We start from the raw sequence: 47,985 nt of genomic DNA, 5'->3' as shown, positions 1-47,985 counted from the left end.
TCGGGAGGTGTGCAAGAGAAACAGCTAGTTGTCGACGCTCTAAAGGAGCAGATTCCCATTGTGGAATTATGCCGTTTTCTTGGCATTTCTCGAAGCGGATACTATCAATATGTAAGACGACAAAAGGCGATTCGTGATCAAGAGCTTTCCGCTCGTATCCAAGCCATTTATCTGAAGAGACACAAGCAATATGAATATCGACGGATTCAGGCTGAACTCCAGCGCGAAGGTTGGGTTGTGAATCATAAGAAAGTGCTACGTTTGATGCAAGAGATGGGGATTCGATCCATTATTCGTGTGAAACGTAAGTCAAATCCACAAGGAGATGGCTCTGTACCAAGAGTGGCGGAGAATCTATTACAACGTAATTTTACAGCCAAAGCACCTACTGAAAAATGGGTAACCGATATTACACAATACGCAGTTGCCGATACGTGGCTGTACCTTTCAGCAATTAAAGATTTGTGTACCAAAGAGATCGTAGCATACCAGGTGGCCTTGCGTAACGATACAACACTTGTTTTAAATACCTTTAAGAAAGCTTTTGAAAATCAAAAAGACGTGACTGGCTTGATCGTTCACAGCGATCAGGGATGCCAATACACGTCTTATGCGTACCAAGACATGCTGGCGAAGGTTGGCGCCCAAATCAGCATGTCTCGCCGCGGCAATTGTCATGACAATGCCGCTATAGAGAGTTTCTTCTCACATTTAAAAGCAGAAGCACTCTATCCTTATCATATATCAACAGTTGATGAGCTACAAAGGAGAATTGAGGAATATATCCGTTTTTACAATGAAGAGCGTCTGCAAATCAAATTAAACAAGCTGACCCCTATAGAATACAGGCGTCAGCTTGCGGCCTAACGGCCGGGGTTTTTCTTACTGTCTACAAAATGGGGTCTTGACCAGGTTAGGAAGCAGGGGTTTTTGTGTTCCAGTGAATCAGCAGGCCTGCATGGGTCAGACCGCCGCCAAAGCCGTATAAAAGCATCGTGTCGCCGTTTTTCACCGAGCCGTTGCGGATGCCCTTGTCAATCGAGAGCGGGATGGAGGCCGCACTGGTATTGCCGTATTCGACCAGGCTGACGAGCATGCGCTCCACCGGGAAGCCAGCCTTATCGCAGATAGATTCGAGCATACGCATGTTGGAGCTGTGAGGGACGAACCAGCTGACTTGATCCATGCTCATCTCGGCGGTTTTCATCAGCTCTCGCATGCCGGCAGGTACGGTGTTGACGGCCCATCGGTAGACTTCCCGGCCGTTTTGGACGAGACAGCCGTTGGCGATGAGGTCCCGCCCGCCCATTTTGGTGGAGAGACCGCTGCGGTACAGATGGATTCCGCCGTCGCCTTTTGCCCCGACATGGGATGCGATGAAGCTCGGTTGCTCTTCGTCATATTCGACCAGCACCGCTCCGGCTCCGTCACCGAACAGGATACAGGTCGTGCGGTCGGTGTAATCCATCACCTTGGACATGGTCTCGGCACCGACCACCAGCACTTTGCGGTTGAGTCCGGAGGTGACCAGACCGTTCGCCATATACAGACCATAGGCAAATCCGGCACAGACTGCATTGGCATCGACAGCACCTGTCTGCTCAATCTGAAAATGCGCCTGAATCTGACTGGCGACGCTTGGGAACGAGTAGTCGGGTGTGGAGGTGCAGACAAGAATGAAGTCCACATCGCTTACGCTGACCTGGTAGCGGTCGATCATGTTCTGCACGGCGTTGATCGCGAGGTTGGTGGTAAATTCATCTTCGGCGGAGACCCGGCGTTCCTTGATCCCAGTGCGCTGGGTGATCCATTCGTCATTGGTCTCGACCAGCTTGGACAGGTCATCATTGGACAGGATTTTTTCTGGGACATAAGAGCCGATTGCTGTAATTCGTGCTTTGGATAAGATCATTCGTCTCCCACCTTCATTGTATGTTAGTTGTGATGAAAATTTTTGATTAGATTCATTGAAAAATTTCGTTTGACGAATATCTGTTTCCCTCCTAAAATGATGAAAAATTAACTGCATCTGTTTTGCCGGTTACGCCTGGCAGAACAGTGGGGGGAAAACATGAACAGGTTACGTACATATTTTCAAGAATTTCATCCCATCGTCTATTCACTGATCGTGGGAACGGTGTTTGTGCGGGCAGCACAGTCGATGAGCATGCCGTTTCTGGCGCTCTATCTGGCGAAGAGCACAGATATGAGCCCCTTGATGATCGGGCTTACGATTGGCGCAGGTCCGCTGGCTGGGACGGTCGGTGGATTTATCGGCGGGGCGATTTCCGACCGGATTGGGCGCAGGCGGGTCATGATGACCGCGCTGTATACATGGGTCTTTGTTTTTATCGGTTTTGCCTTCGGGAAAGGGATGCTGTTCTTCATGCTGCTAAACGCCTTATCCGGTCTGTGTCGGGCCGTATTCGAGCCGGTATCACAGGCATTGATGGCAGATCTGACCGACAAGGAAAAGCGGTTCCGCGTCTTCTCTATGCGCTATCTGGCGATCAACATCGGGGTGGCGGTCGGCCCACTGCTCGGTGCTTATCTGGGGCAGCTTGACTCGACGATTCCTTTTATCGTCACAGGTGTGGTCTACCTGATCTACGCGCTTGTCCTGCAGGCTCTGATGAAGTACTTCGGTATTCAACAGATCGAAGGAGAAGGGCAGAAAAAAGAGCGGGTTACCTTCCGTGGCGCATGGAATGTCATCACCCATGACGTGGCCCTTCGTTACTTTATCGTCGGCGGGATGATCGTGTCGCTTGGCTACTCACAGATGACCGTAACCTTGTCTCAATATGTAGGAAAAAGCTTCACAGATGGGATCGAGCTCTTCTCTTACCTGATGAGTCTCAACGCCATCGTCGTGGTGACCTGCCAGATGTGGCTGTCCAAGTGGGCGGAAAAAAGAACACCACTCACAAGCATCGTCATCGGGGTCATCTTGTATACCGTCGGGCTGTTGGGCTTTGGCCTGTCAGGAACCTGGCTGACCTTCATGGTATCTATGTTCGTCTTCACTCTGGGTGAAATCCTAACCTTCCCAGCGTCCAGCGTGTTTATTGATAATCTGGCACGTGACGGGATGCGTGGGACTTATTTTGGGGCACAAAGCTTTACCAGTCTGGGGCATGCTCTGGGACCGTCCTTTGGCGGCTGGCTGCTCTCGATGTACGGTGGCAGCACGATGATGATCACCATCGCTGTCATCACGCTGTTCAGCATCGCTTTCTACTATCAGGGTCAGCGCATCTTCACGGCGCGGACGGGGAAAGTGATGGAAATGGCGAAGACGCACTAGAGCGGGGTTTTAATCGCCGTGAGACTTGAAAGCTGTGGCTTATTACATCGGCTGTCTTACACGGTGAGCTTGCCAGCCTCTACTCAACCGCCTGCATCACCCGCATGGCCATCCGCTCGTAGCCGTCGCTGTTGGGATGGAAATGGTCATTGTAGAGATACATTTTTTCCTTTTGATAGAACAAATCATAGGTAGGCACCACTACGACATTGGGAAAGCGCGCAGCGATATCAGCGGCGGTACTGTTCCAGGCAAGTGTCGGCGGAGTGGTGTCTGCTTTTGCTTCTGTATCCCCAAACGGATTGTACAGGGAGACGTGGACGATCTTCGCTTCGGGATTGATGGTGCGAAGCGTGGTCAGGATCTGGGTAAAATTGTGCGCGAGCGATACCGCAGCGCGGTCGAGCATCTCTTTGTCCAGGTCGGCGATGCCACCGCTCTGCTGGAACAGGTCGTTGCCCCCGATGGTGAAGAGGATCAGGTCGGCCTGTTGCACGAGTTTTTGCACCGTGGTCTCCTGCAGCTGCTCCTTTAGCCGCCCTGACTGGATTCCGCTGATTGCCAGATTGGTGAGTGTGATCGGCTGTCCGCTTGCTTTTTCATAGGCGGCGCGGAACTTGCCGACATAGCCTTCGCCGTCAGCATCACCTACACCGCGTGTGAGCGAGTCGCCGAGTGCTACGACGTTGAGCTGGCCGGTTTTGGGTAGGGGAGCCTGCTCGGCTGGTGCTGTCTGATCAGGGACACCAGGGCGGTCAGGAGCCAGCGCCTGCGGCTGTAAGGACAGGGAGAAGCCTGTCAGGAACAAAAGCAGCGAAAGGAATGCCACCGTGCCTGTAACGCGCCAGAGAAGTTTGCCGGAACGCATGGATCTTATGCCTCCTCACATCTTGGTATGGTTATCTGCCATTATAGAATAGAAATTGAGTCAATTACCAGTAATGAGTGTAGGAGAGTGCTGTTGTGTGGTATACTGTAGGGAGAAAAACAAGTACTTGGCAGAAAAAAAGAAGCCGTGGATGTTGGCGCATCCACGGGGCCTTCAATAGAGAGCACCCATTAGAATAAGGGTTGGACTCTCACCCGCCAGTATCTAGAAGTCAGACCTCCACAGGGCTTTGCGGGCGCAAGGGAGGTCTACTTCTTTCTCTGTTGAGACAGCAGGGTAGCGATAACGAGAATGATGGTTGCGACAAGCATGCCGAAACCGATCATCAGGTTAAGTGCCTCGTATACTGTCATCTAAACTCACCCCCTCGGTGTGAGACGTGCTTGTGACGCTTTCGGGGTGTGAGCCGACCGCCCTTGATAGGAGTCTTTTCTATTGTCTGCCAAGTATTACGATAGCAAAAGACAGAGGTGAGTGCATGGAAATTTTTCCTGCACTCTTTTTGTTATCCGGTGAATAAGAGGGCAACGGCACAGGTCGCATGTATGGTCGGGGACTGTCCCGCCGGCGATGTTGTGTGCTCCGTGATGTAAGAAATTGGCGCCAAACATGATATACTGATGGAAGTACCCTATTTTGGCAGGGCAAGAGGTGGTTATATGGCGGATGTAGTTCTTTCTGTTGCAGGGCTTGTCAAAGCAATCGGCGGAAAACGAATCATACATGATATTACATTTGAAGTACGGGCCGGGGAAGTATTCGGATTCCTTGGGCCGAATGGTGCGGGGAAAACCACAACGATTCGGATGCTGGTCGGATTGGCTGCACCTGATGGCGGTGACATCCTGATCGGCGGGGAGTCGCTGCGCAATCAATTTTCACGGGCGATCAGTCAAGTCGGCTGTATCGTGGAAAATCCGGAGCTGTATAAATTCATGACGGGGCGGGAGAATCTGGAGCTGTTCGCCCGGATGAGCGGCAATATCACAACGGAGCGGATCGATGAGGTGGTGGAGTTCGTCGACCTGACCGAAGCGATCGATGAAAAGGTGAAGACCTACTCGCTTGGGATGCGCCAACGTCTGGGGATTGCCCAAGCCCTTTTACATAAGCCAAAATTATTAATTCTGGATGAACCGACCAATGGGCTTGATCCGGCGGGGATCCGGGAGCTTCGGCAGTTTATCCGCAAGCTGGCAGAGGAAGAGGGGCTGGCCGTATTCATCTCCAGCCATCTCTTGAGCGAGATCGAGATGATGTGCGACCGCGTGGCGATCATCTCCAAAGGCCGGGTGATCTCTGTCGGCTCGGTCAAAAGCCTGATGGAGCAATTCGCCGATCAGGTGGATTTTCAATTCACGGAGAGGTCTGTGGATCAGGGTGTACAGGTACTCAGACAGATCCCTTATGTCACGGAGGTCTGGACGCTTACCGAGGGACATGTTAAATGCAAAATGGACGTGGAGCGGATCGGAGAGCTGAACCAATCACTGGTCGCGGCCGGTGCGGAAGTGATCGGCATCGCCTCCAAGACGGTGACGCTTGAGGACCTGTTCCTCACACTGACAGGAGGAGGTGACGCACATGGGAGCGAGCATGCTGGGACTCATTCAAAATGAGACATTGAAGCTGATGCGGCGCCGTCGTTTTCTCGTGGTCATCCTGATTCTGGCGGTGTTGATCCCGATTTTTACCTATGCGCAGTTTAAGACGGTGCAGACAGCTCAGGAGCGGCTTGGGACGAGTGACTGGCGCTCCCTGCTACAGCAGCGGATCGTCGACAACCAGAACCGTCTGGCCTCCAGCCGTATGCCGGAAGAGTGGCGACAATGGCTGAAGATCCAGATCGCCCAGCAGCAGTATTATCTCGATCACAACATCGATCCGTCTGCGCCAAGCGGTGTCACCTTTTCCCGAGGGTTCATGGATCAGGCGGTCGGGCTGTTTTTGCCGATGATCATCGTGGTGCTGGCGGTTGATCTGGTATCGTCGGAGTACAGCGAAGGGACGATCAAGCTGCTCCTGACACGTCCTGTACGAAGGTGGAAGGTGCTGGCGAGCAAATACCTCACCCTGATCCTTTTCGTCTCGCTGACGGTGCTGTCGGCCTTGATCATGTCGTATGTGATCTCTGGTGTGGTGTTTGGCTATGTCGGCTGGGATATGCCTGTCCTGACCGGATTTCAGGTGGTGGGCGGTGAACTGGACACCTCGACTGTCTTCATGCTGCCCCAGTGGCAATATATTTTGCTCCAATATGGTCTCTCTTGGTTCGTCTGTCTCGTCGTCGGAACGATTACCCTGATGGTCTCCGTCTTGGTACGCACGACGGCGGCGGGGATGGGGATCATGATGGCGGCGCTGATCAGCGGGACGATCCTCACGCAGATGGCGCAGTCGTGGGAGCAGGCCAAGTACCTGTTCAATGTCAATCTGCAAATCACAGATTACCTCGCTGGTTCACTTCCGCCGATTCAGGGAATGAGCCTGCCGTTTTCACTCACAGTGCTGTCGGTCTGGGGGATTGTGTCGTTGATCGTGGCCTTCATGGTGTTTACCAGACGGGATGTCACTTCCTAACTGAGAATGTCTGTAACCTGATCCTTTCCTTCTTTTCTTGTGTGGAAAAGGGAAAGGATCTTTTTCAGAAAAGACAGAGGATAAAAGGAGGAGAGAGGGATGCGATTCGCTTCCAAAAAAGATGGATGGACAGGTGCGGTGATCTGGCTTGTGATTGCCTTAGTCACCTTTAACGCATACCAGGAGATTAGACAACCAAGCGATGAATTCGTAGAGGCTGTAACGGTAGCAGTGATCGTCGATGTGCTATGCCTGTGGCTTTGGTTTGGCACCTATTACGTGATTACGGATCAGGAGCTGATTGTCCGCGCAGGTCCTCTGCATCGTCGGGTTCCGCTATGTACGATCCAAATGGTCCGGCATACCCGTATACCGATCTCGGCACCAGCCTTGTCATTGGATCGTCTGGAGGTCAGGTATCAGGGGGGAGTAGTGGGATGCGTGGTCGTCTCACCGGATGATCAGCAGGCCTTCATTCAAGCATTACGCCAGCATAATCCTTCGATTCATTATGCATAACCAGATTCCACATACACACCAGACGATAGACACAAGCAAAAAAGGCAACCCACACACGATGGCGGGTTGCCTTTTTCTCATGGGCGGATTGGCCTGCTTGGCTGTTCCGCTGTTTATTTCGTGACCCATTGGATCTGCTTGGACGCTTCCATCAGCTGCGTTAGGGTGACACCCTTGGCACGCACGATGACGTAGAGGGAATGTCCGTCTTTGCTTGTGATGAAGTGTACAGCATGATCCGCAGAGACCTGTTCGTCCTGTTGATTAAACGTAACGCCGATCGCTTGCGCACCGTCCACAGTGAAGATCTGGCGGTCGGTAAACGTACCTGGGATCGAGATCTTCTCTTTGGTCGTCTCGGTTACATCCAGTGTCATCCACGTATCACCCTGACGGTAGATGGAGGAGATGGCTGTCGCTTTTTTGCTGGTCTCCGATTCATAATGGATGGCCAGGGAATCGAGGGCAAAGCCTTCCGGTGAACCGCTCAGTTCAGGGACAGGAAGATTGGATGCCTGTGCCGCTTCTTTGCTTGTGGCAAAGGTCGAGATGGTCTTCTCACCCGTCGGCAGGGCAGGCCCACCTGAGTTTCTCAGTGCATCATCGGTTGACTCAGCGTCTGGCGCGGTTGGCGATGCTTCCGGCAGGCTGAGGGACAACGCTCTTGATTCCGGGGTGGATTGACCTGACATGGGGACGACCTTTTCACCGGATGTGCCGGATTCTTCATGACCTGCTGGCATCTTGCGGGCTTGCATGCCGTCTTGACCTGCTGGCGCCGCTGTCGGGTCTTGCGGTACCAAGGCAGCTTCCTGCTGGGCCGAGCGGGATGCCATCGGCGCATTGCCAGTTGCGCCCATCGCTGCAGGTTGTGTCATCTGTCCCTGATTAGAAGCACCCTCTGGCGTCTGATCCGGTGCTTGGGCGGTCTCTCCCTGAGCGGGTTGTGCCAGATCCATCGTGCCCGGCTGTGCTGTGGATGGGAGAGCAGATGGAGGGGTATCGTTTGCTTGTTCAGCGAGAGAGGCGGCAGCATTTTTTTGGTTGACTTTATTGATGAGGGAGGTTGGGTCATCTCCGTTCATCGCCTGCAGACTTAAGATCCCGACCACGAGAAAAATACTGGCGGCTCCAAGCCACTGGTAGGAGAAGAGCGGGAGCTTCCGCTTTTTCAACGGCGTCGTTTTTGAATCCGCAGCTGAAACTGTCTCCGTAGCGGCCAGCGGGGGAGTGGAGACAAGGCCTGATGCAGGCATGGGTGTGATGTTGGCAGATGTATAGATAGACTGCATAATTTTGTCTTCTAAGTCGGGCGAGGGGACGGGGTAGTGTTTCATGAATACTCCCTCCTCATCGTTTGCGAAGCTGGTATCGATCCAGTGCAGACACTCATCGCAGGTTTCGATGTGGGAAAGAGCAAGCTCGTCTACAGTTTCCGGCCATTTGGCTCTAAACTCTTGGCAGTTCATGTACGAGTCCTCCTTCCATACGGCTTAATATTTTTGCAAATTCTTGCCGGGCCCGCAGATATCGGACGCGCGCTGTTGATTCCGCGACACCGAGCAGCGAGGCGATTTTTTCAAATGGGTATTCGTGTGTACAACGCAGGACGATCACTTCCCGGTACGACTCAGACAGCTGTTCGAATGCCTGGGCAATTTCCTGGCGGCGCTCCTTGCCCAAGAGCGACTCCTGTGGCGATTCCTCACGCACCTGTGACGGTACGTATGCCAGCTGTTCGTCTGTCTCGTGGAATTTGCGTCTGCGGATAAAATCAATCGTGCGGTTTCTCGCGAGCGTGTGCAGCCACGTCGAGAATTGGCTGTCTCCCCGGTAGGAGGAAAGCTTTTCATAGGCTTTGACGAATACCTCTTGCGTCAAATCCTCAGCATCCGCTTGATTGTTCACCATTTTATAGATGAAAACATAGATCATGTGCTGATACCGCTGGATTAACTCCCGGTATCCTTCGACATCACCTTGTAAAATCTGCTGGATGATATCATGATCGGTTTGCATGGATCAGGTGGCCTCCCCTCTCTGTCTATGTGACGATAGGATGTATAGGAATGTTTCATGTTTCTTCGATTTCGTATCTATATCCTTGTTCTACCAGAAAAAGCTGTCGCTTACTAGCATATTCTTGTTCCTGCGTATCCCGCGTCACCAAGGTGTAAAAATGTGCGGTGTTGTCCCGTGCCTTGGGGCGCAGAATTCGACCCAGCCGCTGTGCCTCTTCCTGCCTGGAGCCGAATGTCCCGGAGATCTGGATGGCGACATTGGCATCAGGCAGATCGATGGCGAAGTTGGCAACCTTGGAGACGATCAATTGCTTGAGCTCGCCTGATTTGAACTGCTGGTAGAGACGGGCACGGTCTTTTTCATGCACCCTGCCTGTGATCAGCGGGATGCCGAGCGCGTCGGATAATGACTCCAGCTGGTCAACATACTGACCGATGATGAGAATCTGGTCGTCTGCATGGCGCTGGATCAACCTCGTGATCACCTCATGCTTACGCGGATTCTCGGCGGCAATCCGGTATTTCTGCCGAGGACTTGCCATGGCGTAGGATTCGCGCAGGTGCGGATCGATCGGCAGGCGGATTTCTTTGCAGGTGGCTTGGGCGATGTAGCCCTGCTGCTCCAGCTGCTTCCATGGCATATCGTATTTTTTTGGACCGACCAGGGAAAAGACGTCTTCCTCCAGACCATCCTCGCGCACCAGTGTGGCGGTGAGACCGAGGCGGCGCTTAGCTTGGATGTTGGCAGTCATCTTAAACACCGGGGCGGGCAGCATATGTACCTCATCATAGATGATGAAGCCCCAGTTACGCTCGTCAAACAGCTTCATATGTGGAAATTCACCATCTGCCTGACGGCGGTGTGTGAGGATCTGGTAAGTCGCGACCGTGATCGGGCGTACTTCTTTGGCTTCACCTGTGTATTCTCCAATCATATCAGGTGTGACACTGGTCTTGTCCAGTACTTCATTTATCCATTGGTGGACAGACGTCGTGTTGGTGGTGAGGATCAGTGTAGCGCTCTTGATCTTCGCCATGGCTCCGATGCCAATCACGGTTTTGCCTGCTCCACAGGGGAGGCACAGCACACCGCTGCCACCGTGGACAGAACCGTTGGCATAGAAGGTCTCGACGGCTTCCTGCTGATAGTCCCGCAGGCCAAAATCGCGTCCGCTGACCGTTGTATCGCTCAGACCGATATCGCAAGGCTCCCCATCGGTATAGCCGGCGATGTCCTTCACCGGATAGCCCAGCTTGATCAGCTCCTGCTTGATCAGCCCGCGGGAGTAGGGCTTGAGCTTATAATGGGTCGCGGTCAGCTGGATGTCGATATAGCTGTTGATACTCTTAAAGCTCATCAGTTGGGTCAACAGGAACGGATCATCACAGACGAGTGTCAGGTGATCATCGAGCTTCTCCAGACGGACAAGGCCATAGCGGGAGAATGAGTTCTGTATTTCTTTGGCCAGAGACGGTGGCACGCCGAATTTGCTGAAGTCAGCCAATGCCGAAAGCACCTCGTCACAGGACATACCGCTTGCCGCTGCATTCCACAAAGACAGCGGTGTGATTCGGTACGTATGGATGTACTCTGGGGATTTGACCAGCTCCGTGAATCCGACGATAGCCTGGCGGGCCTGCTCAAATAACGGATTCTGCACTTCTACTAATATGCTTCGGTCGCTTTGCACGATCATCGGCAGATGCGGTTGGTACGACACGGATTGTTTTCACCTCATAAGTAGATAAACATGTGATACCTCCATCCTACCATACACGAATGGGAAAGAAAAAACAGCCATATTTTACGGCGCAGGGGGACACACTAGCGTAAAGAAACCAATGGGACAGGAGGCAGGCTTTGGTGGCGATTTTTGATGTGGGTCTGAGCGCAACGTTGTTAAACCTCGTCCTCGTCTTTTTTCTTGTATTCCTGAATGGCTTTTTTGTGGCAACCGAATTCGCAGTGGTCAAAGTAAGGGAATCACGGATTACCCAACTGGTGGCAGAAGGCAATCCGCGTGCCCGCCATGTCGATAGATTGATTCATAATCTGGACGCATATCTCTCCGCGTGTCAATTGGGCATCACCTTGGCCTCACTCGGACTCGGGTGGGTGGGGGAGCCTGCTGTGGCGCATCTGCTTCATCCGGTATTCATCTATTTTGGGGTGATGGAGCCGTGGACGGGAACGATTTCATTTATCATTGCGTTTTCGTTGATCACCTTTTTACATATTGTATTGGGAGAATTGGCCCCTAAATCGTTGGCGATCCAACGCTCCGAGTGGGTGGCGCTGACGGTGGCGCAGCCGATCCAGTGGTTTTATAAGCTCGCCTATCCCGCGATTACTTTTCTCAACTGGGCGGCGGCGGCGTTCCTCAAGATGTTTGGGGTAGAGCCGATATCAGAGCATGAGGCGGCCCACACCGAGGAAGAAATCCGCATCCTGGTCAATGAAAGTCACAAAAGCGGGCTGATCGATCAGACCGAGCTGATGCTGGTGGACAATATCTTTGATTTTTCCGAGACGATGGCCCGTGAGATCATGGTACCGCGCACAGATATGGTGGTGCTCAATATCCGCGAACCGATGGAAGAAAATATCAAGCTGGCAAGCACAGGACGGTTCACCCGCTATCCGGTCATCGACGGGGACAAGGATCATGTGGTCGGCATCCTGCATATCAAAGACCTCTTGACCTATGCCTTGCGCACAGATGACGTGGAGCACGACCTGCAAAAACTGATGCGCCCTATCCTTACGATCCCAGAGACGATGTCGATCAGCAGACTGCTTCAGATGCTGCAAAAACAGCGGTCACAGATGGCCATCCTCATAGATGAATACGGCGGGACAGCCGGACTGGTTACGATCGAAGATATTATGGAAGAGATCGTCGGTGACATCCAGGACGAATTCGATGACGAGCGTCCCGAGATTGAGCGCAAGGAAGACGATATCCTCTCCTTCGACGGTCGTGTCCTGCTGGAAGAAGTCAACGATTATCTCGATACTGAGCTGGATCACAGTGAAGTGGATACACTGGCCGGCTGGATTTACATGCAGATCGACCACCCGCCTGTCGTCGGCAATAAGGTTCAGGCGGACAACCATGAGTTCATCGTGGCTGAAGTAGATCACCTGCGCATCACCCGTGTCATCGTCAAAAAGCTGGCATCTGAACCAGAACAAGAACCTGTCGAAGTCTAATAACCCTTCCCCATGCTCCCCGCATAAGATGCAGTACAAACAAAAATTGGGGTCATGTGGAGGGGCTTTTGTGTATAAAATTATCACCTTTGCCAAACCTAAAGGCTTTTATCGCTGTCTCGAATGGCTGATGAGGGATGACGCGCTGCTGTCCAAGACCAAACAGTATTCACAGGTAGGATCGTTGCTCATCCCAGAAGAGGACTTAGAAACCCTGTATGCCAAGCTGAGCAAAAAAGAAAAGAAGCGGCTCGACGTCTCTGACGAGGTAACCGTCCGCGTGCATGACACGGTGCTGACCCAAGAGGCCGAGGTGGTTGTCAGCGCGGATCAGGTCCCGTGGGGCGTGCGGCGTATCGGTGCTCCCGACTACTGGGACCGTACCAAAGGCAATGGCATCCGTGTCGCCGTGATCGACACCGGGATTTCCCGTCTTCACCCAGATCTCAAAGGTCAGGTGAAAGGGCGCATCACCGTCACAAATAATGGAAAAGGCTACGAAACCATCGACGGTCACGGAACCCATGTGGCCGGGACGATTGCGGCTCTTGCCAACAAGCGTGGGGTGGTTGGGGTAGCCCCTCAGGTGGAGTTGTATGATGTGCGCGCATTTGGCCCGGATGGTACCGCCAACATGAGCGATATTATCGAGGGAATCAACTGGGCGATCGAGAAGCGGGTGCATGTGATCAACATGAGCTTTGGCACGCCACAGCCGCACAGTGGATTGGAAAATGCGATCCGTCGGGCATATCGGGCGGGGATAGTGCTGGTGGCCTCGGCGGGCAATAACGGCGGGACGCTGGAGTATCCGGCAGCCTATAACGGCGTGATTGCCGTCGGTGCGATTGACAGCAGCGGGCGCGTGGCGGATTTCAGTGCACGCGGGGCAGATACGCTGGCACCGGGGGTGTCGATTAAGTCGACATGGTTGAAGAAGAGCTATCGGACGCTGGATGGGACGTCGATGGCGGCGGCGCATGTGTCAGGGTTGTATGCGTTGCGGATTGGGGCGAGACGGCGGTAGGGTGGTTGATCAGTTTGTAGGGAAGGAAAAAACACGGAAAGCCTTATGGGAATAGTGAGGCTTTTCGTGTTTTTTATTGATAGAGATGGCTGCAAAGACAAAACTCTTCTTTTGAGAAAAAGGGGGATAATGAGAATAGTTCATTGTTCTTCATTTTAGATACTTATGCAATTTTTTAAGTAGACAACCATGATATTACCCCTCAATAATGATCGAAGAGGAGGTAGCTATGATTTAATGGATGCTGGTTCCAGCGATAATAGCCGCATTCTTGAATTCGTGGCTTCCGGGACCGCTAAAGAAGGCTGATTATTGGGTTGACCGTTTTGGGTGGAGCGTACTTATTTTTCAAATACGGATTATTAAGATAAGTTCAGGTAAAGGAGAAAATCTAATGAGTAAATATGACCCTATGCAAAGATATCTTAATAGCGAAGTGAAGATAACTTTAACCTATTCCGAAATAGAAAACATTTTAGGCTTTAAACTTCCTGAATCTGCCTATAAGCATCGAGAGTGGTGGGCAAATGGTTCACATAGCCATAGTAACATGTGGATTGGTGCTGGGTGGAAGGTAGATTCGGTTGAGTTGGGAGAACACATAATTTTTAAAAGACTTGCTTTATCCTGAAAACCAATTTAGGTACTTTTATAGCTTATTTGCATGCTTCACACTCCATGTACCCAAATGTTTTCAATTCCCACCCCCACTCTGCTACAATGAAATGACCAACCAAAAAGGGGGACATCACTCCATGCAACGTATCCTTGTCACCAACGACGACGGCATCCACGCACTCGGCATCCGCAAACTCGTGGAAGCCTTGCTCACCATACCTGACCTCGAAATCTATGTAGTCGCGCCAGACGAAGAGAGAAGTGGAGTGGGCCACGGCGTCACCATGCGCTCTGGACTCTCACCGGAAAAGCAAGACTTCTACGGTCTGCCTGTACAAGCCTGGGCGGTCAACGGCAACCCAGCAGACTGCGTCAAGGCCGCCTACCATCTCTTATTCACAGAAGACCATATCCGCCCGACCATCGTCTTCTCCGGCATCAATGTCGGCAACAACCTCGGCAAAGACGTCTACTACTCCGGCACCTGCAGCGCAGCCCGCGAAGCGGTCATCCTCGGCATCCCGGCAGTTGCTCTCTCCTATGACAATTACTTCGACCAACAGAACTACGGCGAAGTAGAAGAGATCATCAAGCCATTGCTTCTGCAATTCACCCAACAAGCCAAAAACAACGAGATGCCGCACGAGGTTTTCTGGAACATCAACATCCCGCATCTCCCGGCCAAAGAACTGAAAGGCTATAAGCCCGCTGTCCTCTCGCTCTACCACTACCACGATATCTACAATGAAAAAGAAAACGGCGGCTACTGGCTGGAACGTACATACCGCGAAGCGGAAGAGCATCATGAAGATGAAGATTACCGTGTCCTTCGAGACGGCTATGTTGCTGTCACGCCGATCCATATTGACTCTACCGACCGTAGCCTGCTGCAAGCCGTCTCCAACTGGCCTGTCGTCCAAAACGGAAAGCAAGGGGAGTAAATCATGACCGCTCAGCTGTACCCAACCCTGACACCAGACCCCACCCGTCATTCTCCCACTGCTGAGACGATGGGGGAGCTGCTTGACCGTGCCGCATTTTTGGATCTGTATGAGACGGCGATTGTCGAGGGGATCCCGTATTTTGCCCGGATCAATGGGACGGGAGATGTGGAATTATATCTGGTGTTTGAGAGCGTCGATGCCTTCAGTGAAGCGACGGATGAATCGGTATCTGTCGAGTTCAAGACTTACCAGAACAAGCTATTGGCAGTGATCTGGACGCTGTCTGATCCGGAGAATCCGCTGGGTTTTCCACTGACATTTGATGTCCATAATGAGAGGGAGAGGTACATGGCGTATCGTCTGGTTGAGCAGGCAGAGACGGCCATTTACTACCTTGCACCCGAGCAGGAGCGGTTGCTGCACATCTTTTCGGAAACCGTTACGTTTAGCGGGAATGAACGGGAACAAGTACGGGGCATGATTGGCTTTCTATTCAACAGAAGTGCCGGTCAGACCGAGTCAGCACATGAATCCGCTGAGACAGACCAAGCGGCTGGCAATTCAATAAACCACTCAGCATCCACACCGGTAACTGATCCTAAAGCCATCCATCCTGCATCCAACCAGGCAGATTATGATGCCGATGCCGTACAGTCTGAGATCAAGGAAGAGCCCATCGTCTCTGTCGATGCTATGACACTCTCCGACACGATTTTGCAAGATTCGGGAGTCGCCTACCAATTCGCCTACGACCGTCTCATAGCCGAACACGGTGAAGAAGGGGCACAGCATCTCTTGATGAGCACCGTCCACCAAGCCCTGCTCGTCATGCGCCGCCACAACCGCAGTGAGGTGCGGGAGACAGCATGTACCGTCTGGGTGGGGGAGCGTGAGCAGATTCTCTCGATTTATATCACGCCGGGCTTGTTCGATCTGTTCGAAGTCGTACATACTTCCGAGGATGAGGCGAATCCGTTTTCCCGCTTTTTGCTGGCGATCCCGGAGTTTATCCAGACACAAGAGGGGGCACCGCTTGCAGAGGGAGCCTACCCGATCTTCCGCTTTGACCAAGGAAGACTGTCCCATCTGGAACTCGATGAAGCATTCCAGGCACGTCTGGCCGAGCGTTTTGCCAAGGACTATCCGTCCATGTCGAATCCTTACGCCTTATGAAAAAACGAGGCGAAAACATGACAAAATTCAACAAAGGATACGACAAGCCCGATTGCGAATAGGAAAGAACAGGAAAAAGACGAGGTGAAGCGAATGGAAACGCAAGCAAATGTGTTAGCACTGGTCCAGAAATCGTCCCACAAGCTCCAAACAGAAGTAGAGAGACTGACTGAACGCCTTTCTCTTCGGTTAGATGGTGAACTCCCGGTGTTACAGCTGAGAGGCCCGTCCGATGAATATGCACAGGCAGTCTATACCCTGTGGGATGCAGACGGCGTAATTACCTTGCGCGCCAAATGGCAGTTGGAGACCGGTGAGCCGATCAAACCAACTGCGATTCCAGCCGTTTTGCGTTTTTCCCTTTCCTTCGATGCAAATGACGATGTGGAGCATATCCAGCGTCGGATACAGGAGTATTTTGGCCGCGAAGCAGAGCTGCATTGGAATATTTCGCAGAGCGGTGATGTGGGGCATTTAGAGTTGTCCCTTCATTTTATTTATCATACGGATCAAGATATGCTATTTGCGTATATCCGCTATGTATTGGGCATTATAACAGGGCGGGTAATGGCAGCCTGACAGCCAAAAAGATCATGGAACGTTCACTCTCCGCATGGGGAGTATTTTTTTTATAGGAGGAATTCGTATGCGCTTGTTTGTGGCCTTGGATATTCCGCCGCAAGCGGTGGATTACCTGGAAGCGGTGCAAAAACGGGTCAAGCAGGAACTCCAGGCAGACCGCTGGCAGCCTCTTCATAACCTCCATCTGACCCTGCATTTTCTGGGTGAAGTGGATGAGCAGCTGATTCCCCTGCTCAAAGAAGACATGGATCTCGTCGCGTCGATTATCGAGCCGTTTACTCTGGTGGTCGGTAAATTCGGTGCGTTCCCAAAGCTAGAGCGTCCGCGTGTCATGTGGCTTGGCATCGAGGGGCTGGTGCGCTCGCTGCAACAGCTGCATCTGCTGTTAGCGAAGCGTTTTGACCTGCACCCAGGGCTTACCTATGACCGCAAAGAATACAGACCGCACATCACGATGGCACGTGGCCCGCACAGTGACGGCAAGAATGTCGCACTGCCTGTAGCCGACTGGAACGAGAGGCTGCTCGACCCCAATCCGCCGCATTGGAAGGTAGAGGGCTTCCATCTGTATCAGTCCGAACTCTTGAAGAGTGGGGCACGTCATACGATCATCCACACCAGCACGCTTGGGAAAGAGGCCCATCTGGAAAAAATTCCTCAAACAATCGGGAAAGAATAATCACCTACCTGAATAGACTTATAACGAAAAAACGCCATACGCGTTTCATGCCCGGATGGCACGGGTAAAGTCCAGGTATTTGATGTCAGTGTGCAGAAAGCGGTGGAACATTCGATGAGTGAATTTACAACCGGGGTGTTGTATCCGCGAAAGTATGAGACGAAGGCGCTCCCATATTTGCAAGAGGCTAGAAAACCTTACTTTCACAAAAACCTGAACGAAGAATGGAACGTCTTCTTTCTTCAGGATGAGTGGATCGAGACGGCTGAGACCCTGCAGTTTTTGCTGGAGCTCTCAAGCAAGTACGTTCCCCTGATGTGGTTTCACGACGCGGAGGACAGCGGCTGGGGCTTCCGTCTGTTTGATGGCGGGGCTGAGGTGACATCGGCGACGATCAGCTATTCGCTTGATATCGAGATGGCCGAAGCCGAGATGCTGCGCCGTTACCCGGACATGGACCTGTCTGAGGAGATTCTGCACAATGACGAAGTCCGTGTCGAGTACGAAGATGTGCTTGATCAGGTGGTTCATTCTGAGAGGTTCCGCCAAGAGGTGCTCAAAGGGATTTCGCGCTTTCGTCCGCAGGCATTTTCGCGGATCATCGGGCAGAAGCAGATCCAACAGCTCCGCTCCCTGTTCGATGTGAATTTGCTGGCCGACTTCGATGAAGATACCGGCAGCTCACTCCTCTATGACTCCGTCGATCTATTCAAAGAAATTCTCGGCATCGAAGAGATGATCTGGGTCAATTATACGTACTTAGCCAGCGGTGGCAGAGAAAGTGGTATGGCGTAATCATGCGCTGTACCACTTTTGTCATTACTGCCTGCCGGCTTTTCTTGGTATAATACGATGGTAGGAGACGTATCAGAAGGAGACAGTTCAGATGAAAAAAATCATTGCCGTCCTGCTCGGTGTCCTTATCGTAGGAATCATCGGCCTCAACATCTACCATGTCATCAAAAATAACCTGGGCGATCAAAAAGTAACTTACAATGAGAACTATGACGACCAGTACAATCCGGAGAACTTCTTCAAGGTCTTAGAAGACGAAGACTCCAAGGGGATCAAAACCTTCCTGCAGGCAGGCATGAATCCCAATATCATCGGCCCACAAGGCGAGACCCCGCTCACCCTGCTTACGAAAAAGCACAACCTCAAGCTCGTCCAAGACCTGCTCGAAGCCCATGCCGATCCGAACGGAAAAAATCAGGCAGGCGAGACTCCGCTGTCCATCGCCCGTAAAGAACAAAGCACCCTGCTCGTCGGCGTCCTGATGCAGAACGGCGCGACCGAGTAGCAAAAAAGACCCTGTTATCTGAACGACGATCATCAGATAAACAGGGTCTTTCTGTAGTCAGGCTTGGTTTATTTCTTTTGCCATTCTGCAAAAATCTCATCCAGATCCAAGAGCATCACGAGACGCTCACCGAGGTGGGCGATTCCTCTGAGATACTTGCCTTCCACGCCGGCAACGATCGGTGGCGCAGGCTCGATCATTTTTTGGGAGATACGCTCTACCTCAGAGACCGCATCCACCACGATCCCAAGCTTCAGGGCGCCTAGGTTCAGATCGATAAAACGGCTGTCCTCGGTGATCTCCAACGGCTCTAAGCCAAACTTATTGCGCAGATTGACGATCGGCAGGATTTGCCCGCGCAGGTTGATCACGCCCTCCACATATTCCGGAGACTTCGGAAAGCGGGTGACCGGGAGTGGTTTGATGATTTCTTTTACCGCATCGATTGGCAATCCATAGAATTCATTGCCCATTTTGAACAAGATCGCTTGCAGGGTTTCTGCTTCATCTTGCCAGTTGGTTGCCTTGTGTTGCGCGTCCATAAGCAGGTGCCTCCTTCACGGCAGTTCCTTTACCTTTTGATTACCCCCATTATACCATGACCAAACACCTATCGTTGAGTGTTTTTCCCTAGTGAGGAAAAGGCAGGATGCCCACATAGACCAGCACGACCAGCAAAAGACTGATCCCGAAGCTCGCGAAGACGTTCTTGGTCAGGATCATCAGACCCATACAGATCACGCTCGCCACCAGAAAAGTCGGCTGAAACACGAACTGTCCACCGTCTAAAAACAGCGAAGGGAAGATCAACGCGGCAAAAATACCGATCGGGATAAACGTCATCCCGTTTTTCAAGCGTGGGGAGAAGAATCCGCTCGGCAGCTGCAAAAATGCCCGCCGTGTCAAATACGTAGCCGCTCCCGATAAAACAAACATCAAAAGAATCGTTCCTGAGCTCATGCTGACTCAACCTCCTTGCTGGTGGAACCGCTCTGTGTGGCAACAGTATCGGAAGCCGCCGCTGTCTTTGCGTCGCTGTCGGACTGCTGTTCCTGACCCGGCCAGAAATATCCGATGGCAAAAGCAAGCACGCCCGCAGCCAGCAGATGCAACCCGCTCGGCAGGATCAGGGCCAATCCGACCGCAGTCGCCCCACAGAGGAAGAACGTCACGATCCGAAGCAACGAGGTCAGCTGATAATAGACCAAGGCCAAAAACATCGCGGTGAAGCTGAACCCAAGACCCAGTGACTCTGGATCAGGGACATACTGCCCGGCCATCGTCCCAATCCATGTGCCGCCATTCCAGCCGAGATAGAGTGCGAGCGAGACAGTCGTAATATATGGAATATCACTTTTATGATGACGGAAGCGGTTGAGGGTGATCGCATACTGCTCGTCGGTGAGGAAGAAGGCCAACCCGTTCACTTTTCCCCGAGAGAATGACTGATAGTACGGTGACATCGAGAGACCCATCAGGAAATGACGCGAATTCAGCAAAAACACCGCAAGCACAATCGCCCACATGCTCGCTCCCTCTGAGATCATCGACAGCGTGGTGAACTGCGCCGCTCCGGCATAGACGATCAGCGACATCGCGATGCTCTCCCACGCGGTCAGCCCGGTCTGCATCGACAGCATCCCGAAGATCGCCCCGAACAAAATAATGCTTACCGTAATTGGCAGTGAATCGAGCAAGCCCTGCCGTACGGATTCTTTTATCTGTGACTGAGTTGACTCTTTCATGTCTAGTTTCCCTCCAGCTCCTGCAATACTTCTCCTAACACATGCATGCCTGACTCGATCTGCTCTGCCGCCTCATGCGTATAACAGAGCCGGATGTAAGGCGAGATCGCTTCCCGTGACAAGAACATATCTCCCGAAGCAAAAGCAACTCCCCGCTGCAAACAGAGGCTCTGCACCTTGTGCACATCAAAGCGCTCCGGCAATGACACCCAATAATAGAACCCGCCGGCAGGCTGTTCATAAGCAAGCCCATAACGTTTGGCAAGTCCATCCAGATGTTGCCCCATCACCTTGGCCTGTTGGGCATACAGCTTACGCACCTTAATCAGATGGTCGGTCAGCACCTGATCCTGCAACAGATAGAGCAAGGCCCACTGTCCCATCGTATTGTTGGTGATGGTCAACTCCTTGAGCCGTCTAACCATCTCGATGAACGGACGGCTGGCCGCCACCCACCCGAGGCGCATGCCGGGGAACAGCATCTTGGAAAATGTGTTGAGATAGATGACATGACCGCTTTGATCCATCGATTTGAGCGGGGGAGGCGGCTCCTTTTCAAAATGCAGGTGTCTGTATGCATCATCTTCAATAATCGGAATCCCGTACCGCTCACTTACCGCAAGCAGCCTCTTGCGCCGCTCATAGGACAATGTGTTCCCGGTCGGATTGTGAAAAGTCGGCACCGTATAGATCAGCTTCGGTCGCACCCGTGCCACCACGCCTTCCAGCACATCGACCCGCATCCCGTCTGTATCGACCGGGATCGGAATGATCTTCATCCCGAGCGACTGAAACAACTGCAACGCTCCAAAATAGGTCGGCATCTCCAGCGCAATCGTATCCCCCGGCTTCGCGAGGATCGTCGTCACCATCTGCAGCGCTTCCTGTGATCCGCTCGTCACCACCACCTGATCTGGTGAGGAGACCTGCTTCATCCCCATCCAGTCGACAATCCACTGCCGTAGCTCCACATGACCGTCAATCGGTAAAAAATAATACGACTGCGGATGCTGGGCCGCCCGCTGCAGATACTGGTCAAACCGGATCGATGGAAGCGTATGCTTACCGCCATCCCCGTGGGCAAAGTTGATCACATGCTGGCCGGGAGAGGAGAGGGACAGCATCTCCGCCATATGGGACGGATACGCCATCAGCATCGGCTCCCGCACCAGCTGTTCCCGCCAGTCATCACGCGGACCGTGGGAGAGCGGAGAGAGGGGCTGTACATAGCGTCCACTGCCGACCCTGCTCTCGATCAAGCCTTCGCTCTCCAGCTCCGCATAGGCGCGCACGATCGTATTGCGACTGACATGCAGCTCTTCTGCCAGCTTTCGTTCAGGGGGAAGAGGAGAGCCAATTGGCCATTCACCGCTCAGAATCTGATAGCGCAGCTGGTGAAAAATCGACTGGTAAATCGCCTTCCGCCCCATTTCTGCCAACTCCTTTTGCCATTTCTAATGCTGTTAATCATACGATCTTTTCAGTATGAATAAAAGAGCCAATTCCGATCCAATAAAAAGCCATAAAAAAACGGGACAGACCCCGAGGCCCATCCCGTCACTTCCGTTTATACCAACCAATCATCCGGGGAGATCCCCTGTTCTACCGCGAATTCAAAATCATCAATGTCATAAAACTGCACCGGCACCATGAACTCCAGCATCCGATCCTCCAGCTCCACCTGATCGGTCAAGAGAGGAGCCTCAGCCTTCATCGCGGCCAGCAGCAGCTCTGTCTCCACAGGATCAAAAATCTCGCCCCACATCGCATTATCATCCGTCCTCATGACCGTAAGTGAGACCCGTTCCGAATAGGGGAACGTAATCGTCGACCAAGGAGCCACCAGCGATTTCTCCATTTTTTTCCGCTTAAATGGGTCTTGGAAATACTTGATCATGTAGCCGACCACCTCGCGAACCTGTTTTTCTTCATCAGGATCGCGCATGATCTCTTGAGGACTGTGCAGGAATTCCTCCAGCTCATAGATCGTGGTCAGCGGGATAATATATTCAACAGGCCGGGCGGGCATTAATAATTCCCCATAGATGGCAAGCATAATCGCTTCAATCACAAACGGTTTTCGTTCCACGTTCCTACCTCCCTCAGATACCATCATACTGAAAAGAGAGGTTGACAACAAGATGACAACTGGGTATCATAGCTGTATAAATGGTAATTGATTTGTCAGGCAATTAAATATCCCAAAGGGGAGTAGCTTTTACAGCAGAGTCGTCATTACGGGATTACATCCTCGGCTTTGTTGGCAACCTACCGTTGTTAGCCAGACCTTTGCCTATGTCTTTATTTCGACATAGGTAAGGGTCTTTTTTATTGCCTACTCAATCACAAAAGGGGGTTCATCTCGACATGGATTTTTTCTCACCAGAATTTTTTACCGCACTCCTCATGATCATCGCCATCGACATCCTCTTGGGTGGTGATAACGCAGTCGTTATCGCAATGGCAAGCCGCAAGCTCCCAGCCGAGCAGAAGAAAAAAGCAATCGTCTGGGGTACCGGGATGGCAATTATCGTCCGCGTGATTGCGACGGTCTTAGCCGCTTATCTCTTGCAAATCCCGTTCCTGTTCCTTGTAGGGGGTCTGATCCTCATCTGGATCGCGTTCAAGCTTCTGGTCGAAGATGATGATGGCAAAGAAGAGATCAAAGCAGGTGACACCCTGATGGGCGCCATCCGCACGATCATCGTCGCAGACGTCATGATGGGTCTCGACAACGTACTGGCAGTTGCGGGTAGTGCGCACGGTAACATCGTCCTGATCGTCATCGGTCTGGTCGTAAGTATCCCGATCATGATCTGGGGCAGCAGCCTCATCCTCAAAGCGATGGAGCGTTATGCCTGGATTCAATGGGCAGGGGGCGGTATCCTCGCCTACGCGGCTGCGAGCATGATCACACATGAGAAAGAAATTGAATTCATCTTTACAGCAAATCCTTGGGTTGCCTACCTGGTCAAAGCGGTAATCGTAATCGGGGTGGTTGGTATCGGTTTCTGGCAACGCAACCGCAACGCACAAGCCCAAATGCAAGCACAAGTTTCTGAAAAAGACAGCCAAGACGCTGAGAAAATCGGAATCGGTTCGTAAATCGAATCAGATAGCTCAAGCTGGCTTATATACAAAAGAAGGCCCTCGCAAATGAAAATGCGGAGGTCTTTTTTTATTGGTGATGAACCGTTTGATTCTAGATGAATTTTTTCAATAGTACTAAAACACTAAAAAAGATTAATCTTTTTACATCTTTCGGCAGGAATCGAGTCAGATTTAGTAGTATTAGTATAGGAACAAAATTAATATGATATTAATAAACTTCATAATGTTAAGTTGTGTAAGGTGATATGGCTGTCATTAAATCCCGGTATTGAATTGAACATGGGCAGCAAGAAACGATGAATTTGAACCAATATTGGAGGAGAATGCACTCATGACGAAATCTGTTTTTTTGACAGGAGCCACTGGTTTTTTAGGAAAGAAGTTGTTGAATAAGCTCATCAGGAAAAATCTTCACGTATTCGTATTGGTTCGTCCCAAAAAAGGGATGTCACCCGAAGAGCGAGTCAAACAGTTGGTAGACCCTGAATATGCTCATTTGGTTACACTTGTCGAGGGTGACCTGATGCTTGCAGGAGCCGGGGTCGATGAGTCTGGCATTCTCCCTTATAAGGATCAAATTGATTTGTTCATTCACTCTGCTGCCGTTGTAAAATTTGATGATAAGTACAAAGAGGAGCACTTCCAGGTCAATGTGGAAGGAACCCGTCGAGCGATTGAGATCGCCAAAATGCTGAATGTTCCGCAATATTACCATGTGAGCACCGCCTATACGACGGGCAAAGTCATGGAAGCGCACGAAGAGCTTCACCCGATTGATGGAGAGTTTTTCAATGGATATGAACGTACCAAAAATATGACAGAGCATCATGTGATGGATTCTGTTGATGAGAGCTTCCGGGCAGCGATTTTCCGTCCGTCGATCATCATCGGGGACTCCAAGACCGGGGAAGCCGACACCAATCTGACGATGTACGGCTTGATTAAATGCGTAGGCAAGTTCTATCAGGATCTCGGTCGTCCAGAGACAGGTACATATCGAATTTTGGCAGGGCCAGATATCAGACTCAATTTTGTCCCGGTGGATGTCGTGTGTGACGCGATCCTCAATGCCTATGAGCAGGGTGTGACAGAGGGGATTTTTCATGTGACTCATCCGGACGGGTTGTTAGTGAAATCGATGTTTGCAAGTATCTGCAGGAACCTTGGCGCCCCGGAGAACTTCGTTGTGCCTGATGCACAGGTGACGGTAGAGGACATGTGTGGGAGGGAGCGTCTGTTGAACCGCTTTATCGCTACGTTCCTGTCTTATCTGAACAATGCCCCGGTATTTTATAATCCCAATACGTTGGAGCTGTTTGCCGAGGCTGGACAAGCCTATACCGTGATTGACGAGGAGATGCTCGATTTTATGATCCGTGTCTACACAGCAGCCAAACGTTCCGTACAAGCGACATAAAGGAGGGATTGGGATGCAAAAGTACGCTTCTATCGAGAAAACCGAGGGGACGCTGATCTATCCGGTGTCAGCTGCACAAAAACGGTTATATCTCCTCAATCAATTGGAGGGCGGGCAGTCCAGATACAATCAGAGTGCCGTGGTGACGATTGAGGGAGAGCTTGATGTGGCTTTTGTGGAGCAGATCGTCCGGACGATTGTGGGACGGCATGAATCGCTTCGGGCTGCTTTTTCCTTATTGCCGACAGGTGAGCTGGTGGCAGTGGTACATAATGAGGGGAAGGTGAGTGTCTGCTTCAGGGAGGATGCGGTAAGTCCGGTCGATGGGCTGATGGAGGAGTTTGTCCAGCCGTTTGATTTGGAGCAGGGGCCGCTTTGGAGGGTTAAGCTGATCAAGCGTTCAGCGCGGGAGCATCTGTTGCTCTTGGACTGGCACGGGATTATTGCGGATGAGCGCTCCGTGATGGTATTTATGGAGGAATTCGCTTGGCTGGCACAGGGGGCTGTGTTGGCAGAGTCGGTGGAGTCCGCTTTACCATATGCCAAGTGGGAAGAGGAGTGGCTCGCGTCTGAGCAGGCAGCAGTGTCGGAGGCTTACTGGCTGGAGCAGTTTGCAGGAGAGCTTCCGCTGCTTGATCTGCCGCTTGATTATCCGCGTCCTTCTACACAGCTGTTCAGCGGGGATCAGGTATTTTTGACATTAGATGCAAAGAGGACTGCGGCACTGCGGCAGATGGCGGCAGTGAATCAGACGGATGTGGAAACGGTGTTGCTTGCCATGTACAAGGTGCTGCTCGCCAAGCACAGCAGCCAAGAAGATGTGGTAGTGGGGACAACCGTATCGGCCCGCGATGACCAGCAGGTGGGATGGATCGGGAAGCTGGAGCACACTCTTGCCCTGCGCAGCCAGCCGACCACAGATAAGAGCTTCTCTGCCTATCTGGAAGAAGTAAAAGAGACGGTCGCACTGGCCCGTAAGCATCAGGCGTATCCGTATGAGGTGCTGATTACCAAGTGCAATGTAGAGCGGCATGTCAACCGTACGCCGCTGTTCGATGCGGCTTTCGCTTATCAGAGCAAGGCCAAGAGAGTGCTGCGGATTGAAGAGCTCGTGTTGACCGTTCAGCCGTATCAGGCCAAACAATCGATGCATGATGTGACACTTGTGGTGGAGGATGGGGGCAAAGAGCTTACGCTCACACTGGAGTATGCTACTTCGCTGTTCAAAGCGCCGCGGATGGAGCGGATGCTCGGGCATCTGGCGGAGATCATCAAGCAGGTGGTAAGTCATCCTGCGATCAGGCTGGGTGAAATCGGTCTGATGACGGACAGCGAGTGGCAGCAGGTGGTATCTGGGTTCAACCAGACGCAGATGGCATATCCACAGGAGATGACGATTCACCAGCTGCTAGAGGAGCAGGCGGAGCGGACACCGGATGCGGTCGCTCTCACGTATGGTGGCACGTCGATCACTTATCGTGAGCTGAATGAGCGTACCAATCAGATCGCCCGATACCTGCGCACCCGGCTGGGAGTGACGGCAGACACGCTTGTGGCCGTGATCACGGAGCGTTCTGTGGAGATGGTGACCGCCTTGATCTCCGTGTTAAAAGCGGGTGGTGCGTATGTACCGATTGATCCGGCTTTTCCGGAAGAGCGGATCAGGGCAATCGTGGAGGAAGCAGGAGTTACGACCGTGCTGACCACGAAGGCGAATGTTTCACTGGTACAACATCTCCAACGTCAATGTCCGGTGATTACGAAGGTGGTGCAGCTGGATGAATCTGCTGCTGGAACGGCTGTGGAAGCGGCAAGCGAAATCGCTGGATGCGATACCACCAGACTTGCGCCAGTGGCCACGCCTGAGAGTCTCGCCTATGTGATCTTTACCTCTGGATCAACAGGAAAACCAAAAGGCGTGATGATCGAACATAAGGCTGTCGTTCATTTTATCCAGGGGATGTGCCAGGAGATTCCGTTCACAGCGGGGCAGGCGGTCTTGTCGTTGACTACGGTGTCGTTTGATATCTTTTTCTTGGAGACGATCCTGCCGTTGACCGTGGGGATGCGTGTGGTCATCGCTCAAGAGTCTGTGCAGAATGATCCACGCGGGCTGTGTGACTTGATCCGCCGGGAAGGAATCGATGTCATGCAGACCACGCCGTCACGGATGAAGCTGATCCTAAGCGATGAGCAGGCGGAAGCGGCTCTCACCGGTGTGGCTGCGCTCCTGATCGGCGGCGAAGCCTTCCCGGAGGCACTGCTGGGCGAGCTGAAGCAGCTGACCCCTGCCCGTATCTACAATGTATATGGCCCGACAGAGACGACGATCTGGTCTACTCTGCGCGATGTAACGGAGGCCAAAACAATCGATATCGGACGTCCGATCGCCAATACGCAGACCTATATCGTAGATAGCCATCATAATCCATTGCCGATCGGTGTGACTGGAGAGCTGTGCATCGCCGGAGCGGGTCTTGCGCGAGGCTACCTGCATCAGCCAGAGTTGACAGCGGAAAAATTCGTCGAGAATCCATTCACCCCAGGTACCAAGATGTATAAGACAGGTGATGTTGCCAGATGGACAGAGGACGGCAGCATCGAATATCTGGGACGTAAGGATTTTCAGGTAAAAGTAAGGGGATATCGCATCGAGCTGGGGGACATCGAGACTCATCTGCTGATGCATGGGGCGATCCGGGAGGCTGTGATGATTGCCCGGAAGGTTGGGGCACAAGAGGCTTTGTGCGCTTATCTCGTGGCCGATCAAGAGCTGACCGTAGCTGAGCTGCGCAGGTATCTTAGCCAGACGCTGCCCGACTATATGATCCCGTCTTATTTCATCCAGCTTGACAGCATCCCGGTCACGATCAATGGCAAAGTCAACCGCCATGCACTCCCCGAGCCTGATGCCAGCCTAAAAACTGGTACCGAATACGCACCGCCGACCAATCCGGTGGAGGAGGGGCTTGTACAGATCTGGCAAGCCGTGCTGCAGCGCGAACCTATCGGGATACGGGACAATTTCTTTGAGTTGGGCGGCACCTCTCTCCTAGCTACCATGCTGATGGCCAAGGTGAACGAGCTGATGGAAGTGAATGTGCCGTTCAAGGAGCTGTTCCTCTCGCCGACCATCCAAGAGCTGTCCGAAGCGGTTGCGATCTATAAAGCGATTGGATTGATGAGCAGCGATCCAGTGCTTTTGATGACCGAACAGCGTGAAAAGAACGTCTTTTGCTTCCCGCCCATCGTCGGCTTTGGCTTTATTTTCGGTGCGATCGCGCCGTTCATCGAATCACACTCGGTCTATGCGTTTGATTTTCTCGAAGACGAAGACCGCGTCGAGCAATATATCCAGCTGATCAAAAAGTTCCAGCCAGAAGGCCCGTACGTCATCCTCGGCTATTCCACGGGCGGAATCCTCGCGTACGAGATCGTGCGTGAGCTGGAGCGGCGAGGCGAAGTAGTCACCGATCTGATCCTGATTGATCCCGATAAGAAAAATCAGATTGTCTACCAGACCGATGAGGAGATCGAGCAGGAGCTGGAATTAATTTATGATCAGAACAATATGCATGCACGCGATATCCGCGACGCGATTACGGCCCGTGCGAAGCTGTTCAAGCGCTACGTCAATACGCTGGTGCAGAACGACCGATTGCAAGGCAAAGTCCACTTCATCACCTCGATTGAGACGGAGCCAGACCGGGTAAGGGCATGGCGCGACACCACGAACGCCACGTATACCGAGTACAGCGGCTTCGGAGCGCACAATACCATGCTTTCTCTTGCCACCATGGCACCTAACTCGATGATCGTCCGAGGCATTTTGGAGCAGATCAAATAGTTGTATGGATTTACAGAAAAAACCTTGCTTCTTTTCCCAGAAGCAAGGTTTTTTCCCTTAGTAAACCCCCGTCTGTTTCGGCAATACTATCCTTGCAACCATAACGAAGGGGGATGACTATATATGCGAAAGTCCGTTTTCGTGACAGGTGCAACCGGATTCGTAGGGAAGCAGCTGATCAATGACCTGGTACGCCAGGGGCATCACGTCTATGCCCTCGTCCGTGGCAAGAGCGGTCAATCCGCTTCCCAACGCCTGATCAAGCTGGTACCACCCGGCTATGCTCATCTCGTCACAGGTGTGGAAGGTGACCTGAACGTCGACAAAGCGGGGATCAGTGATGCTCAGCTCGATGAATTAGCCGACAAGAAAATCGATCTGTTCATCCACTCTGCCGCTGTGGTGATGTTTGATGAAAAGTACCGTGACCAGCATCAAAGTGTCAACGTCGAAGGCTCCCGTCGTGCCGTCCGTATGGCAAAACAGCTGAACATTCCACAATTTTACCACATCAGCACAGCTTATACGGTGGGCGACCGGGATGAAGCGTTCGAGGAGCTGCATCCGCTTCTTGACGTTTTCCAGAATAACTATGAACGTACCAAATGTATCACCGAGCATTATATATCCGAGCAAGTCGATGAGAACCTAAATGTCGCGATTTTCCGCCCGAGCATCATCGCGGGACACTCGATTACGGGTGAGGCGGAGACGAACATCTCGGTTTACGGCTTCCTGCTCTGTGTCAAGCGCTTCATGGAGCGTCTCGACGAACAGGGTCTTCAGCGTTCGTATCGTGTCGTCGCCAATCCGAATGCCGGGATGAATATCGTCCCAGTCGATCAAGTGAGCCGGGCGATGCTGTTGGCGATGGAGCAAGGAGTCAAAGACGGGATTTATCATATCACCAACCCAGAGCTTGTCCCCGTTCCTGCCTTTTTCCGCTCGATCTGCCAAGCGCTCGGTGTCCATGAGAACTTCCTCGTCGCCACCAAGGATCTGACATCCGATCAGATGACAAAAGAAGAAAAATTCTTAAACCGCCTGACTTCTACCTTCCATGCTTATTTCACCCACGGGCCAAGGTTTGATAACCGCAATATGGTGGAAATCTTCCGAAAAGCAGGGAAAACCTACCGTAGTCTCGATGAGAAGCAGTTAAGCTTTATTTTGTCCCGATATGGGGGAATGAGGGAGCCGGTACTCGTATAGATTCAGTTATCTGGCTTTCTTTAGATGAAGGAACAGAGGAGGAAAAGCGTCTTGCTGTAGGTGTATTCAATTGCACCGCGGCGAGGCGCTTTTTTGTTCGTTTTGGTGAATGTCGAAGGTTGTCGGACTGTTGTACTTGTTGTTGGGTATTTTGCCCTATATTATTATAGGTAAGATAGGAAAAGGAGACTACAAGGTAATATGGCTAGACGGAGAAAAAAGCAGGACCCAGTGGGGAAAATAGTTGTCGGAATCGCTATGCTTGTCTTTTTATATGTGATCTCACAAGGTGGGTCTTTAGAATCAGCCGGAATTGGCGCAGGGCTGGTTGTCGGGGTTGCCATTGCAATCATGTTTATCATTTATCAAATCCAGTCGGACAGGCTCAAGCGCTCTGGGATGAATGAGATCGACCAGATGGATGGAATTCAATTCGAGAGATATCTCGGCCTCCTGTTTCGTTCCCAGGGCTATCAGGCACAGGTGACACAAGCTTCTGGGGACTTCGGGGCCGATCTGGTGCTGGAGAAGGGTGGGCACAAGACCGTGGTGCAAGCCAAGCGCTACAGTAAAAATGTCGGAATTGATGCCGTCCAGCAGGTCGTCGCCTCGATGAAGCATTACAAAGCCGCCGAAGCATGGGTCGTGACCAACCGGGACTATACCGAGGCCGCTTATAAACTGGCCGAGTCTAATGGGGTGCGGCTGATTAACCGTCAGCAGCTGATCGAGATGATTCTCAAAATGAATCCAGGCGCGGTGCCCAATGCGAAGCAGGTGAGGGCTGAAGCAGCAGGATCAGCCCGGAAAAGGGTGTGCGACAAGTGCGGGAGTGCGATGGTCAAACGGAACGGGAAGCATGGGGAGTTCTATGGATGCAGCGGCTATCCTGCCTGCAAACATACCAGATCGTTATAGGAAAAAAGCGTCTTGCAGTGGCTCTCACAAGCCAAAGCAAGGCGCTTTTTAGTGTTCGCGCAACCCGTAGAGAGGTACGGTCATCTCATTTTCCGGCTCATCAAGCGGATAGATGCGTGCCGTTTCATTTTCCTCGTTCACATGTTGAATATAGATCGGTACATCGTTATACGTCACATGAGCCATCACCGATGACTCAGCAATTTCGCGTGCACGCTGACTATTCATGAGAAATCTCCTTTGCTCTGTGTTGTCGTGTTAGGTGGAAGTACAGGGTTAGGATTGCCAGCATTGATAGGTGGTATTCGGCGTTGACAGTCCTTCTGTTTTTTGAAGAAAAGCTGGTTCGAGAGAGAGCGTGAGGAGGGATGATCTGTTTGTAAGGAGACCGGCTGAACGAAGTGAGGGAAAGGCGACTGGAAAACAGATCCTCCCTCCTCATGCTCCTGCCGGAGCAAAAATCATAAAAAAGAGACGGGCATAAAAACCCATCTCTTGAAAATATCGCTATTCAGCCGTCACACTCTGGTTACTTCTCGTAAACCAACGGAACGGATTGAGCGACCATTTCTGCTCATATTTATCATTGCGCGTCTTACGGCGGGTCATGCGCTGATGCATCAGATCCATCTCAAAGGTGACACGGCGCATTTCCAAGCGGAGAGACTCTTGCATTTCTTCAATATCGGCGATTTTTTGGAGGATGGTGGACTGCATCTGTTGCATGGATGAGAGGTTGGACAGTTCTTGTTTGAACTGGAACAGGGTCTCTTGTACGGTGAGCTCGACTTCATGGAGCGCGTGTTGCATCGCTTGTCCTTGTACGACAGCGGCGAGGGCATGGTCTTGTGCATCGATCGAGGTAGCGGCCACATATTCATCTTCCTGCAGCCATTCGATCTCCAGCTTGCCTTCATCGATCATTTCACGCTGGATATCACGAAGCGAGCTGTTGCCGGCGTCTTTGCGGATTTTGACTTCTTTGAGCAGTTCGAAGCCTTTTTCGCTGATCAGATAGTGGCCTTGCGGGTTTTTGTGCCGTTCACAGGCGGGGACAAACATCTCCAGCCAGTTACGCAGGGTACGAACATGAACGTCCAACTTTTCAGCAACTTCCTTCGAGGCCATCCAAACTTTTTCATCCAAATTCATCGCCAATTCACTCCCCTATCAAGAAATTCCGGTAACATCGGTTCCTTGTCTATCATTATAGCACCAATTTTTCCCGGAAAAGGGGCTTCGACAAAGGTTCTAAAAACTAGTGGTCTTTCGTGATAATAGGACAGGTCTAGGAATGTTTGTAAATAATAGGTAATTCTTGATAAAACGTAATCTGGCAGGAGCTTTCCTCGTATAACAACCATTCCGGGCGTGTGTTCACGATGGCCCCGACATTAATCGCGTAATAAATATCGGGCGAAAGCTGGACGGGAGTCCCATATGTAAAGTCGATTGGCGTCGGAATCCACCTGTCGTTTTCCATATTCATTTGGTAGATTCCGCTCTCGTGGGTATGACCGTAGAAGAGCAGGTGCTTGTGCATCTGAGTAGGATAGGGGCGCCAGTCTTGTTCATTAAGAAAGGTGTGGCCGTGCTCAAGCCGCGCGTCAAGTGTCTCGATGACAGGGGGAAGCGTGAGGTAGTGGGTCATTTCCCCGTCGAATTCACAGAGGGGGAGGAGCTGTCGAATCCGCTCTTCCTGATTGCCGATGATACAAGACATTTGGTGAAGATGCTTATACAGCTTGGGATCGTTGTCTACGACAGAATCGGCAAAGGTGAATTGCTCAGCCGCACTCATCCGTTTTTTGCTGATTTTGCATTCGAAGATGTCACCGAGGCAGTAGATATGGTCGACACGGTGCTGCTGCATGGCTTTTTTGACGAGCTTCAGGTGTTTTCGATGGCCGTGAATATCGGAGAGAATGCCAAGTCGCATGTGTGTCCGCTCCTTTTGGTCAATAGGTCGTTCATCTATTGTAGCATATACATAACGGGGGACGAGTCTGCGTAGATATGGGAGCAGGAGATTTTGTCCCGGAATCAGCGGGCCAAGAGGAGTGTTGGGCGCGTGGGAATCATCTGGTTGGCTGTGCTGGCTAATATCGTGGGAGGAATGACCGTCCTCGCACGGAAGAATTGGGCGGGAAAATCGCTTTATGCAATGATCAGCGTCGGCGGGGGCCTGCTGTTTGCCTTGACGGTGCTCGATCTGTTGCCACATACGGCGGGGCACGGGCAGGGAATGATGCCATTCGTGCTGATTGGGTTTCTGCTTTTGCTGGTTCTCGATCTGATCCTTAGGAGCGGGGATGAAAAGAAGGCGGCTGCCGGGCGGACCGTGGGGGTTGTGGCCGGGTTCATGGTGCATGCGTTCTTGGAAGGGGTCTCCTTGGTCGCTGGCATGCAGATGGATACCCGGCTGGGATTGCCGCTGTTGACGGCGATGATGCTGCACCGTATCCCAGACGGTGTGACGGTTGCCTCGTTTATATTGGCGGCGACGGGGAAACGATCGACCGCTTTCCTCGGGGCAGTGGCGCTTGGCCTGGCGACATATGTCGGGGCGATCAGTATGCAGGTAGCCGGTGGTTATCTGTCGCATCGGGCAGGGGATATCGGGATGGCGCTTGCTACGGGTGTATTTTTATATATTTCAGCGACACATATCGTGCCATTGGTGCAGGACAAAAGGTATCCGGGGCTTGGGCTGTATTTTATCGGCGCGATTCTTTGTTATCTGTTGATTGCGCAGGGAATTGGCGGGCATCATCATTAAATGTGCATAGAAGTGCGTGGATCGTCCCATTTTAAGGGTAGACCCTTCGTGGAGACCGATGAGAAAGGGGCGAGCCCAACATGGAAAACCAAAACCAGCACGAAGCACTGGCAAATGAAGTCGTTCAAAACCCTGCGGAGATGCCGGAATTAGGGACGGCACTCAACCCGTTGGAACAGTCGTGGGCGTTCGATTCCAATCCAGCCGCTGCTCCTGTCGACCAATTGGCGGGTGCGATGCAGCAAGGAGAATAACCACGAAGTTTGTCAGTGGGAAGGAAACCGGGCTGTCTTTCCCGAATATCCCTGTATACCCTCGTTTGTCTTAGTTACGGGAGGGTATAATGTGAATGGGGTATTTTGGGAAAGGAGCCGATACATAATGAATTCACTGCTTCAGTTAGAAGGCAAAAATATTTTGATCATGGGTGTGGCTAACCACCGCAGCATCGCGTGGGGGATTGCTCAATCTCTCTCCAAAGCAGGTGCCAACCTGATCTTCACCTACCAAGGTGAGCGTCTCAAAGAAAACGTAGAAAAACTGGCGGCGACTCTGGAGCAAAAGGAGACGCTCCTGATTCCGTGCGATGTCACCAAGGATGAGGATATCGCGCAAGCTTTCGCTGAGATCAAGGAAAAAGCAGGTGTCCTGCACGGGATTGCACACTGCATCGCATTTGCCAAAGGGGAAGACCTCGAAGGCGAATTCGTCACGACTTCCCGCGAAGGTTTTGCCTTGGCGCATGACATCTCCGCGTATTCTCTCGTGGCGGTAGCCAATGCAGCGCGTCCAGTCATGACCGAAGGCGGCAGCATCGTGACGCTGACCTATCTCGGCGGCGAGCGCGTAGTACAGAACTACAACGTCATGGGTGTGGCAAAAGCTGCTCTTGATGCATCTGTGCGCTACCTTGCAAGCGATCTTGGCAAAGACAATATCCGTGTGAATGCCATCTCTGCGGGACCAATCCGTACCCTTGCGGCAAAAGGCATCCGTAACTTCAATACGATCTTAAAAGAGATCGAAGAGACTGCACCGCTTCGTCGTACCATTGATCAGACTGAGGTGGGCGATACGGCGCTGTTCTTGTTCAGCAACCTGTCTCGTGGGATGACTGGTGAGCTGTTGCATGTGGATGCTGGGTTTAGCATCATGGCGAAGTAGTTTCGTTTTAGATTTTGTTTGGTTTGTTGGAAGCTCCTGTTCTTTTTGGACAGGGGCTTTTTATTTTTTCTCGGTTTTGTGGGGAGAGAGGTGACGGCTGGCAATCAGCTTGCCTTCTTGAACACCCTTCGGAAGAAGGGGGGCTGTCCGCTGCGTAAGAAAAAAGAACTCCAGTCGGGGCAAGAAGGGTTCGGGGAAGCGGAATCGTACGAAGGGGTTTGCCCCTTAGTGGATTCGGTGGAGTAGGGGAGTTCTTTTTTCTTACGCAGCTGGGTGGGGCGTTCAAAGAGGCGCGCTGCTTGCAAGCCGTCACCTCTCTGCCGGGGATTTGGTGAAAAGATAAAAAGACAGATCAAAAAATAAAAAGCCAAAACCAAGAGCCAAAACCAAGACGACCTAAAACCAAGAGCTAATACCAAGATCAATTGAAAGCACGGCAATAACCAATCACAGGCTGAAAAAGCGCATCCTGCTTTTTTACATACCTCCTGAGTTAATAGGAAATTCTAACAAAGAAAGGGGGATACGATCCATATGGCAGAAGCGGTATTGCAAGTAGAAGGGATGTCTTGTCAGCATTGTGTGAATGCGATTGAGAGTGCCTTGACCAAGCTGAATGGCGTGGAACGGTCGCTGGTGGATTTGGAAAAAGGTGAGGTACATGTGCAGTACGATGAAAATCAGGTGAGCCGTGAGAAGATGGAAAAGGTGATCGAAGAGACCGGATATGAAGTGAAGCATTAATGGATCAAGAAGATGATACGGGTCAAAACAAAGAGGCTGATGCTTTTGCACCAACCTCTTTTTGCATTGTTTTCGTTTATGTTATTCAGTATTTATCTTTCCTTATTCCATTCCACTACAGTTGGTGGGAGCGTCGGCGGCTGGCAGGCCGCGAGCCTCTTTGAACCCACTACCTAGCGGAGAAAAAAGAAAGAACGACATAGCTTCTTCGATTATGCTTAGGGGCAAACCCCTTCGTACGAATAGGCTTCTTCGAACCCTTTTTGACCCGACTGAGTTCTTTGTTTTTTCGGAGCGGACAGTCTTCTCTTCTTACGAAGGGGTTCAAGAAGGCGAGCGGACTGCCAGCCGCCGACGCTCCCAAACACACAACTAATCCCCCCGCCCCATTTCACCAACGAATCGGGACATTCGGGTCTTTCTCCCAAACCGCTCCTGCGGTACCCCGACAAACAGATGGTGGCGCGCTCGGGTAATCGCGACATACATCAGGCGACGCTCTTCTTCCAGTGCTTCAGAGCTCCCCTGACGCTTTTGCTCGATGGCGTGCTCATGGGGGAGGGCTCCTTCTACCACATCGACCAGGAACACGGTATCGAACTCCAGCCCTTTTGCCCGGTGAATGCTCATCATCTGGACGGCGTGGCGAGTGGACTGGGATTGTTTGCGCGACTCGGCCTCTTTTCTCAGCATCTCATCGATGTACTGGAGGAATGCGGGTATGCTGTCGTGGCGTTTGGCGGCAACGAGTAGCTGGCGCAATTCGTCTGTGGCCCGGTCGGTATCGCCTTCGGAGCGGTCTTTGTTGCGCTTTTTGACATAATCGCGCAGCTTTAATTCTTCATAGATAATCTCCAGCGCATGGGCGGGCGGGAGGGCCGGGATTTGCAGCAGGGTTTCCGTTACCTTTTGCAGTTGGACACGTTGGAAGCTTTTGAGGCTAGTCAGCTTGGAGAGCACGTCCAATTGGCAGGCATTTTCCAGGATGGTGAGGCTCCGGATCTCGTTCCATTGCTGCTGGGGCAGGTAGAGCGTCTGGAGGATCTCGCGCAGGGCTTCCTCATTGTCGCGGTCGATGGCAAGCTTGAGGTAGCTTAATGCCCAGCGTACCACTTGCTTTTTATAAAAAGGCTCGTCCTCGCGTGTGAACGCAAACGGGATTCCTGCATCGGTCAACCGCTCGACGATGGGACGGGTGGATTCATACGTACGGAACAGGATCGCGAATTCTTCGGGGGCCGCTCCTCGAGCGAGGCGCAGGCGTATTTCATCGACGATACTCGAAGCCTGCTCCTCCTCATCCACCGGCTGGAACAGATAGCACTCCCCCTCGTCCATGTGAAACGACTGGAACTCCTTTTTCCAACGGGTCCGGTTGTTGCCGATCAGGGAGTAGCCGAGGCTGACAATCGAGGATTTGGAGCGGTAATTGACCTCCAGCGTAATTCGCTGTGCCTCGGGAAAATCGGTCGTAAAGCCAAGGATGTACTGTGGATTGCTGCCACGGAAGCCATAGATCGACTGATCGTCGTCGCCGATCACACAGAGGTTGTTCTGCGGAGCAGCGAGCAGCTTGACGATCTCGTACTGGACGCGGTTGATATCCTGAAACTCGTCGATCATCAGGTATTGCAGGCGATTTTGGTACAGCTGCAGGACGTTCGGATTCTCCCGCAGCATCTCAAGGCAACCGATCAGCATATCATCGAAGTCGAAGTAACCGCTTCGGCGCTTGGCTTCCTCATACAGCGGATAAAGCTCCTGTGCCTGGCTTTCCTCGGGGCTGGCCGCTTGCAGCAGGGCAGCCTGATGGGGGAGGATGTACTCATTTTTCCACTTGCTGATGATGCCAAGCGCGCTCTCCATCTCCGACTCTTTGAAAAGCGGAGGCTCGAGCTGATTCCCAATGCCGCTTTCGCGGACGAATTTCCGCTTTTGCCATTCATAGCTGAGCAGACGGCGCTGGTCCCAGCGGGCAGAGTCATGGTGCAGAAGCATTCGGTAAAACAAGCCGTGAAACGTACCGCTGATCAGGCTGCCCGCTTCTTGCGGTGTCAGCTTTTGGCTCAGACGGTGGCGCATCTCTTCGGCGGCTTTGGTCGTGAAGGTAACGACCATGATCGAGCGGGGACTGACGCCAAGCTCTTGGATCAGATGGGCGGTGCGGGCAGTCATCACGCGGGTTTTGCCACTGCCAGCACCAGCGAGGATCAGCAGCGGGCCTTCTGTGGTCTGTACCGCATGGGCCTGTGCCGGGTGAAAAGGCTCATCTGTGTCGGGAGAAGCCATCACTTGTATGCGATGCTTAGGTTTGAGCGGGGTACGAAAGCGTTTTGGCTTCGGTACAGAAGCTACGGAATTGGCCGGTGAAGCCGCCACACTCGTCCCGCTTCCAATCGCCCGGCTTTTTGGCAGACGGATTCCACCGATGACCGTATCTTCCTCCACACTAGCTTTCGGCACGGCTGAGTCAGAGGCAGTAGGTACGGGAGCAGAGCCAGATACAGCCGCTGCTTCATCTGTTTCTTCTATTAAAATAGGTGCGGACGCAGCCGCCACTTCATCTAATCGGTCTTGTTCCGGTTCAGGCAGGACACAGTGTCTCCCGGACAGATGGACAAACTCGGGTTCCGCACTGATCCCAGCCAACAGCATCAGTCGCTCCCCGCATACGGGGCAGGTGAGCAGCCCTTTTGTCTGAGAGAGCCGCCAAGACGGGATCTGGCGGTATGTATCTTTTGAGAGAAAAATCAATTCATCGTTGAGTCGAGCAACCTTCAAGGTGTTCACCCCGGTATCCTAGCTTTTCACAGATACTCATTGTATCACAAGCGGGGAGGGAATGGGGGCTGTTGGCTTTTGTAAATAGATGACAGGTGATAGGGCAGGAGTTGCGCTACTTTCGTAGGAATTTTCATAAAGATTTCTCGCCATATATAACCAATTATTGCTATACTTTAACCACGTATATCTCATTTATTACATATAGAAACAAAGGATGAAGGTCATGAATTAAAGGGGGGTTCGATGTTTGTGAATGTGAGAAAAAGAGGGACGTTTCTATCGGCCTGTCTGCTTTTGCTTAGCGCTATTGTTCCTGCTGTGCCGGGTATGCCTGTTGAACAGGCGAGTGCCGCAACAACACCGTCATGGACGTCAGCAGGCCGCATGTATGCGGGTCATTTCTACCACACCAATACGGTTTTACCTGACGGCAGTGTGTTGGTCACAGGTGGGAGAGATGCCTCCTACAATGTTACTGCTTTTTCAGAGATCTATGATCCTGATACGGACATATGGGTGATGACCAAGCCGTTGAGCAAACCTCGAATCTGGCACTCTGCTCATCTTCTCAATAACGGCAAAGTAATGATCGCAGGTGGTTCGTCGGATGGCGGTGCTGAATATAAGGATACCGAAATTTTTGATCCGGCCACAGGAGAATATACCCCAGGCCCGGTGATGAACTTTGTCCAGCCTCATCAGGCTATCAAATTACGGGATGGCCGAATCTTGGCCGTACTCGATGATATCTATGGATTGGGTTGTGAGATTTATGATCCAGCCACCAACAAGTGGACAGTGATCCCGTCTATGTCTACCAAAAGATCAGGGGCAGGGCTCATTGAATTACCGGATGGACGGGTTTTACTTGCAGGAGGATATGGATGGAAGGGTGGAAGTGGTTTTTTGGGCTATGGTGCCCTGCAGACCGCCGAAATCTATGATCCGAAACTGAACAAATGGAGTTGGGCGTCCAATCTCCCAGCTGCTCTTGATCATATTAATGTGAATGGCAGTTTTCTACTGAAGAATGGAAAAGTGGTGTTCATCGGGTCAAATCTCAAGACTCCTTTGATCTATGACCCAGCTGCCAACACGTGGAAAACGGGAGCAGCCGCCAAAATCAACCGTTTTTCTTATGATGTGGCTATGCTTCCGGATGAGACTATCATCAAGTCAGGTGGTTTTATTCCGTCAACGGAAACAAGTACGGAGATTTATCAGAATACGGTAGAGAAGTACAATCCAGCTACGAACACCTGGACCAGTCTGCCGAATCTTCCTACTGTGCTTGAAAGTCATAGCTCCGTCGTACTCAAAGATGGTCGCCTAATGATCATCGGTGGACTTTACCTGGATGCCAACCGGGTTCAGATCTATCCGAGATACCCGCAGGTCTATGGCTTGCCTGTGATCCCAGTCAGCAAAACGTTTACCGCCAGCGGTTCCCTCAATCGTACAGCCAATCTCAAAGCCAATGGTGCGATTACGCCAAACGGTACACATGCTGGTAACGAAATCATCGTCTTCCAGCTGATGGACGGCACAACTCCCATCAAGACGGTTACCTTCGAAGAAGATATTACCGCCCGCAAAACTCTGACTGCCAGCTTCGACGTTCCTGGCAGTAATATGAATTATCAGGTGAAGGTCTTCGTCACCGATCGTCGTTTCTCAGCAAGCACGATGGAGATCGGTACACTGCTTGCGCCTATTGCTGTTTTGAAATAATAAAAAGGAGGAAAAGTATGAATCTTTTAAAAAAAGCAGGACTCATTTGTCTTTCCTTACTTTTGTTGAATACGGTCGCCCCCGTGCTTCCGGCAGAAGAGGCCGATGCAGCGACCACTGCCACCTGGACGTCCAGCAGAATGTGGTTGGGACGTGACGGTCAGACTGTAACCTCACTTTCTGACGGTAGTGTTCTGGTCGCAGGTGGATGGGATGCTACATGGAACAACGTTGCGTTTTCTGAAATCTATGATGCTGATACTGACACCTGGGTGATGACCAAACCACTGAACAAAGCCCGCGCCGGTCATACCGCAACCTTGCTTCCGAACGGGAAGGTACTGATTGCTGGTGGTGCCGGTAATTATCCAGATGTCTCTCTCACCAGTACGGAGATTTTTGACCCATCCACAGGGGAATATACGGTTGGACCGCCTATGATCAGCGAGACAGACTGGTATAGCCATGCCGTAGCTCTGAAGGATGGCTGTGTCCTCATTATCTCCGAAGGCACTATGGGTAATACCGGTAAACTTCAGCAGACTCAAATCTACAATCCCTCCACCAACAAATGGAGTCTTGGAGCAGCCCCCAATGTGATGCGCCACAATTCAGCCGTAGCTTTGTTACAGGATGGCCGAGTGATGATGGTCGGGGGTAATCCAGGCAGTGGCAATGGGAGTATTACAGCAGAAATCTATGATCCCGTCATGAACAAATGGAGCATGGTAACTCCTAATCTACCTGTCGAATTCAATTCTTACGATAACCGAAATGGCTTTAGCCTGCCTAACGGAAAAATCGTCTTCTTCGGATCTGCCAGCTCGAAACCATTACTCTATGATCAGGTTACGAACACGTGGAAAGAAGGAGCAGCGATGAAGGTTGCCCGGAAGTCCTACAATGTTAACATGCTGCCAAACGGTACCTTTGTCGTGACGAGTGGTTCGGTTGGCTCCGTCAATGGCAACAGCGTCTATACCAACACAGTGGAGAGCTATAATCCTGTAACCAACACATGGTCCTCTCTGCCCAACATTCCTGAGGTGATGGCCAGCCATAAATCCGTCGTACTCAGAGATGGTCGGTTTATGGTCCTAGGCGGGTTTATCTATACCGATACTGGTCAGAACTTCACCCGATACGCCCAGATCTACGGCGTACCACTTGTCCTTCCAGGCAAAACCTTTACCGCGAGCGGCTCTCTCAACCGTACCGCTAATCTCAAAGCCAATGGTGCCATCACACCTAATACCGCTCACCCGGGCAAGGAAATCATTGTCTTCCAGCTCATGGACGGCACGACTCCGCTCAAAACGATAACCTTCGAAGAAGACATCACCGCCCGCAAAACCCTAACCGCAAGCTTTGATGTGCCGGGCAATAACATGAACTATCAAGTGCGGGTCTTCGTCACCGACCGCTTCTCAGCCAGCACGATGGAGATCGGTACGCTGCTTGCTCCGATGGCTGTTTTGAAATAGAACGAGACGGGGAGAACACCCCCTGATTCTAACAGGAAGGGAGATTCAGAAATGAAAAAAATAGACCGAATCATAAGAACTTCAGCACTAGTATTCACCCTGCTTCACCAGCCCTTCATTGCCTTGGCACAGACGCCAGGCGCTAAAGTGTCCATCCTTGACGTAACCGATAAAAAGCCGGGGGAGACCATCACCATCGCAGGCAGCTCTACCTACTCCACGACGATTTTCAAGGTGATCTCGCCGGAGCAGACGATTGCCTACTACGATATCATGTCCGGTAACGTGGTCAACTTCAGCAAGTCCTTTACCCTTCCGGCTACAGCGACTCCTGGGGTGTATACCATCGTAATCGGGCGTGGGACAGATGTGGCGACAGATACATTCGAACTCATAGCAACACCGACGGAGCCGCCGACGACACCAACCGATCCACCGACAGAACCGCCAACAACGCCAACTGATCCACCGACGGAGCCGCCGACAACGCCAACCGATCCACCAACGGAGCCGCCGACAACGCCAACCGATCCACCAACGGAGCCGCCAACAACGCCGACCGATCCACCGACGGAGCCGCCAACAACGCCAACCGATCCACCGACAGAACCGCCAACGACACCAACCGATCCACCGACGGAGCCGCCAACAACGCCGACGGAGCCGCCGACAACGCCAACCGATCCACCGACGGAGCCGCCAACAACGCCGACCGATCCACCGACGGAGCCGCCGACAACGCCGACCGATCCACCAACGGAACCGCCGACAACGCCAACCGATCCACCGACGGAGCCGCCGACAACACCAACCGATCCACCGACGGAGCCGCCGACAACACCAACCGATCCACCGACGGAGCCGCCAACAACGCCGACCGATCCACCGACGGAGCCGCCGACCATACCGCCTTATCCACCAACGGAGCCGCCGACATCACCGACGATTCCGACCGAGTTCCCGACCACGGTTGACGAGCAACGCGCGCTCAACGACTACGTCATTGCCAACATGCAAGCCTCCCGCGACAGAGAAATCATTTTCCAGCAGGGCAGACTTGCCATCAACGGCCTGGCCAGCTATGTCTACCATGACCGCCAGTTCACCAACAAGTTCGCAATGGTCAACGAAACGATTACTACGGTATTCGGCACATTGGTTGATGAGATGAACGATCAGGATATCAAAGATGAAGCAGTGGCCAGCATCACCCAAGAGATGCTCAACCATGTGCTTATCCCGATGCTCATGGATGTAGAACCTACCGATACGGCTACCGTCCACGAAGCATTGACCACCTTCGAAAACCTGCTCGAAACCGTCATCAGCGAGCTGAAACCAAAAGCAGTGGATGGCTGGCTCGCGGACCATCTCAATATCTGTGTTCTCACCTTGATCGGACATGTCAGCCAAGTACCGCAGAACCAAAGCAACGAGATTGCTGAGCTGACCGCTCAGATCGCAGCTGTTCAAGAGATGATCGCCCGTTTTGAAGCCAAGATGGGTGACAGCGCAGATCTGGTGATCGTAGACCCGTTCGTCCAATATGAATTAACCGATGCCAATGCGACTCTTACCCTCGACAGCAATGCTGTCCAACAGCTCGCCGTCCACGATTACGGATTTACAGTCAAGTCTGCCGACGGAAACGCGGTTACCCTGCCAACCGAACTGCTTGACAACTACCAAGACCAGGATCTGCGCCTCCAATTTGCAGATACGACCAACGGCATCAGCGCGCGCGGGGTTTTGGACGTGGCAGGTACCGTCATCGATACGTATACAGCGGGTATCCAACCAGACGGCAAGACGAGCGACACCTTCCAAGTGCTGCTCTACGCAGGTGACCGCCGCATCACACAGCTTCATGATCAAGAAGCCTTGCGCATCACCATCCCATTTGAGTCCACCAAGAATCTGTACGCCTCCTACTATGATGAGAAAACGAAGAAATGGAACATTCTCGCAGATGGCAACATGGCCAAGGAAGTGACAGTTCAGAACCATTCAGCAAGCTTTACCACCAGTCAACTCGCGCCGCACCGCTTGGAGGAAGTGACCGTCAGCCGCATCTCGTTTGCTGACCGCAAGCTGACCCTCTTCCCAGGTGCAGCCTACCCGCTTTCTGTGGTAACCGCAGTTCCGGGCACTAGCTACCGCCTAGATCTGAGCGGAACGGACAAGGGCACCAGCTACACCAGCAGCGATACGGATGTTGCCACGATCAACGAAGACGGAGTGGTAACGGTCAATCCAGAAGCCAAGGCGGGTACACGCGTCACGATCACCGCCGAAAACAACAAGAAGACCAGCAAGATGACGCTTACCGTGCAACCTCTCTACGCCATCAAGCTAGAGCCACGCAGCTTGAAGGTCAAAGCGGGGGAGAGCACCACGCTCACCGTCACCGCCTATCTGTCTGACAAATCGAAGCTGGATGTCACTACCCATGGCGTCGTCTACGAATCCAGCAATCAAGACATCGCCACCATCGATGACAATGGAGTCCTTACCGTCAACGCCAAGGCAAAAGCAGGGGACAAAGTAACCCTCGAAGCCACCTACCAAGGCAAGACCTCCCGTGTACAATTGACCGTCCACTAGGAAAAGAGTACGCAACCAAAAAACCAAAAAAGGACTCATCCGCTGATCAATCCGATCAATCGAATGAGTCCTTCTTTTTTTATGGGAAGCAGTGATTGCCTTATTGCGCTTGCATTAATATCCCGTCTTCATCCGCATTTTCTTCTGTCTCCAGCTGTTCAATGCCCACCCGTGTGATACGGTGGTTCTCCAACTCGGTAATCGTAAACACATAATTGCTGTACGTTACCGTTTTGCCCTTCGCCACCTCTTCATTCAGCTGACTGTACAGCCAGCCGGCGATGGTGTCGACGTCATCGGAGTGGATTTCCACAGGAATAATATCATTCAATTCAGAGAGCAGGGTCTTACCAGAGACGGAAAGCGTATTGTCGTTATTCTCGATATCAGGACGTTCGTGCTCGTCGAATTCGTCTTGAATATCGCCGACAATCTCTTCTAAGATGTCTTCCATCGTGATCAGACCAGCCGTCCCGCCGTACTCGTCGATGACGATGGCGAGCTGGGAGCGGCGTTTTTGCATCAGGCGCAGTACGTGACTGATCTCCATCGATTCAGGCACGGTCAGAACAGGGCGGATGAAGTTCTCCAGCTTGGTTCGATCGCCATTGGTCAGCGCGGTGAGATAAAAATCGGTAGCGTGGACAAATCCGATGATCCGGTCTTTATCCTCATGCGCGACAGGGAAACGGGAGTGGCGTGATTCGCGGATGATCTCCAGATTCTCCTCAAACGTATTGTCGTCATACAGGCAGACGATGTCAATCCGCGGAATCATGATCTCGCGGGCCAATCGTTCGGAGAATTCGAACACATTGTCCACCAAGTCCATCTCTTCTTGGTCGATATGACCGCTTTTGTGGCTCTCGTTGACGAGGAGGCGGATCTCTTCTTCCGTATGTGCGGATTCGTGCTCGCTCGCAGGAGTCAGACCGACGAGACGCAGGAAGAAGGTCGCGGTACCATTCAACAGCCAGATCGCCGGATAGCTGAGTTTATAGAAAAACATCAGCGGAGCGGCCACCCAGAGAGAAGTGGATTCGGCTTTTTGGATGGCGAGCGATTTTGGCGCCAACTCACCCAAGACAATGTGCAAAAACGTAATGATCGCAAAAGCAATCGCGATGGAAATCGTGTGGATCATCGCTTCAGAAGCCATGCCAGCCAGAAGCGGCTCGACGATGAGTTCAGCAATCACTGGCTCACCGACCCAACCAAGCCCCAGAGACGCCAGCGTAATCCCCAGCTGACAAGCTGAGAGGTACGCATCCAACTGCTGGGAAATGCTTTGCGCGTACTTGGCACGTTTGTTGCCATCACTGACAAGCTGGGCCAAGCGTGTTTGGCGTACTTTCACCAATGCAAATTCTGCTGCTACGAAAAATCCGTTTAGAAAAACCAGGAAAATAACCAAAAGCAGGTTGATCATGATCTCACTTAACGGACCTATCGGTATACTCTCCAAATAACTCTCCGCCTCTTTCCGCAGAAACAGGGGAGAATTCACCTCCACGTTTTAGTTTTATCGGTACATGATTCAGATATACAGATCATGTCGAATATATGCAAACTTACTGTATAGTATATCAGTTTGAAAAGGATTCAGTCAAAACTTGATATGCCACCCTGTACGTTCAAAAATCCTCCTGATCCGTCTTCTTCTGTCAAGAACGGTGTTTTGCATGTATTCTTGAGCCGCAGAAGCGCAATGCGCGGTTTTAGGACATACCCGCCCCCATATGTGAATACGATGAGAAAGGAGAGCAGAGCGTCAGGGGGGAAGACATGCTCAAGAAAACCTTCATCGTCATTCTCGGAAGCCTGCTGGTGGCAATCGGTGTGAATATGTTTTTAGTTGCTCAAAAGTTAATGGACGGTGGAATGATCGGAGTCGGTCTGTTAGCCAAGTACTATCTCGGCTTATCGCCGGGATGGGTGATGATTTTGGCGAGTGTACCGATTTATATCTGGGTGTTTGTGTATGACCGCAATTTGTTTTACCATAGTTTGCATGGGTTGTTGCTTTCGTCGTTTTTTATTGATCTGTTGAGTCCGATGCGGGCGTGGAGCGATTTTCCTGTGCCGTTTGCCGTAGTGCTTGGCGGGACGACGATTGGTGCGGGGATTGGTATCATGCTCGCTTATGACACCAATACAGGGGGAACCGATCTGGTCGCACAGTTTATCTCCAAGCGGACGAAGATCCCGGTGGCACTCTTGATCTTTCTGATCGACGGGGTGATTATCTCGGCTGCTTTTTGGGCGATTGGGCCGTCCCACACGTTTTACTCGCTGGTGACGATTCTGGCGGCTGCGGTAGCGACCCATTACTTCTGCGAGATCGAAAAGGGGGAGCAGTGGGAGAGTGTACCGCTGTCTGCGTTTTTACGGAAGAAATGACAAAACAGCCCCTGATCGGGTTTTATCGTCCATTCAGGGGCATCTGTATCAGGTGTCGCTGTCGGCGGGCAGGAGATAGGCAGCGAGCTCTTTTAATTTGTCTTCGGCGGCCCGTTTGACTGCCTGGGGGATCACGAACGATTCATCTGGGCCATAGATGAGGATTTTGGCTTCGAGGTAAGGATGACCGATTTTGACCGACAGCTCCCCTTTACCCGAACCCCCATGTGTAATGCTGGTGGGAATGCGAAGGAAATAAGAGGTGCTCGTCGAAGAATCATAGATGACCACGTCATAAATCGGTACAGAACCTTCACCCACCCGGCGGAAACCTTGCTGGCGCAGGGTCCTGTCTACATAGGAAAGAGGCTGGATGACTCCGGTTACCGTTTTGTTTTTGAGTTGCAAATAGGAATCCCCCTTTGAGAATATGCGCATTTGTACTGTATCTATATGAAGATGGATGGGATTTCAGACTGAAAATGAATTTTATCGATGAGGTGAAGTCACATGGAAATCAAAGCAGATCTACACTCGCATACCGTCGCTTCTGACGGCTCATGCCAGCCGGCGGAGAATGTCCGCATCGCCAAGGAGCAGGGACTGGCCGCACTGGCGATCACGGATCACGACACTGTGGCAGGGGTGGCTGAAGCCATCGAAGCGGGCAAGGAATTAGGGATCGAGGTCATCCCAGGAGTCGAGATCAGCACAGCGGCGAAGGGGCAGGATATCCACGTGCTGGGCTATTTCGTTCCTTATGATCAGGAATCGTTCCGCGAAAAACTGACCGGACTGCGCGACGTGCGCCACCAGCGCAACATCCAGCTGATCAAGCGGCTCAATGAACTCGGCGTCGAGATCACCCTCGAAGATGTCTACCGCCGCAAGACAGGCCCGGACAAAAACATCGGCCGCCCGCACATCGCCGAAGAGCTGATGGAAAAGGGCTATGTAGAGTCTGTCGCAGAAGCCTTCGATAAATACCTCGGCAAAACAGGCAGCGCCTACGTCAATGTGGAGCGCATCTCCCCGCAGCAGGCGATCGACCTGATCAAAAAATCAGGCGGTGCCGCGGTACTTGCACACCCGGGTCTATATGACGACGATGAGCTGGTAGAAGAATTGATCGTCTACGGACTGGACGGCATCGAGGCCTATCATCCCGACAACAGCCCTGAGCAGGTCAAAG

At 52.1% G+C, this 47,985-nt stretch carries 46 protein-coding genes (1 of these 46 cut by a window edge); 29 read left to right on the top strand and 17 right to left on the bottom strand.

The annotated features are described in order from the left end of the window. Nucleotides 1-867, top strand: an 867-nt coding sequence (locus tag FGI41_RS11070; RefSeq protein WP_218015229.1) for an IS3 family transposase, incomplete at its 5' end; no start/stop codon positions are given. 46 nt (nucleotides 868-913) lie between these two features. On the opposite strand, the gene FGI41_RS11065 is transcribed toward FGI41_RS11070, so the two are convergent. Then, the gene (locus FGI41_RS11065; RefSeq protein ID WP_139490170.1) at nucleotides 914-1,912 is read right to left on the bottom strand and encodes a ketoacyl-ACP synthase III; all 999 of its coding nucleotides are present in this window, start codon (nucleotides 1,910-1,912) and stop codon (nucleotides 914-916) included. Nucleotides 1,913-2,071: 159 nt separating this feature from the next. Between FGI41_RS11065 and FGI41_RS11060 the strand changes: the two genes are divergently transcribed. Next, the gene (locus FGI41_RS11060; protein WP_139490169.1) at nucleotides 2,072-3,307 is read left to right on the top strand and encodes an MDR family MFS transporter; all 1,236 of its coding nucleotides are present in this window, start codon (nucleotides 2,072-2,074) and stop codon (nucleotides 3,305-3,307) included. 79 nt (nucleotides 3,308-3,386) lie between these two features. On the opposite strand, the gene FGI41_RS11055 is transcribed toward FGI41_RS11060, so the two are convergent. Together FGI41_RS11055 and FGI41_RS11050 are read right to left on the bottom strand one after the other, a co-directional pair. Then, nucleotides 3,387-4,175 (bottom strand): GDSL-type esterase/lipase family protein, encoded by a 789-nt coding sequence (locus FGI41_RS11055; RefSeq protein ID WP_139490168.1) that lies wholly within the window; start codon nucleotides 4,173-4,175, stop codon nucleotides 3,387-3,389. Between the two features lie 269 nt (nucleotides 4,176-4,444). Then, complete coding sequence (locus tag FGI41_RS11050; RefSeq protein ID WP_139490167.1) at nucleotides 4,445-4,549, bottom strand: putative holin-like toxin; 105 nt, start codon at nucleotides 4,547-4,549, stop codon at nucleotides 4,445-4,447. Between the two features lie 306 nt (nucleotides 4,550-4,855). Here FGI41_RS11050 and FGI41_RS11045 point away from each other — a divergent pair, with 306 nt between their 5' ends. The 3 genes from FGI41_RS11045 to FGI41_RS11035 all read left to right on the top strand — a co-directional run bounded on the left by FGI41_RS11045 (nucleotide 4,856) and on the right by FGI41_RS11035 (nucleotide 7,295). Next, complete coding sequence (locus tag FGI41_RS11045; RefSeq protein ID WP_139490166.1) at nucleotides 4,856-5,815, top strand: ABC transporter ATP-binding protein; 960 nt, start codon at nucleotides 4,856-4,858, stop codon at nucleotides 5,813-5,815. Next, nucleotides 5,781-6,776: an ABC transporter permease gene (locus tag FGI41_RS11040; RefSeq protein ID WP_139490165.1), complete on the top strand. Its 996-nt coding sequence runs from the start codon at nucleotides 5,781-5,783 to the stop codon at nucleotides 6,774-6,776. Before FGI41_RS11045 ends, FGI41_RS11040 begins: the two co-directional genes overlap by 35 nt. A gap of 99 nt (nucleotides 6,777-6,875) precedes the next feature. Beyond that, nucleotides 6,876-7,295, top strand: coding sequence for a PH domain-containing protein (locus FGI41_RS11035; protein WP_139490164.1), 420 nt, complete (start codon nucleotides 6,876-6,878; stop codon nucleotides 7,293-7,295). A gap of 113 nt (nucleotides 7,296-7,408) precedes the next feature. Here FGI41_RS11035 and FGI41_RS11030 read toward each other — a convergent pair whose 3' ends face one another. From FGI41_RS11030 to FGI41_RS11020, 3 genes are read right to left on the bottom strand one after another with little or no spacing between them, the layout of a single operon-like run. Then, complete coding sequence (locus FGI41_RS11030) at nucleotides 7,409-8,764, bottom strand: hypothetical protein (RefSeq protein WP_139490163.1); 1,356 nt, start codon at nucleotides 8,762-8,764, stop codon at nucleotides 7,409-7,411. After that, complete coding sequence (locus FGI41_RS11025; protein WP_139490162.1) at nucleotides 8,745-9,314, bottom strand: RNA polymerase sigma factor; 570 nt, start codon at nucleotides 9,312-9,314, stop codon at nucleotides 8,745-8,747. The genes FGI41_RS11030 and FGI41_RS11025 overlap by 20 nt, the downstream gene beginning before the upstream one ends. A 55-nt stretch (nucleotides 9,315-9,369) precedes the next feature. Further along, nucleotides 9,370-11,037, bottom strand: coding sequence for a DNA repair helicase XPB (locus FGI41_RS11020; RefSeq protein ID WP_139490161.1), 1,668 nt, complete (start codon nucleotides 11,035-11,037; stop codon nucleotides 9,370-9,372). Nucleotides 11,038-11,186: 149 nt separating this feature from the next. Between FGI41_RS11020 and FGI41_RS11015 the strand changes: the two genes are divergently transcribed. The 9 genes from FGI41_RS11015 (at nucleotide 11,187) to FGI41_RS10975 (ending at nucleotide 18,853) form a co-directional block, all read left to right on the top strand. Then, nucleotides 11,187-12,530 (top strand): hemolysin family protein, encoded by a 1,344-nt coding sequence (locus FGI41_RS11015; RefSeq protein WP_438358020.1) that lies wholly within the window; start codon nucleotides 11,187-11,189, stop codon nucleotides 12,528-12,530. 70 nt (nucleotides 12,531-12,600) lie between these two features. Then, complete coding sequence (locus FGI41_RS11010; RefSeq protein ID WP_255298430.1) at nucleotides 12,601-13,557, top strand: S8 family peptidase; 957 nt, start codon at nucleotides 12,601-12,603, stop codon at nucleotides 13,555-13,557. A gap of 394 nt (nucleotides 13,558-13,951) precedes the next feature. Then, a complete protein-coding gene (locus tag FGI41_RS11005) occupies nucleotides 13,952-14,188 on the top strand; it encodes a DUF7662 domain-containing protein (protein WP_139490159.1) in 237 nt (78 codons plus the stop codon). Between the two features lie 124 nt (nucleotides 14,189-14,312). Then, the gene (gene surE / locus FGI41_RS11000) at nucleotides 14,313-15,116 is read left to right on the top strand and encodes a 5'/3'-nucleotidase SurE (RefSeq protein WP_139490158.1); all 804 of its coding nucleotides are present in this window, start codon (nucleotides 14,313-14,315) and stop codon (nucleotides 15,114-15,116) included. A 3-nt stretch (nucleotides 15,117-15,119) separates the two neighbouring features. Continuing rightward, a complete protein-coding gene (locus FGI41_RS10995; protein WP_139490157.1) occupies nucleotides 15,120-16,292 on the top strand; it encodes a hypothetical protein in 1,173 nt (390 codons plus the stop codon). A gap of 93 nt (nucleotides 16,293-16,385) precedes the next feature. Continuing rightward, a complete protein-coding gene (locus FGI41_RS10990; RefSeq protein WP_139490156.1) occupies nucleotides 16,386-16,871 on the top strand; it encodes a hypothetical protein in 486 nt (161 codons plus the stop codon). Nucleotides 16,872-16,938: 67 nt separating this feature from the next. After that, a complete protein-coding gene (gene thpR, locus FGI41_RS10985) occupies nucleotides 16,939-17,553 on the top strand; it encodes an RNA 2',3'-cyclic phosphodiesterase (protein ID WP_139490155.1) in 615 nt (204 codons plus the stop codon). A 114-nt stretch (nucleotides 17,554-17,667) separates the two neighbouring features. Further along, entirely contained in the window at nucleotides 17,668-18,348 is a 681-nt protein-coding gene (locus FGI41_RS10980; RefSeq protein WP_139490154.1) for a hypothetical protein, read from the top strand. A 91-nt stretch (nucleotides 18,349-18,439) separates the two neighbouring features. Beyond that, nucleotides 18,440-18,853 carry an ankyrin repeat domain-containing protein gene (locus FGI41_RS10975; protein WP_139490153.1) on the top strand — a complete coding sequence of 138 codons (414 nt, stop codon included), beginning with the start codon at nucleotides 18,440-18,442 and terminating at the stop codon, nucleotides 18,851-18,853. A 68-nt stretch (nucleotides 18,854-18,921) separates the two neighbouring features. Here FGI41_RS10975 and FGI41_RS10970 read toward each other — a convergent pair whose 3' ends face one another. The 5 genes from FGI41_RS10970 to FGI41_RS10950 form a co-directional block, all read right to left on the bottom strand. After that, the gene (locus FGI41_RS10970; protein WP_139490152.1) at nucleotides 18,922-19,395 is read right to left on the bottom strand and encodes a chemotaxis protein CheW; all 474 of its coding nucleotides are present in this window, start codon (nucleotides 19,393-19,395) and stop codon (nucleotides 18,922-18,924) included. An 88-nt stretch (nucleotides 19,396-19,483) separates the two neighbouring features. Continuing rightward, nucleotides 19,484-19,813 (bottom strand): AzlD domain-containing protein, encoded by a 330-nt coding sequence (locus FGI41_RS10965; RefSeq protein ID WP_139490151.1) that lies wholly within the window; start codon nucleotides 19,811-19,813, stop codon nucleotides 19,484-19,486. Beyond that, nucleotides 19,810-20,598 (bottom strand): AzlC family ABC transporter permease, encoded by a 789-nt coding sequence (locus tag FGI41_RS10960; protein WP_139490150.1) that lies wholly within the window; start codon nucleotides 20,596-20,598, stop codon nucleotides 19,810-19,812. The genes FGI41_RS10965 and FGI41_RS10960 overlap by 4 nt, the downstream gene beginning before the upstream one ends. A gap of 2 nt (nucleotides 20,599-20,600) precedes the next feature. Further along, on the bottom strand, nucleotides 20,601-22,028 hold the full coding sequence (gene pdxR, locus FGI41_RS10955) for a MocR-like pyridoxine biosynthesis transcription factor PdxR (protein ID WP_139490149.1): 1,428 nt from the start codon (nucleotides 22,026-22,028) through the stop codon (nucleotides 20,601-20,603). Between the two features lie 137 nt (nucleotides 22,029-22,165). Then, a complete protein-coding gene (locus FGI41_RS10950; protein ID WP_255298433.1) occupies nucleotides 22,166-22,654 on the bottom strand; it encodes an ADP-heptose synthase in 489 nt (162 codons plus the stop codon). Between the two features lie 311 nt (nucleotides 22,655-22,965). On the opposite strand from FGI41_RS10950, the gene FGI41_RS10945 reads away from it, so the two are divergent. The 5 genes from FGI41_RS10945 (at nucleotide 22,966) to FGI41_RS10925 (ending at nucleotide 31,103) form a co-directional block, all read left to right on the top strand. Next, nucleotides 22,966-23,703 carry a TerC family protein gene (locus FGI41_RS10945; RefSeq protein ID WP_139490148.1) on the top strand — a complete coding sequence of 246 codons (738 nt, stop codon included), beginning with the start codon at nucleotides 22,966-22,968 and terminating at the stop codon, nucleotides 23,701-23,703. A gap of 337 nt (nucleotides 23,704-24,040) precedes the next feature. Then, the gene (locus FGI41_RS10940; RefSeq protein WP_139490147.1) at nucleotides 24,041-25,126 is read left to right on the top strand and encodes an SDR family oxidoreductase; all 1,086 of its coding nucleotides are present in this window, start codon (nucleotides 24,041-24,043) and stop codon (nucleotides 25,124-25,126) included. A gap of 13 nt (nucleotides 25,127-25,139) precedes the next feature. After that, a complete protein-coding gene (locus tag FGI41_RS10935) occupies nucleotides 25,140-28,973 on the top strand; it encodes a non-ribosomal peptide synthetase (protein WP_139490146.1) in 3,834 nt (1,277 codons plus the stop codon). Nucleotides 28,974-29,096: 123 nt separating this feature from the next. Then, entirely contained in the window at nucleotides 29,097-30,185 is a 1,089-nt protein-coding gene (locus FGI41_RS10930) for an SDR family oxidoreductase (protein WP_139490145.1), read from the top strand. Between the two features lie 201 nt (nucleotides 30,186-30,386). Further along, nucleotides 30,387-31,103, top strand: a complete 717-nt coding sequence (locus tag FGI41_RS10925) for a restriction endonuclease (protein WP_139490144.1) — start codon at nucleotides 30,387-30,389, stop codon at nucleotides 31,101-31,103. Between the two features lie 48 nt (nucleotides 31,104-31,151). Here FGI41_RS10925 and FGI41_RS10920 read toward each other — a convergent pair whose 3' ends face one another. The 3 genes from FGI41_RS10920 to FGI41_RS10910 form a co-directional block, all read right to left on the bottom strand. Further along, on the bottom strand, nucleotides 31,152-31,331 hold the full coding sequence (locus FGI41_RS10920) for a small acid-soluble spore protein H (protein ID WP_139490143.1): 180 nt from the start codon (nucleotides 31,329-31,331) through the stop codon (nucleotides 31,152-31,154). Nucleotides 31,332-31,610: 279 nt separating this feature from the next. Then, nucleotides 31,611-32,249: a MerR family transcriptional regulator gene (locus tag FGI41_RS10915; RefSeq protein ID WP_139490209.1), complete on the bottom strand. Its 639-nt coding sequence runs from the start codon at nucleotides 32,247-32,249 to the stop codon at nucleotides 31,611-31,613. Between the two features lie 142 nt (nucleotides 32,250-32,391). Then, nucleotides 32,392-33,042, bottom strand: coding sequence for a metallophosphoesterase family protein (locus tag FGI41_RS10910; RefSeq protein WP_139490142.1), 651 nt, complete (start codon nucleotides 33,040-33,042; stop codon nucleotides 32,392-32,394). A gap of 132 nt (nucleotides 33,043-33,174) precedes the next feature. Between FGI41_RS10910 and FGI41_RS10905 the strand changes: the two genes are divergently transcribed. The 5 genes from FGI41_RS10905 (at nucleotide 33,175) to FGI41_RS24925 (ending at nucleotide 35,954) form a co-directional block, all read left to right on the top strand. Continuing rightward, entirely contained in the window at nucleotides 33,175-33,882 is a 708-nt protein-coding gene (locus FGI41_RS10905; protein WP_255298428.1) for a ZIP family metal transporter, read from the top strand. Nucleotides 33,883-33,962: 80 nt separating this feature from the next. Next, on the top strand, nucleotides 33,963-34,136 hold the full coding sequence (locus FGI41_RS24930; RefSeq protein ID WP_176560230.1) for a hypothetical protein: 174 nt from the start codon (nucleotides 33,963-33,965) through the stop codon (nucleotides 34,134-34,136). Between the two features lie 127 nt (nucleotides 34,137-34,263). Then, nucleotides 34,264-35,046, top strand: coding sequence for an enoyl-ACP reductase FabI (fabI, locus tag FGI41_RS10900; protein ID WP_139490141.1), 783 nt, complete (start codon nucleotides 34,264-34,266; stop codon nucleotides 35,044-35,046). A 534-nt stretch (nucleotides 35,047-35,580) separates the two neighbouring features. Continuing rightward, nucleotides 35,581-35,790, top strand: a complete 210-nt coding sequence (gene copZ / locus FGI41_RS10895) for a copper chaperone CopZ (RefSeq protein WP_139490140.1) — start codon at nucleotides 35,581-35,583, stop codon at nucleotides 35,788-35,790. Continuing rightward, nucleotides 35,790-35,954 (top strand): hypothetical protein, encoded by a 165-nt coding sequence (locus FGI41_RS24925; protein WP_176560229.1) that lies wholly within the window; start codon nucleotides 35,790-35,792, stop codon nucleotides 35,952-35,954. The genes copZ and FGI41_RS24925 overlap by 1 nt, the downstream gene beginning before the upstream one ends. 208 nt (nucleotides 35,955-36,162) lie before the next feature. Here the strand turns inward: FGI41_RS24925 and FGI41_RS10890 are convergent, their stop codons facing one another. Further along, nucleotides 36,163-38,571, bottom strand: a complete 2,409-nt coding sequence (locus FGI41_RS10890; RefSeq protein ID WP_139490139.1) for a UvrD-helicase domain-containing protein — start codon at nucleotides 38,569-38,571, stop codon at nucleotides 36,163-36,165. 252 nt (nucleotides 38,572-38,823) lie between these two features. On the opposite strand from FGI41_RS10890, the gene FGI41_RS10885 reads away from it, so the two are divergent. The 3 genes from FGI41_RS10885 to FGI41_RS10875 are packed head-to-tail and all read left to right on the top strand — an operon-like array spanning nucleotide 38,824 to nucleotide 44,393. Further along, a complete protein-coding gene (locus FGI41_RS10885; protein WP_176560228.1) occupies nucleotides 38,824-40,305 on the top strand; it encodes a Kelch repeat-containing protein in 1,482 nt (493 codons plus the stop codon). Nucleotides 40,306-40,322: 17 nt separating this feature from the next. After that, nucleotides 40,323-41,789: a Kelch repeat-containing protein gene (locus FGI41_RS10880; protein ID WP_139490137.1), complete on the top strand. Its 1,467-nt coding sequence runs from the start codon at nucleotides 40,323-40,325 to the stop codon at nucleotides 41,787-41,789. Between the two features lie 51 nt (nucleotides 41,790-41,840). Continuing rightward, a complete protein-coding gene (locus tag FGI41_RS10875; protein ID WP_139490136.1) occupies nucleotides 41,841-44,393 on the top strand; it encodes an Ig-like domain-containing protein in 2,553 nt (850 codons plus the stop codon). Between the two features lie 100 nt (nucleotides 44,394-44,493). Here FGI41_RS10875 and FGI41_RS10870 read toward each other — a convergent pair whose 3' ends face one another. Then, on the bottom strand, nucleotides 44,494-45,822 hold the full coding sequence (locus FGI41_RS10870) for a hemolysin family protein (RefSeq protein WP_139490207.1): 1,329 nt from the start codon (nucleotides 45,820-45,822) through the stop codon (nucleotides 44,494-44,496). Between the two features lie 356 nt (nucleotides 45,823-46,178). Between FGI41_RS10870 and FGI41_RS10865 the strand changes: the two genes are divergently transcribed. Then, on the top strand, nucleotides 46,179-46,793 hold the full coding sequence (locus tag FGI41_RS10865; protein ID WP_139490135.1) for a YitT family protein: 615 nt from the start codon (nucleotides 46,179-46,181) through the stop codon (nucleotides 46,791-46,793). 48 nt (nucleotides 46,794-46,841) lie between these two features. Here the strand turns inward: FGI41_RS10865 and FGI41_RS10860 are convergent, their stop codons facing one another. After that, nucleotides 46,842-47,201, bottom strand: a complete 360-nt coding sequence (locus FGI41_RS10860) for a hypothetical protein (RefSeq protein ID WP_139490134.1) — start codon at nucleotides 47,199-47,201, stop codon at nucleotides 46,842-46,844. A gap of 102 nt (nucleotides 47,202-47,303) precedes the next feature. Here FGI41_RS10860 and FGI41_RS10855 point away from each other — a divergent pair, with 102 nt between their 5' ends. Next, nucleotides 47,304-47,985: the 5' portion of a PHP domain-containing protein gene (locus FGI41_RS10855; RefSeq protein ID WP_139490133.1), read on the top strand. It continues 170 nt past the right edge of the window; only the first 682 of its 852 coding nucleotides appear in the window; its start codon is at nucleotides 47,304-47,306; its stop codon lies off the right edge, out of view.

The organism is Brevibacillus dissolubilis (assembly GCF_006170445.1).
Classification (GTDB): domain Bacteria; phylum Bacillota; class Bacilli; order Brevibacillales; family Brevibacillaceae; genus Brevibacillus_B; species Brevibacillus_B dissolubilis.
The sequence above is the reverse complement of the archived record's forward strand: the minus strand, read 5'-3'. Positions and strand labels throughout refer to the sequence as shown.

What these genes read in the sequence shown, in the direction of transcription:
- FGI41_RS11065 (WP_139490170.1), bottom strand. Translation starts at nt 1,912, where the DNA reads ATGATCTTATCCAAAGCACGAATTACAGCAATCGGCTCTTATGTCCCA.
- FGI41_RS11060 (WP_139490169.1), top strand. Translation starts at nt 2,072, where the DNA reads ATGAACAGGTTACGTACATATTTTCAAGAATTTCATCCCATCGTCTAT.
- FGI41_RS11055 (WP_139490168.1), bottom strand. Translation starts at nt 4,175, where the DNA reads ATGCGTTCCGGCAAACTTCTCTGGCGCGTTACAGGCACGGTGGCATTC.
- FGI41_RS11050 (WP_139490167.1), bottom strand. Translation starts at nt 4,549, where the DNA reads ATGACAGTATACGAGGCACTTAACCTGATGATCGGTTTCGGCATGCTT.
- FGI41_RS11045 (WP_139490166.1), top strand. Translation starts at nt 4,856, where the DNA reads ATGGCGGATGTAGTTCTTTCTGTTGCAGGGCTTGTCAAAGCAATCGGC.
- FGI41_RS11040 (WP_139490165.1), top strand. Translation starts at nt 5,781, where the DNA reads ATGGGAGCGAGCATGCTGGGACTCATTCAAAATGAGACATTGAAGCTG.
- FGI41_RS11035 (WP_139490164.1), top strand. Translation starts at nt 6,876, where the DNA reads ATGCGATTCGCTTCCAAAAAAGATGGATGGACAGGTGCGGTGATCTGG.
- FGI41_RS11030 (WP_139490163.1), bottom strand. Translation starts at nt 8,764, where the DNA reads ATGAACTGCCAAGAGTTTAGAGCCAAATGGCCGGAAACTGTAGACGAG.
- FGI41_RS11025 (WP_139490162.1), bottom strand. Translation starts at nt 9,314, where the DNA reads ATGCAAACCGATCATGATATCATCCAGCAGATTTTACAAGGTGATGTC.
- FGI41_RS11005 (WP_139490159.1), top strand. Translation starts at nt 13,952, where the DNA reads ATGAGTAAATATGACCCTATGCAAAGATATCTTAATAGCGAAGTGAAG.
- surE (WP_139490158.1), top strand. Translation starts at nt 14,313, where the DNA reads ATGCAACGTATCCTTGTCACCAACGACGACGGCATCCACGCACTCGGC.
- FGI41_RS10995 (WP_139490157.1), top strand. Translation starts at nt 15,120, where the DNA reads ATGACCGCTCAGCTGTACCCAACCCTGACACCAGACCCCACCCGTCAT.
- FGI41_RS10990 (WP_139490156.1), top strand. Translation starts at nt 16,386, where the DNA reads ATGGAAACGCAAGCAAATGTGTTAGCACTGGTCCAGAAATCGTCCCAC.
- thpR (WP_139490155.1), top strand. Translation starts at nt 16,939, where the DNA reads ATGCGCTTGTTTGTGGCCTTGGATATTCCGCCGCAAGCGGTGGATTAC.
- FGI41_RS10980 (WP_139490154.1), top strand. Translation starts at nt 17,668, where the DNA reads ATGAGTGAATTTACAACCGGGGTGTTGTATCCGCGAAAGTATGAGACG.
- FGI41_RS10975 (WP_139490153.1), top strand. Translation starts at nt 18,440, where the DNA reads ATGAAAAAAATCATTGCCGTCCTGCTCGGTGTCCTTATCGTAGGAATC.
- FGI41_RS10970 (WP_139490152.1), bottom strand. Translation starts at nt 19,395, where the DNA reads ATGGACGCGCAACACAAGGCAACCAACTGGCAAGATGAAGCAGAAACC.
- FGI41_RS10965 (WP_139490151.1), bottom strand. Translation starts at nt 19,813, where the DNA reads ATGAGCTCAGGAACGATTCTTTTGATGTTTGTTTTATCGGGAGCGGCT.
- FGI41_RS10960 (WP_139490150.1), bottom strand. Translation starts at nt 20,598, where the DNA reads ATGAAAGAGTCAACTCAGTCACAGATAAAAGAATCCGTACGGCAGGGC.
- pdxR (WP_139490149.1), bottom strand. Translation starts at nt 22,028, where the DNA reads ATGGGGCGGAAGGCGATTTACCAGTCGATTTTTCACCAGCTGCGCTAT.
- FGI41_RS10950 (WP_255298433.1), bottom strand. Translation starts at nt 22,654, where the DNA reads ATGCTTGCCATCTATGGGGAATTATTAATGCCCGCCCGGCCTGTTGAA.
- FGI41_RS10945 (WP_139490148.1), top strand. Translation starts at nt 22,966, where the DNA reads ATGGATTTTTTCTCACCAGAATTTTTTACCGCACTCCTCATGATCATC.
- FGI41_RS10940 (WP_139490147.1), top strand. Translation starts at nt 24,041, where the DNA reads ATGACGAAATCTGTTTTTTTGACAGGAGCCACTGGTTTTTTAGGAAAG.
- FGI41_RS10935 (WP_139490146.1), top strand. Translation starts at nt 25,140, where the DNA reads ATGCAAAAGTACGCTTCTATCGAGAAAACCGAGGGGACGCTGATCTAT.
- FGI41_RS10930 (WP_139490145.1), top strand. Translation starts at nt 29,097, where the DNA reads ATGCGAAAGTCCGTTTTCGTGACAGGTGCAACCGGATTCGTAGGGAAG.
- FGI41_RS10925 (WP_139490144.1), top strand. Translation starts at nt 30,387, where the DNA reads ATGGCTAGACGGAGAAAAAAGCAGGACCCAGTGGGGAAAATAGTTGTC.
- FGI41_RS10920 (WP_139490143.1), bottom strand. Translation starts at nt 31,331, where the DNA reads ATGAATAGTCAGCGTGCACGCGAAATTGCTGAGTCATCGGTGATGGCT.
- FGI41_RS10910 (WP_139490142.1), bottom strand. Translation starts at nt 33,042, where the DNA reads ATGCGACTTGGCATTCTCTCCGATATTCACGGCCATCGAAAACACCTG.
- FGI41_RS24930 (WP_176560230.1), top strand. Translation starts at nt 33,963, where the DNA reads ATGGAAAACCAAAACCAGCACGAAGCACTGGCAAATGAAGTCGTTCAA.
- fabI (WP_139490141.1), top strand. Translation starts at nt 34,264, where the DNA reads ATGAATTCACTGCTTCAGTTAGAAGGCAAAAATATTTTGATCATGGGT.
- copZ (WP_139490140.1), top strand. Translation starts at nt 35,581, where the DNA reads ATGGCAGAAGCGGTATTGCAAGTAGAAGGGATGTCTTGTCAGCATTGT.
- FGI41_RS24925 (WP_176560229.1), top strand. Translation starts at nt 35,790, where the DNA reads ATGGATCAAGAAGATGATACGGGTCAAAACAAAGAGGCTGATGCTTTT.
- FGI41_RS10880 (WP_139490137.1), top strand. Translation starts at nt 40,323, where the DNA reads ATGAATCTTTTAAAAAAAGCAGGACTCATTTGTCTTTCCTTACTTTTG.
- FGI41_RS10875 (WP_139490136.1), top strand. Translation starts at nt 41,841, where the DNA reads ATGAAAAAAATAGACCGAATCATAAGAACTTCAGCACTAGTATTCACC.
- FGI41_RS10870 (WP_139490207.1), bottom strand. Translation starts at nt 45,822, where the DNA reads ATGATCAACCTGCTTTTGGTTATTTTCCTGGTTTTTCTAAACGGATTT.
- FGI41_RS10865 (WP_139490135.1), top strand. Translation starts at nt 46,179, where the DNA reads ATGCTCAAGAAAACCTTCATCGTCATTCTCGGAAGCCTGCTGGTGGCA.